Below are 57,671 nucleotides of genomic sequence, written 5' to 3'. Positions count from 1 at the left end.
TGCCAACCAGGAGCCGTCCACACATGGCCCATCGCTTCCGTTGGCGCCTCACACGAGCTGTCCGATGCCGGAGGTAAACCGGAAGCGCCTCGGCGGTCGTCGAAACGGCGCTTTTCACCGTTGCGGAAATTCTGGAGTTGGCAGCCACTTAGTCCAAGGTGCCTGCATTTCTTCCAAGGCCTTGATTCTATTGCGTAGGTCGGGACAAACTTGGCCGCGCTTGGTCTCACGCGGCCGCTAGTGCTACCTTTGCTTCAATGGAGGAAAATTCCCTGAACTTCAGGGGGCTACAAAATGTCACTCGAAAGGCTCATCGGCCGCTTGCAAGCTGTTAATGGCCTGTCCCCAATGGAGCGCGACCAACTGTTGAGACTACCCGTTAAGTTGAAGCAGTTCGCTGACGGCGATTACATATTACGCGAGGGCGATACAGCGACTCACTGTGGCGCGGTCGTTAACGGGTATGTTTTTCGCCAAAAGATTGTTGGCAGCCGATCGCAAATTCTCGCATTGTACGTTCCAGGCGATATTCCCGATTTGCATACCCTGCATCTCCCGCGCATGGATCATGATCTTTGCAGCGTGGGTCCCTCGACAGTGGCGTTTATTCCGCACTCGCATCTGCAAAACTTACTGGCATCATCCGCGCCGCTAACTCATGTTTTTTGGCGCGAAACGTTGACCGATGGCGCTGTATTCCGGGAGTGGGTTGCAGCCCTTGGAGCGCGTTCAGCCTTGTCGAGGATCGCGCACCTTCTCTGTGAGCTTGCAGCCCGCCTCGAAGTCGTCGGGCTCATGCGCAACAACAGTTTCGAGTTCCCATTCACACAGCAGAACATGGCGGACGCCTGCGGCCTATCGGTTGTGCATGTCAACCGGATGATCCAGGAACTTCGATCTCGTGATTTGATCGAGTGGGAAAAGCGCGAGGTAATGCTTCTGAATCGTGGAGAACTCGAAGCCCTTGCCGAGTTCAATGCAGATTATTTGCACATCGATGATGGCAAACGCGGAATTTGATCCGTCTCTGGCAGGTACTAATTAGGCCCAGCCGTGGCGACTTCGCACAAAACATAGCGACCTCTAGCTCACTCGCATTGCCCGCCGAAGCGCGCGACGAGGCTAAGAGGCCGACGCGCCGCAAGGCCGACTTGATCACTGACCTCTTTGACGAGGCAGGAATGTCGCCTTCTGGCCCGCAGTGATCGAAGTCAATGTGCCGGATATAGTGACGGAACCATCATTCCAAGTCGGATGGCCCAGAGCAGCCCTTGATCAGATCCGCAGCGTGGAAAGGGCGGGGGCTCCGGATGGTGGAGAAAAGCCAAGTGCATACGTGCTGGTGACTAACCACTCGTTCCACAACAACCTGGACGCAATCGGCAGCAACACTCAGGTGATCGCAGCAGGTTGCCGCATTCCAGACTTTGGACCTGACGTCGGCTTCAACCGCTTAAAGGACGTTCTCGAGTCCCATGAAAGGCATAAGGAAATGCTCGCTCTTCTTGATTCGATGAAAGAGCATTACGAAATCCCTTCCACATTCAATTGCGAAAATCCGGAGTTCGCCTTCGCACCCGAAGATTCGCCGCCACGGCTGCGTTTCGGCGAAGTCTATTCAGTCCCAGATGCGAGAGGAAAAGAAGTCCCGGCTCGGCTCTATGAGGCGATCGTTTTGGAGCACGAGAAGGCTATCATGGGGTGCTATCAGTCTATCGATGGGGGCCAGAACATTATGGTGCGCACGCCAATTACGGATGTAGAACTGGCTGCGTGGAAACGTCATCCCGACACTTTCTTTCGAGAGCGGCGACAGATTCCGAGGCAAGCGACAAACTGGTTAGAGCTGGCATTGTCCTTTTACGAGACCTACAAGTCCACGTCTCGCGAGAAGTTGCTTGAGTGGATGGTAACGGCCGACGACATCGATTATCTCAAGACTCTCTCACAAGCGGACCTTGCAATCCTCTACTGCGAACGCCTCGGCTGGGGGGCGGCAAATAAGCGGTAGACGTTCGGCGGGCCATCGAGTGATGTCATCGCTGCCGTTTTTTCGATCTGAGCTGAAGCAGGGTAACAGTCATCGTATCGTGTTTTGCCCGGTGTGTGGCGCGAGGTGCTGGCGCTGCACCTTGGCGCGACGCTACCAATGATGCCGGGGCCGATCACCTCGTGCTTGGCCAGCTCGCCGAACACTTCGCGAAGGCATCTCGCGCATCGGGAGCAACGCCAAGGCGTTCATCCCCAACGGGTCTCCAGCGTGAGTTATCACCGCGCGCCAGCTTCGCGACAGCTCGACGCAGCTTGATCTCGATGCACCGAGCGCAGATCAGCTCGCCGTCCCCGGCCGGTGGCGCAAGAACGGTCAGCTCTTCGGGCGCGAACTCTTCGTTGCAGTGATCGCATCGGGTGGCTTGGGGCATGCGTGCATTTGTTCATTCAGTTGTGGCGGAGTTCGGTCGGTTCTTACTCCCTGCGCTAAGGCGCGCGCCTCAGTTTGACGATGGTCTGGGCTTTGCATCAGTTCGTTCCAATACCGGAGCGCGGCGAAGCAAAAGTCTCGGGCGTTGCAGATTTACAACCCGCACAGACATTCCAGATACTAAACTCGTCCATTGATACGGCCGAAACATATTTCATGTTTACTTCATACGAACAGCGGGGGCGCAAAGTGTTTGATGTCTATCGCAATGGCAAGCGGGACTTACTCGTTCTAGGCACAGGAGCCGCGATACCCGGCGCTTACTCAGCAAATAGTTGGCGTAAGAGCAGGAAAAGAATTCGCAAAGTAAGCGACGAAATTAGGTCAGCCGTTCAGCGACAAGGATGTTATGTTCGTAGCTTCCGTGTCGCGAAGGAGGGCACGATTAAGTGAGCGCCGTCGGCGACGCTGATGAGCCCATTGCAATGCCTAGAAGATCAGCAGCCACTACCGTCCGCGTCGCCTTCCGCGCAGAGCCGCGAGCCTGGATTATTTGGCAACCCATTGTTCGCCGAATTTCGATACGTTCCCGACGCAACTTGCGTACTACAATACCGGTTGCTTGCAACCTGCTAACTCTTTTTCAACTGCTTTAACTTAAATTCTGTACACGGACAGTTTACAGCCCGGTCGGCGCTGCCATCTTTGCAATGGCAATGCTTGCCCGAGTGTCCCGTTGTACTCGCTTTTTTCATCATCGCTTTTTTGGTTCTTTCGGCACGACAGCGCCGAACCGCATTACAGAGAGATTTGCGACAGATGTCGTCAGTGCTGGAATTTCGACGGCCATACAAGAAAACTGCAACAAGCCCCTCGTGCTATGGACTGCCCGATGTTTTGAGGAACGTCGTCGCTTGGTTGGCGCAGGTTCAAGCTTTCGAAATTCAGACATTAGATGACGCTCGTCAGGCCATCTTCATTCTTGAACTCGCGAATGGCTGCATCCAGTTGATCGTCGGACAGACCCGACTGAATGAGACAACCAGAACGACTTTACTGGCTCAGTCGGCGCGGATCGATCTGCTGATTGCAGAGACGCGCAGAGAGGCAACCTGTTTATTTGAACCAACTGATTTAAAATCGTGGATTGCAGATGACAGAGAACAATCGAAAGGCGCACCGCGTTCGATTTGAACACAAGCACATCGTGAGCATCATGCGTGTTGATGGCACGTGGCGAAGAAGCTGCATTCTCATCGACGCCTCTGCAAGCGGTGCCAAGCTTGAGGTCGAGGGGTCAACGGACCCCCTGAAGGCACAGGAATTCTTCTTGGTTCTGTCGTCCACTGGACTGGCATTTCGGCGCTGCGAGCTGATTTGGGTGGACGGGTCTCACGTCGGAATTCAATTCGTCACAGCAAAGACAAAGGCCAAGGCAAGCCCACAGAAACGTCTTGTCGGCTCACAATGAGACGGGTTGGGATTTACCAAATGACCGCTGAGCAGGATAACAGGCTTGTTGTCGGCAGTCGTTTCAAGATGAGCGACCTGGGGATCGTTCAGTTCCCAAGCTTGGCCCACAAGACCGGCACCATTGTCGAAATAAGTATTCGCACCCCCGGCGTTACGGTGCTGTTCGACGGCGCGGTCAGACCGACCGTCTTAGACCGAAGCTACATATCTGCTCTCTCGAAGTGACGATCTTTATCGACCTATCATGAGCCTCACTGTCCTAATCGAGGTTGCGCTTTTCGCCTCGATCGGAATGTTCTAATAGACGCGCGCGGCGGTTTGGCCGGGAGGACGCCTCAATCCCGGCCAATATTTTCGCAACGTTCGCAACCACGAACTGCCGGTAAATGAGAAGACCCGCGCAGGTCGAGTACAGGATGCCGATAGTCGAGACCTCCGTTGCCGTCGCAACGCCCTCGACGACGGCAGTCCGGATAACGAACGGCAGCGCGATGGATGGCTGGCATCGGCCGCGGTGATGACCAGCACATCGGCATTCGCTAGACGCGGGATGAAGACCCCGGAATGACGGTCGCGGTGCGATTGAAATTAAGCGGATCGTCAAGCCGCTAAGCGATCAAATCCTGACTTTAGATCCCCGTGATAGTGCTCGGGCGACGTCGTATGCAGGATGGCGTTCGACAACGTGCCGACATCGCGCGTGAACAGTCGCTGCCGCCTGCCGTGACGTTCGTACCACGCCCCATCAGTGTCGGCCCAGAAACGCTCGCCCGTGAAGGGCTGGCTCATCAGCCCTAGCTCGGCCCGCCCGTTGACGGTCAGGCCAATCAGCGTGCCCCAAACAGGAAGGCCACAAATGAAGGGACGCGTCCCATCTACCGGATCCAACACCCAGCGGAAAGGACCCGTCCCGATTAGACCGGTTTCTTCACCTAAAATGGCGTGATCCGGATATTTTGCGCCAGTTGCGGCTCGAACGGCAATTTCAGCTTGCCGATCAGCCTCTGTCACCGGGTCGAACGTGTAACCCTCCTTGAACTTTGTATCGATAGCGAGTTCGGTTCGAAAGCGTGGCAGGGTTTCGCGATCGGCGACGTCTGCCAGATGGTGAAGGAAATCGGCACTCGGCAATTGCGGCACAGGATCTCTCCATATCGTGCATTAGTGCGCCCGGGCCACCCGAACGTCGCGATGACTTCTTTCGCTGAAATGCAGCAGAACGCCGGAGTGGCAACCTGACCGGATCAGTTACGGCGCAATGTCGTATCTCACCGGTTCGCCGAGCCAACCGGCAGCCCGCCTCGACCAGTAGGCCCTGTGGAGCTGAACCGTCTTCGGACCGGGTCGACCATCTCCAACAGTCCGTTCGCCGATGGACGTGATCGGGATAATCCCACCAGCGGTGCTGGTGAGGAAGATTTCATTTGATTGCAGGAGCTGCGTCTCGGAGATCGAACCAGCGGCGGCAGCGATTCCCATCTCCTCGCACAACTCCAACGTGGTCCGACGAGTCATGCCATCCAGCACGCCGGTCGATGGCGTCACGAGCCGGCCATCGATATCGGCGAATAAATTGAACCCCGGGCCCTCCGTGATCTTACCGTTCAGATCGACCAGAACGACAGTGTCAGCTCCGGCATCAAACCCGTCGAACAAGCTCATCTCGAAGTCGAGCCAGTGGTAGTGCTTGATGAATGGATCGACTGAGACGGAGGGAACACGCACACGTCTGCTGATGAACAGTGAAAGACCCTTCTGCTGCACTTCGGGCTTCGCAAGCCACATGTACGGTATGCAGAAGGCCTGAAAGCGGTTCTTGCACAGCCTGATATCGCGGCTACCTATCGGCGGCCGCCCGCGCGTCATGATAATCTGAACGTAGGCATCCGAATAGCCACAAATGGCTACGAGCCTGTGGGCGATTTCACGGATGCGTCCGATCGTCTCCGGCGATTCCATTCGCAGTCGCTTCAGAGAGCGCTCAAAACGATCGAGATGATCCTGCAGCCGGAAGAACTGGCCGTTCCACGTCGAGATGGTCTCCTGGCAAGCATCCGATCGCAGAAAGCCCCAGTCGAGCAGCGGCAACGTTGCTTCCTCGATCGGGCAGAACTCGCCGGCAACATAAGCCGCTCCCTTTTCAAAGCGGCTATCGATCGGCCGGCGGTTGGAATGCGGAAGCTGCGGCCAAACCAGCGTTCTCTGATTCGCTTCTTCGGTGGCCATTCACTGTCTCCCTCGGTTTGAATTCCATCGCTGCGAACTTCTTCGATCAGGCAAAGCGTGCCGGCGCATATGGCGTCGGATCGATCGCGGGCTTTTCGCCTGTCATGAGCTGCGCAAGCAGTCGCCCGCTCATGGGCGCACCGGTCAAACCCGAATGTCCGTGCCCGAAGCAAACGTGCAGTCCCTGCTGACCGGTGATCGGGCCGATCACCGGAAGACCGTCCGGCGTTGAGGGACGGTGCCCCATCCAATAGGCTGTCTCGTCATACGTCAGCTGCGGAAACAGGCGCGTGGCAAGCTTGATGAGATTTTCCGCCCGCGGCAACGATGGCGGCGCGTCCAATCCTCCGATCTCGACTGTTCCTGATACGCGCAGACCTTCCGACATCGAGCTGACGCCGAAATAGCTGGTCTTGTTGAGGATCGGCATCCCGAGGCGGACCGAGGGATTGCGCAGCATAACATGATAGCCACGCTCGCTCTCCAATGGAATTCTCACGCCAAGCGGTTCGAGCAATCGCGCGGACCAGGCGCCGGCCGCCACCACGACCAGATCCGCCTGATAGTTGTTGAGATTGGTCATGATGACCCAGCGGCCGGTCTCGTTGCGCCAAAGCTTGACGACGCGCTCCTGCACGAAGTCGCCGCCCTCACCGAGGAATTGGGTCGCCAGGGCACGGATGAGAGCTCCCGGATCCACCGTGTGACCGTTGCCCCGGATGAGCAATCCGTACGACACATCGGACGAGATTCCCGGAAAGAATTGCCGGATCTGATCGATTCCCAGTGTTTCTGCTTCGATTCCCAAATGGGATCGCACATCATCTTCAAGGCTGCGGGGAGGCGCCTCGGTCAGGCCTTCCCAAAGGTAGACTTGGCCATCGCGGCGCGTCAGGCGATTCATCGCATTCGCCCCGACGTTTTCCCGCCAACCCTCAAAAGTCGATTGATGAAGCGCGCGCAAAGCCATCGAAGCATGAAATACGTGGCTACGCGTGCCTGAGAGGAGGTAGCGCAATAGCCACGGCAGAGCCCTTGGGAAGTAGCGTGCCTTCACCGTCAACGGCCCCAGAGGATCGGCGAGCCACCCAGGCACCTTCCAGATCATCCCGGGCTGAGATGTCGGCATTGCGGTGTCGGCCACAAGCATGCCGGAATTCCCGTAAGATGCGCCGGCCGCGGGCTGCCCCTCCTCAACTACGGTGACGGCCAATCCACGTCGCCTGAGCTGAATGGCAGCACTTAACCCGACTGCTCCAGCTCCAATGACGAAAACCGTTCGTTCCGCATGTCGACTTTCTTGCACAGACATTGCTCTAAGCGCTGCGGGCGCGCGAGAGGCGCTCGGCTATCATGACGAATGCCGTGATCAGGACTAGAAGAACGACCGAAACGGCAGCGAGCGTGGGACTCACCTTCAGAAGGGCGTCGTCCCACATTTGCTTTGGAAGCGTTCCGAACAGACCGCCGGTGACGAAGAGAGCCACCGTCAATTCGTCGAAGGAGGTGACGAATGCAAAGAGATAAGCTGCGACCAGCCCATTCCGGATGAGAGGAAGCGTGACGCGGCGAAGCGTGGCGACCCGCCGAGCTCCCATCGTCGACGCAGCTTGCTCGAGGCGCCAGTCATGATGCCGGAGCACGGCCATCACGGTGATCGTCACATAGGGGACCGAGAGGACCGCGTGCCCAAGGATCAAGCCGAAGGTACTTCCGATGAGACCCAGCTGTGCGAAGAGATAGAAGAGCCCGACCGCGGTGACGATACGGGGCACAATCAACGGCGCCAAAATCATCGCGAGCACAGCTGACTTGCCCGGCAGATTGAAGCGATTGAGCGCGAACGCCGCAGGTGTCCCGATCAGGAGCGCCAGCAATGCAGACAGTCCCGCGACCAAAATGGACCGCGTTGCCGCCTGCAGCCATTGCGAAGACTCGGCGATGCCGGCGTACCATTGGAGCGAGAACAATGCCGGCGGCCATTCGATGAAAGCCCCCTTTGAGAATGACACCGGTATCAGAAAGAGTGCGGGTACTGAAAGAAACAGCAGAACAAGAACTCGCGTTCCCTGCCCCAGTGTGGCTGGTCCGCCCTTAATGCCGAGCGCGCCGAGCCATGAGGCCATACCGTCTGAGCAACGCCCAGCCAGCCCGAGGCAGACCTTGCTGATCTTGCTCGAGCCGGTCGAGGAGCGGGAGCTGTCATTCGATTCGCCCGCCAGCGTCGACATGCCGAGTAGGCGGTCATACAGCAAGAAGATTATCAGGGTGGCGATGATTAGCAGTGCCGAGATGGCGCCAGCAAAAGGCCAATTCATCATTTCCTGGATTTGCTGGATGATGAGTTGCCCGATCATCGTCTGCTTTGGCGACCCGAGCAGGGCAGGCGTGATGAAGAAGCCGAGGGCCGAGATAAAGACGAGCAGTCCCGCCGCGGCGACACCTGGGAAGGACAGCGGAAAGTAGATCCGCCAGAACGTCGCTCCTCCGCGCGCTCCCATGATCGAGGCCGCTCGCTCGAGGTCGCGGTTGATCTTCTCCATCACCGGGACGAGCGTCAGGATCGCAAGTGGCATCAAGGCGTGAACCATGCCGACCAGCACGCCCGCCATATTGTAGATCAGGTCCAACGGCGCTTGCGTCAGTCCGAGCCTCAGGAGCGTATCGTTGACCACGCCGGTTCGCCCCAGCAGTACAATCCATGCGAATGTGCGAACGAGGAAGCTGGTCCAAAACGGCAGCAGGACCCAAAGCATCAGACGCGCGCGACCTTGCCCGTCCGCTCGCGCGATCGCGTAGGCGACTGGATAACCCGCAATCAGCGAGACGACGGTCGTCCAGAACGCGATCTGCAGCGTCGTCCAGAGGACGGACACGTACACCGGGCTTCCGAACAGGCGGCTGTACTGGAGGAGAGTGAAGTGGCCTGAACCATCAAACAGGCTGAGTCCCAGGAGCCTGACGACCGGATAAAGGAAGAAACCGCCCAGCAGAACCGCAATTGGGATCAGAAGCACCCAACCGCCGGCGTTCTCGCGACGCGGCGAAATTGTAAGGGGCTCCGATGGGGTTGTTTCGGATAGAATGGTCACAGGCTTCCTCGACTCACGCAGCTTTTGGAAGCACAATTCCTGCGCCGGTTTCCCAGCCGACGCGCACCACTTCGCCCGGCTTGAGCCGGCTGTTCCCAGCCGTCAGGAGGAGAGCTGTCAATCGACCGCCATCTTCGGCGTCGATCGTGACGCGCGTCAGCGCGCCCAGCATCACGCTCTCGCGAATCTTGCCCGTCAACTCGTTGTCCGCGACTTCGGCGCTGGCGAGCAGCCTCAGCCGCTCCGGTCGAATCCCGAGAAGCGCCTCGCCCTGGACCGGACTTCCGTCGACTGCGCATCCATGGAAGGTCGTTCCGACCTTGCTCTTGAGTTCGCGCTCGTGGCCCGCGGAGCTCGTTATCGAGACCGGCAGCAGGTTGGACTCACCGATGAAGTTTGCCGCAAATGCCGTCTGCGGGCGGAAATACAACTCGTCAGGCGAACCGATTTGCTCGATCTGCGCATTGTTCATGAGGCAAATCCGGTCCGAAAGGCCCATGGCCTCATCCTGGTCGTGCGTCACATAAAGAACGGTGATGCCGAGCTCTCGGTGGAGACGACGAATCTCTTCCTGCATCTGCTCGCGCAGCTTCTTGTCGAGCGCACCCAAAGGCTCATCCATCAATATGATCGAGGGCCGATAGACCATCGCACGGGCGAGCGCCACGCGCTGTTGCTGGCCGCCGGACAGACGCGCTGGCAATCGGTCCGCGAGATGACCGAGGCGGACAAGGTCCAGCGTCGCGCGCACGCGTTCCTCGATCTCGGCCTTTCGCAGCTTTCTCATCTCGAGTGGAAACGCCACGTTCTCCGCAACAGACAGATGCGGAAACAGCGCGTAGCTCTGGAACACCATGCCGATGTCCCGATCGTAACTCGGCGCATTTGTGGCTGGCCGACCGTCGATCATCACCTGCCCCGAGGTTGGCATGACCAGCCCTGCTACGATCATGAGCAGGGTGGTCTTTCCCGAGCCGGACGGTCCCAGCAGCGTCAGGAACTCGCCTTCCGCTAGATCGAAAGACGCACCCTGGAGCGCAACGACTGAACCATACGTTTTGCCGACATTGCGCGTCGCGAGCTTGATAGATTTCGCCAAATTGGCTCCCCTCATCCCAGCAGCCAGGCGTTGAAGCGCTCTTGAACCGCGCTTTGCACTCCAGCCCAATACTTCGTGTTGATCTGGACGGCTGTCTTTAAGTTCTCAGGCGAGGTCGGAAGCACCTTGGCGCGCTCGGCGCCGATATACTTGTAGGCGTCGGGGTGGACTGGCCCATAGGAAAGGTCCTTGGTGAACGCCGCCTGGCGTTGGGGATCTCGCGTGAAAGCAATGAATTCGCGGACGAGATCAGCCTTTGGTCCGCCCTTGATGACACAGAATCCCTCCGTCCCAAGAAGACCCTGGTTGAACACCAGTTTCGCCGGCGCTCCCTCATCGACCGCCGCCTGAGCGCGCGCGTTCCACGTTGGGCAGAGATCCACTTCGCGAGTTTTCAGCATCTGCGAGGTCTGAGCGCCGCCAGTCCACCAGATCTGCACGTCCTTCTTCAGGAGATCGAGGCTTTTGAAGGCGCGATCGAGGTCCAGAGGGTAGAGCTGATCGGCAGGAACGCCGTCCGCAAGAAGCGCTTGCTCGAGAGTATCCTGAGGCGCCTTCCGCAACGCGCGGCGGCCCGGAAAGTCCTTCACGTTCCAGAAATCAGCCCACGAGCCAGGAGCCGTCTTTCCAACGAAGGCATCGCCGCGATAAGCGAACACGGTCTGGAGCGCCAGGACCGGCATAAAGCTCGGGGTAACATAGCGCTCCGGAATGCCGCCGGCCGAGGCCCGATGCTCATCGAGAAACATACCGGACTTCGAGTCCATGAGCACATCGTGAGACATGTTGTTCAGAAGAGCGCCGTCCCAGACGTAACTCTTAGTCTCGACCATGCTTTTTATATAGGCAATCGGATCATGCTGGCCGACCACGCCAGCCACTTCGATGCCGGTGGCCTTCTTGAAGGGTTCGTAGAACGCCACGGTGAAGCCGGGAGTGTAAGGGCCACCGGGATCGCGTAGCACGATGCGTCGGTTTTCTTGTGCCCGCAGCCCCCAGATCGAAGGCGCGAACACCGCTCCACCGGCAACAGCCGCCGTTCCCAGAAATGCGCGACGCGACAGAGCGGTCGTAGGCTTAATCCTGCTCATGGGGCCTCCCTCGTCTCGACTCAAAACACCAGTTGGGACATCATTGACATGTCAGTTCTGACATGTCAATGGGCGCGCGGTTTGATTGGCAATCGAAGGAGAATGCCCCATGACGATCCACCGCAGCGGAACCAACAAGCGGCTGAGCAAACTCGTCGTTCACCGTGGAATTGCATATCTGGCGGGACAGGTCGCCGACGACCTGAACGCTCCGGTCGAGGGACAGACCAGGGAGACGCTTGCGAAAATTGACGCGCTGCTCAAGGAAGCGGGCAGCGACAAAACAAAGATCCTGTCGGCGCAGATCTGGCTCGCATCGATGGAAGACGCGCCGAAGATGAATGCGATATGGGAAGAGTGGATGCCGGAAGGCCAGGCGCCGGCGCGTGCCACAGTCGGCGCGTCGCTCGCCTCTCAGCGTCACTTCGTCGAGATCAAGGTGACCGCCGCCATAGATTGAAAGCCATCAAGATCTCGCCGCCGCCAGACGCGCCGGGATCCTGAGCGTCCGTCGACCTGTAATCAGTTCGGGCGCAGCCGCGAAGACTGCCATGACGCGGTCCTGGCTGCGCCTGATCCCGTCGAGCGTGGTTCTATGCGCCGCAGCCCGATCGCCTGCGACAATAGCCTCGATCATCGGACCATGACCGCGCGACCAGTCGTCCGACAACTCCGATTCGCTGGCGGTTAGATATAGAATGCGCAGGGATTCGTCGTGCAGCTTTGCCACGGATTTCGCCAGCCGGGAGCTTCCGCTGGCGTTGGCGATCGCGACATGAAAGTCGCGGTTGGCGAGCAGAAACCGTCGTTTGGCGGAGATGTCGCCCACGCGATAGGGATTGGCGCATGCCTTGTTCAGACGCCTCAGTTTCGCTTCTGAAATGTTACCCGCCGCACGCGCGGCAGACTCCGGCTCGACGATCTCGCGCATGGCGAAGATATCCACCACATCTTCCATCGTCATCGGCGCCACGACATGCCCACTACGCGGCCTGCTCGTAACCCAGCCGTCCTGGCCGAGACGGGACAGCGCGTGCCGCACTGACGCCTTGCCGACACCATAGTGGGCAGCGAGATAGCCCTCGGACAACTCCTCCCCCGGCGGCAGCTCGCAGGAAATGATTGCAAGTTTCAACGTCTCGTAGAACTGGTCCTTGATCTGACCTTCGATCGCCTCGTCCAAGACACGCCCTCGCACCTATTGACATGTCAGATGTGACATGTCAGACAACTGGCCGGAGGATAACCTATATGCCGAAGATTGTGAAGTCAGGACGGGATGCCGGCGCTCAGGCGATCGAGGATGCGAGCATCCGGGCAACGGTTGAAACGCTGTTGGCGGACATTGCTTCGCGAGGGGATGCCGCCGTGCGCGATGCATCGCGCAAGTTCGACGGTTGGGACCGCGCCGATTTCAGGCTTACCGAGAAAGAAATTGCAGACTGCATCAGCCAGTTGTCGCGTCAGGACCTCGATGACATCCGGTTTGCGCAGGAGCAAGTCCGCAACTTCGCCGAAATTCAACGTTCCGCCCTTAAGGATGTCGAGGCGGAGACACTTCCGGGGGTCATCCTTGGTCACAAGAATATCCCGGTCGACGCTGTCGGTTGCTACGTTCCGGGTGGCAAGTACCCCCTGCTCGCTTCGGCCCACATGTCCGTCATTACCGCCAAAGTTGCAGGGGTGAAGCGTGTCCTGACGTGCGCTCCGCCCTATCAAGGTCGTCCAGCCCCAGCGATCGTGGCAGCTCAGAAGCTTGCAGGCGCCGATGAAGTATATTGTCTTGGTGGCGTTCAGGCAGTCGGCGCAATGGCACTCGGCACTGAATCCATTCCGGCCGCCGACATGCTGGTTGGACCGGGCAACGCATACGTTGCGGAAGCGAAACGGCAGCTGTTTGGTCGCGTCGGCATCGATTTGTTCGCCGGACCGACTGAAACCCTGGTAATTGCCGACGATTCAATCGATGGTGAATTGTGCGCCACCGACCTGCTGGGCCAGGCCGAACATGGACCCGATTCCCCGGCAATTCTTCTGACAACTTCTGAGAAGTTGGCAAAGGACACGATCTCAGAGATCGAGAGACTGCTCGGCATTCTGCCGACGGCGACTATCGCCCGGAAAGCTTGGGAGGCACATGGGGAGGTGATCGTTTGCGCAGATGACGCCGAGATGGTGCGAGAAGCCAATCGTATCGCATCTGAGCACGTCCAGGTCATGACGCGCGATCCCGATTACTTCCTGGAGCACCTCACCAATTACGGCTCACTCTTCCTCGGGCCGCGCACGAACGTCGCGTTTGGCGACAAGGTCATCGGGACAAACCACACGCTGCCGACAAGGACCGCCGCTCGCTACACCGGTGGTCTTTGGGTAGGGAAGTTCCTGAAGACCGTGACGTATCAGCGCGTCATTACTGACAAGGCCGCGGCAGAGGTGGGCGCCTATTGCTCGCGGCTCTGCAATCTCGAAGGGTTTGTCGGTCACGCTGAGCAGGCCAATATCCGAGTGCGCCGTTATGGCGGAAAGAACGTGCCCTATGGCGCGTCCGTGGCTGCGTCATCATCGGTGGCACAATGATCAAGCGCACCCTGCCATACGAAGCACTGCTCCACGAAGTTGTTGAGCATAACGGCGTGCTCTACATCGGCGGAATCGTCGCGGAGGACACGACCCTGGAAATGGCCGGCCAGGCAGAAGACGTGCTGGGCCAACTGTCACGTCTACTCCAGAAAGTCGGATCTAACCTGTCCAACGTCTTGCAGGTGACTATCTATCTGACGGATCCCGGCGAGAAGGCTGCTCTCAACTCCGCCTGGACCGCGCATTTCGCACCCGCTCAGCTGCCTGCGCGCGCCGTGATCGGCGTCGCTGATCTTGGTGCTGGAGTCAAATTAGAACTGACGGCGATTGCGGCTGGTAAATCTTTCTCCTGAGAGCCGCTACGCGCTCGCATTGGCATCGCGACTTGCATTGGTCTCGTCAGACGGCACCGCGAATGTACTGGGCGAGGCTAATTAAGAGGCCTCGCCGTTTTAGCTAAATGCGCATTGCCACCGATAGCGGCGATTTTACTCACACACCGCTCTGCGTGATGAACTTAGTATTGAAATAGCCCTCCATCGCCTCGGTGCCGCCTTCCGAGCCGTAGCCGGAATCCTTAATGCCGCCGAACGGAACTTCCGGCAGCGCGAGACCGAAACTGTTGATCGACATCATGCCGGCTTCGACTGCAGAGCCGATCGCGGTCGCGGTCTTGGCCGATGAAGTAAAGGCGTAGGACGCGAGGCCAAACGGCAGGCGATTGGCTTCCTCAACCACCTCGTCGAAGGTCGAGAAGCGCGAGATCAGCGCCAGCGGGCCGAACGGCTCCTCGTTCATGGCGCGGGCGTCCTTCGGCACATCGCTGACGACGGTCGGCTCGAAGAAATAGCCTTTGTTGCCGACGCGCTTGCCGCCGGTCTCGAGCTTGGCGCCCCTGCCGACGGCGTCCTGCACCATGCCTTCGATCGCGGTGACCCGGCGCGGATTGGCGAGCGAGCCCATCTTGGACTCGGGGTCGAGGCCGTTGCCGACCTTGAATGCCCTGGCACCGTCCACGAACTTGTCGACGAACTCCTTGAAGACGTCGTCGTGCACCAGCATGCGGGTCGGCGAGATGCAGACCTGGCCCGCGTTGCGATATTTCGCGGCCGACAGTATCTTCGCAGCTGACGCGACGTCAGCGTCCTTGAACACGATCGCCGGCGCGTGGCCGCCAAGCTCCATGGTGGCGCGCTTCATGTGCAGGCCGGCGAGCGCGTTGAGCTGCTTGCCGACGCTGGTCGAGCCCGTGAACGAGATCTTGCGGATCACCGGATGCGGGATGAAATATTCGGAGATCTCTGCCGGCACGCCATAGACGAGGTTGATGACGCCGTCGGGCACGCCGGCATCCGCGAAGGCGCGGATCAGCTGCGCGGGCGAGGCCGGGGTCTCCTCCGGCGCCTTGACGATAATCGAGCAGCCGGCGGCAAGCGCGGCCGAGAGCTTGCGCACGACCTGGTTGATCGGGAAGTTCCAGGGCGTGAACGCCGCGACCGGCCCGACCGGCTCCTTGATCGCGAGCTGGTAGATGCCCGGTCCGCGCGCCGGGATCACGCGGCCATAGGCACGCTTGGCCTCTTCGGCAAACCACTCGATCACGTCGGCGGCGGCCATCGCTTCCATCCTGGCTTCGCCGAGCGTCTTGCCCTGCTCCATCGTCAGCAGCGGCGCGATCTCGTCGTTACGCTCGCGCATGATCGCCGCGGCCTTGCGCATGATGCGGCAGCGCTCGAAGGGGGCGACATTGCGCCAGACCTTGAAGCCGGCTGCGGCCGCAGCGAGTGCCTCGTCGAGGTCGGCCGTGTCGGCGTGGGCGACGGTGCCGATCACCTCTTCGGTCGCGGGGTTGACGACCTCGATGACCTTGCCCGACTGGGCCGGACGCCATTTGCCGCCGATGAAAAGCTGGGTGCTCGAGTAAGCCAAGTGTCTCTCCCCTTGATCGCTTCCATATTGCTTCAATGCGTGGACGGCCGGGCCGCCGCGACGATGGCATCGGCGGCACGGGTCATCTCTGGTCCGAGATAAGAGCGGAAGCGCGGCTCAGCGGCAAGGGCGCGGAAATCCGCCATGCGCCTCACCCCACCGTCGGCCACGAACAGGAATTGCTCCGCGATCTCGGCCAGGATGTCCAGGTGCCAGCTCGCCGTCGGGTGCATGCAGAGGATGACGAGCCTGCCCTCGTCACGCAGCTTGCGGAAGAAATCGAGCATGAAACCGATATAGCCGTCCTGCAGGTTGAATTGCGGCTCGTCGAACAGATGCACCAGGGGCGTCCGGGTCGGCGACGGCGCCAGCAAGGCCGACGGCACCCGCTTGCGAAAGCGCCGGACCTGGTAGGATTGGTGATAGTGGATCGCGAGCCGGTCGCGCTCCCGGTATTTGACGCCGTGGATATCGGTACCGGCAACCAGCACGCGGCCTGAGGTGGGCGCATTGGAGCCCGTCATCATCTCGAACAGCGTGGTCTTGCCGGCTCCGTTCGGCCCCACGACGCCGACGATGCCCGGCTCGTCCAGCGACAGATTTGCTTCGAGCGTGAAGGTGAGGCGTCGGATGACGCGGCCTCTGGTGTAGACCTTGCGGATATCATCGAGAACGAGCAGCGGCGCGGACACTCTATTGCACTCCCAGCAAGCGCTGACGAAGCCCGCGATCATCGCGGAGCGTGGCGGCCTCCCCGGTCCAGACGATCCGGCCGCGGTCGATCACCGCGGCATGGTCGGCGACCGACAGCGCGATCTCGGCATTCTGCTCGACGACCAGCGAGGCGATGCCCTCGTCCTTCATCCGCAGAATCGTCGCGAGCACGTCGCCAACGATCTTCGGCGCCAGCCCCTGGCTCGGCTCGTCAAACAGCACCAGCCCGGGCGAGCCGACCAGCGCGCGAGCGATCGCCACCATCTGCATCTCGCCGCCCGACAGATTCTCGCAGTCTCGCTCCATCAGATATTCGAGCGGCGAGAAGATTGCGGCGGCCTCCTTGACGGACCAGTTGCGGAAGCGCGTGCGCTTCTGCGCGATCGACAGATTGCGCGCCACTGACAGGGTTGGGCACAGCCGCCGGTCGTCGGGCACCCAGCCGATGCCGGCGCGCGCGATTTCATGAGTCGGGTTGCGCGTAACGTCGTACCCGTCGAAGCGCACCGCGCCACGGCGCGGCCGCGTCAGCCCGAGGATCGAGCGCAGCATGGTGGTCTTGCCGGCGCCGTTGGGCCCGAGCAGCGCAAAGACCTTTGCCTGCTCGATGGCGAGCGAGGCGCCGAACAGCGCCTGGGTCTCGCCGTAGAACGTATCGAGCCCGTCCACTTCGAGGATCATGCGAATTTCCCGAGATTGGAGCGCCGGACCCATTCGTTCTGCTGCAGTTCATGGGGCGTGCCGCGCGCCACCACCTGGCCCCAGTGGATGACGGAGATGCGGTCAGCGAGCGAGAACAGGAACTCCATGTCGTGCTCGATCGCAACGATAGTGAGCTTGCCCTTCAGACGTGCGACGAGGGCAGCCAGCCGCTGCACGCCGTCTGAGCCGAGGCCGGAGGTCGGCTCGTCCAGGCACAGCACCCGCGGCGCCTGTGCCAGCGCGACCGCTATCTCGAGCGCGCGGCGGTCGCCGTAGGAGAGATCCCTGGCGCGGACATCGCCCTTGTCCGCAAGCCCGACGGCGGCGAGCGCTTCGCTCGCTTGATCGGCGAAACTGCAATCGCCGGCCGCGGCGCGCGCGACGTCGAGCCCCCGCGCGCGAAACGCCGGCAGGCCGACCACGACGTTGTCGCGCGCGGAAAATTCGTCGAACAGCGTCATGATCTGGAACGAGCGGGCAATGCCCTTGGCCGCGATGCGATGCGGGCTCAGGCCCGTGACGTCCTCGCCGCCGAGCCGGATCGAGCCGCGACTCGGTTTCACCCGGCCGGTGAGGACGTTGAAGAATGTGGTCTTGCCAGCGCCATTCGGCCCCATCACGCCGTGGAATTCACCCTCCCCGACGTCGAGATCGATGCTCTCCAGCACCACGCGATCGCCGAAGCGGACATGCACGCCCGCGGCCTCGATCATGCTCATCGCCCGCCTCCGACCAGGAGCCGCATGGCCGACGTCCCCCGCCGCCTGAGAGCGTTGAGGGAATGCTGGCGCACGGCCGCCGAGAGCGCCCCGGCGATGCCCTCGGGGCGGAACAGCACTATCGCCATGAACAGAAGGCCGAAATAGAGCATCCAGGCATTGGTCAGCGCGCCAATGACGTCGCGGGCGGTGAGGAAAAGGAATACTCCGATCACTGGACCCCAGAAGCTGACTAGGCCACCGCCGACCAGCGTCATCATCACGACGTAGCCGGACTGATGCAGGCTCATGACATCAGGGAATGCGGCGAGCTGCGCCATCGCGAACAGGCCGCCGGCAAAGCCTGACAGCGCAGCCGACAGGGTGAAGACCGAAGCCTTGTAGAGCCACACATTGTAGCCGAGATGCGCGGCGCGAACCTCGCTCTGACGGATGGCCGCAACCACGCGGCCATAGGGCGAATGCACCAGGCGCCACATCACCGCGACGGCGACCGCGAACACCGCGAGCACGAAATAGAAGAATGCGACATTATCTGTGAGATCGAACGACAACAGGCCAAAATCCGCCGGCAGACGCTTGATCTTGAGCAGCCCGTCCTCGCCGCCGGTGACTCGGTGCGACTTGATCGCAAGCGTCCAGAAAATCTGGCCGAAGGCGATCGTCATGAAGGCGTAATAGATACCTCGCCGGTGCGAGATGAACAGCGCCACCAGCGCGCCGGCGAGCCCCGCGACAACGGCCGCCGCGGCAAGACAAACCCAGAGATTCGCGACGACATCGAACTGGCAGAGCCCGAAGGCATAGGCACCGATGCCGAAATAGGCGCCGTGGCCGAACGACGGCAGCCCGGCCGTACCCAGCACCAGGTTGAAGGCCAGCGCATAGAGCGACCAGATCAGGATCTCAATGCCGAGATAGGGATAAAGCCCGATACGCGTGATCCAGAGCGGCACCGTCGCCAGCACCAGCCAGAGCACCAGCATCGTCGGCGTGAGCAGACGCGCAGCGTCGGATGAGGTCGTCGAGCCCACAATCATTCCCTAGACCTCGAGCACGCTCTGCTTGCCCCAGAGGCCGCGCGCGCGGAACGTCACGACGGCAACGAGCAGGATGTACATGGATAGCAGCGACCATTCGGACGCATAGGCGCCGGCGAGGCCGACGCAGAGCCCGACCAGGAGACCGGCGACGACAGCGCCCCAAAAGCTTCCAACGCCGCCGAGTACGATGACGAGGAAGGCGGGGATGACGGCGTCGACGCCCATATGCGGGCGGATGCCCCAGATCGGCGCGACGATGATGCCGGCGATCGCCGCCAGCATGGTGCCGAACACGAACACCAGCAGCCGCAGCCGCGACAGATTGATGCCGAGCGCGCGCACGATCTCGCTATCATGGGCGCCCGCTTTCACAGTCGCGCCGAACGAGGTCTTTTCGATCAGGACCCAGACCAGAGCGATGATCCCGACCGCGATGCCGGCTGCGTAGAAGCGATAGCTCGACCAGATCAGGTCGCCGAACAGGAAGCCGCCATTGATGGCCGACGGCACCTGCAGCACATAGTCGCGCGTGCCCCAGACCAGGCGGATCAGTTCCTCGATCACCATCGCCGCGCCGAAGGTCAGCAACAGGCCGTACAGCGGGTCCTTGCCATAGGTCCGCCGCATGCAGACCTCGATCAGCATGCCGACGAGGCTCACAATGACGGGCGCAATGACGAGCGTTGCGGCATAGCGCCAGCCGAGCGGCAGCGCGAGCCACAATTTCGCAAGATCGGGCGGCAAAGGCGGGCGCGGCCCGGTGAGCTGCATCGCGACATAGGCGCCGAGCGCGAACAACGAGCCGTGCGCCAGATTGATCTGCTCCATCAGCCCGACGATGAGCATGAAGCCGAGCGCGATCAGCGCGAACAACAGGCCGAGAGTCAGGCCGTTCACGAGATGCGGAAGGAGGTCGAGCAAGGTATTTGGTCTCGCAATTGTCATTCCAAGGCGGGCGCGGGTGACGCCGTGCTGGTGGCGCCACCGCTTCTATCGATATGACGACCCTTGTTCAGGAATCGACGGTCGGCACCTGTTCATAGGGCGTGAGCTTGCACTTGGTGGGCGCGGCGTCATCGGCGGCCGATTTCGGTTCGGTCCAGCTGATGATCTCGTAGAGATCGGTATTGTCCGACAGCTTGGCGTTGCGCCGCGCCAGATAGATCGTCTGCTGCATCTGATGCGTCACCGGATCCATGTAGGCATCGAAATGCTGCATGCGGTCGGTCGCCGAGACTTTCAGGTTCTCGAGCTCCTTGATGATCTTGACGTTGTTGGTCGACCCTGCCCGCTCGATCGCCCGGAGCAGCTCACGCGTCGACATGTATCCGTTGTAGGAGACATTGCCGGGCACCGGGATCGGTCCGTCCTTGTTGGCGGCCTGCCACTTCTTCACGAAGTCGGCGACGCCGGGCAGCTGCAGCTTGTGGTACCAGGTCGTGCCGAACACGCCGAACAGGCTATCGGGCGCGCCCCAGACGTCGGGCCAGTCCTGCTGGTTGTTGATCCAGGCCGGCTTGCCGTCGAGCTTGAGCTGCGCCACCTGCTCGCGCAGCGCCTTGATGTCGTCACCGCCGATCGCAGTCGCCACAACGTCGGGTTTGGCTTGCTGGATCTTCAGCAGATAGGCGGTGAAGTCGCGCGTGTTCTGCGGCACCAGGAGATTGTCGATGATCTTGCCGCCCGCAGCCTCGACCTGCGCCTTGGTCGCGGCGGAGGTCGTGTGGCCCCAGACATAGTCGTTGGTCAGCAGCATCCAGTTCTTGCCGATGGAATCGACCGCGTTCTTGACCGATGCCTTGGAGAAATTGGTGCCGTTGCCGTCCCAGACGAACTTGACGCGCGAGCAGTTCTCGCCGGCTTCGCTCGGCGCCGAGGAGTTCGTGTTCAGATAGATCACGCCGTATTTGCTGGCGACCTGGGTGATGGCGTTGGCGACGCCAGAATGCAGCGCGCCGATCAGGATGGTGCAGTCCTCGCGGGTGATGAAGCGTTCGGCGACGCGGCTGCCGGTGGCCGGCGTGGTTTCGGTGTCTGCGGTGACGAAACTGACCTGACGGCCGAGCACGCCGCCTTTGGCGTTGAACTCGTCGATCGCCATCTTGATGCCGCGCAAATCATCCTGGCCGCTGTTGCCGTATTGACCGCTGGCATCGCAGGTCAGGCCGAGCTTGATCGGCTTCGCGCCTTCCGCCCAGACGTGGTTCTCCCGCCATGGCCCGAAGAAGCCGCCGGTGCCGGCGAGGACACTGGCCATCAAGCTGCCTTTCAAAACGCTTCGCCGTGAGATCTGACGCACTCTCATCGCTTCCTCCCGTTTCGACGTTCTTGCTCTTTTTTGTGTGCTTAGAATATTCATTCCACTGGTTAAGTAAAGTAGAATATTTGATCCAAGCCGTGAAATGCCGTTAAACAGGTTTGCCGATCCGGAGACCCGACTCGATGAACAAGGCCCAGGGAGTGACGAGTTACGACGAGCTGCGCGGCGAGATTGCGCAGCGGCACCGCGCCTTGTCGGGCCGGCTGCAACAGATCGCGGAGTTCGTGCTCGATCACCCGACCGATGTCGCGCTCGGCACCGTGGCGGAGGTCGCGCAGCGCTCGGGCGTGCCGCCCTCGGCGATCGTGCGCTTTGCCCATGCGCTCGGATTCGGCGGCTTCACCGAGATGCAGCAGGTGTTCCGCTCCCGCCTCGTCGCCGGCGTTGCTCCCAGCTACAAGGCGCGGCTCGCGCGCATGAAGAGCGAGGAGAAATCAGTGCTCGGCCGCCAGCCCGCCGCGGTGCTGTCACGCTTCGTCTCAGAAGCGCAATCGGCGCTGATGACGCTCAGTCAGTCCGTGCACACGCGCGACCTCGAGGCAGCGACGGCGATCCTCGCGAAAGCCCGCGACATCTATCTGCTCGGCCTCGGCGGCTCGTTTCCGGTCGCGATCCACCTCGCCTATGTCTTGCGCAAGCTCGGACGGCGCGTCGTGCTGCTGGACGGCGTCGGCGGCAGCATTCATGAGCAGTCGCACGCGGCGACTGCGGACGATGCGCTGGTCGCCATCAGCTTCCGAAACTACTATCCCGACACGGCACGGCTGTTCCCGGAGCTCGTCGCGCGGGGCGTGCCTACAATCTCCATAACCGACAGCCTGCTGAGCCCGATCGTCGAGAGCGCCAGCGTGGTATTCGAGATCCAGGACATGCCCGAGCCGGCGCTGCGGACGCTGGTGGCGCCGATGTGCCTGGTGCAGGCGCTGGCGATCGGCCTTGATCTCGCGGGAGATTAGGCTTTCAAGACGGGAGAAGATCATGGTTGCACATGACGCGAAAGTATTGGCAGGCCAAGTAGCGCTGGTGACCGGCGCGGGGCGCGGACTCGGCCGCGCCTTTGCAGAGAAGCTCGCAGCCCTCGGCGCCGACGTCGCCATTCACGGCATGCGCGAGAACGGCCCGGCGGAATATGGCGAGGGCACCACCCTCACCGCCGTCGCCGCGGAAGTCAGCCGGCAATTCGGCGTACGCAGCCAGCGTATGCTGGGCGATCTCACCAAGGGCGAGGACATTGCGCGCGTGATCGCCGAGACAGAAAGCGCGCTCGGCCCGATCGATATCCTCGTGCACAATGCCGGCGGCGATATCGCGGCTGCCGGCGGCAAGCCCGATCCGAACGACGCCGTCAACATCAAAGAAGCCGACGTGCGCGCGGTGCTCGAGCGCAATTTGCTCTCGATCATCCTGACCTGCCAGGCGGTCGCAAAGGGCATGATGGAGCGGCGGCGCGGCCGCATTGTCACGCTCGGCTCGGTCGCCGCCTTCAAGGGGCGCACCAACGGCTCGATCTATGCGGTGGCGAAAGCGGGCGTCACCCATTACACGCGCTGCCTCGCCGACCAGCTCCGCGCCTACGACATCGCTGTCAACTGCATCGCGCCCGGCGACACCCGCACCGGCCGCTTCCTCGGCACGCGCGCAGTCGATCCTGACAGGATGGTCGAGACCGGCACGCTCGATCGTATCGCGACCGTCGACGAGGTCGCGCGCGTGGTCGAGTTGTTCGCCGGGCCGATGGGCGCCTTCATCTCTGGTCAGGTGCTGCGCATCGACGGTGGCGGGCAGGCGTGGCCGGCGTGAGCACGTGCAACCTCGATGCTCTCGGCGATTCGCCCACTGCGTGGCAGAGCATCAGCGTGTATGGCGCCAAGGCGCTGCCATCGAGCGTACCAGATCGATCTAAGTCGTAGTACTGGTCGGCTTCCTGCGGCGCGCCGGTTTCCGACGCCACCGCTCTTCGGACATCGCTTCGAATGAGGACTTGCCGGTGCTTGCCCCTGATGGATTTCTGCTTGATTTCCCGGTGAACACGCTGTGCACATGCGCTAACCGACTGAAAAATTTGAACTCTCGATCCAATCCATCATTGGAGAGTTCGAGCTGACTCCAGCAATCGATGTTCGATTGCAGCCAATTACCGGAAAGGTCGTCCACCACCTTCGGTGAAGAAGAAAGCTAGTGGTGCGTGTCCGGCATAGCCAAGGCCGGCGCATATTTTGCTTCGTTCAACGTTTTAAGACGCGCTCGAAGTGTGTGCTGGTGTTCCTTACAGGGGAATCTGACGTGGTGCCGCGAAGTTCGCAATGCACCTCCGCACAATGGGCTGCCACGCTGACGATGATTTAGCTCGACAGATGCGATGATAACACGAATATGATCCGTTCGACGTAGTAGCGGCGAGCCGTATCAGGATGACGTATCCATCGCGATCTAGGCGCACGGTGCAGCAAGTTTGCTTTCCTTGGTGTTGAGCCACCAACAGAAATAATGTTTGCAGTGCTTCATGGCCGTCAACCGCACTGTAGGCGAACCAAGCAGGCACCAGCGTTGGCAACATAGGTCGAAGCGTAAGCCGATTGGATCCGCCACACTGTCGTGACTCCGCAAAAGATCGAGCTTTGAGATGAACGAATTCGGACAGAAGGGTGAGGTACCGCTCTCGGAACGATTCGCGGTGTCACCTGAGGAGGCAAGCGCCCTCACCGGGATCGGATTGACTTCCATTCGCGAAGCGATCAGCGCCGGCAAACTTAGGGCTAAGAAGCACGGGAGGCGCACGATCATCTTGCCCGAAGATTTGAGAGTGTGGCTGGGAACACTGCCCGACGCCCGGAAGCCGATTGTAGAAAGCCCCGCTTAGGCGGGGCTTCTATTTTGAGCCAACGGCAAAAGGATTCGGTAAGAAATTGGCAATCAAGAACCAAGCCCACTGAAGAACTGCAGTAGGTACCGCATCTTATCTTATTCCGTCACGGATCATGTACCCGGCGCCGCGGATCGTGTGCAGCAGCGGCCGCTCGAAGCCCTTGTCGATCTTGGAGCGCAGCCGCGAAATGTGCACGTCGATCACGTTGGTCTGCGGATCGAAATGATAGTCCCAGACGTTCTCGAGCAGCATGGTGCGCGTCACCACCTGGCCGGCATGCTTCATCAGATATTCGAGCAGGCGGAATTCGCGCGGCTGCAGCGTCAGCTCGTCCTTGCCGCGGGCGACGCGATGGGAGAGCCGGTCGAGCTCGAGATCGCCGACGCGGTAGAGCATGTCCTCGGCAGGTCCCCCGCGGCGGCGCGACAGCACCTCGACCCGGGCCAGCAGCTCGGCGAAGGAATAGGGTTTTGGCAGATAGTCGTCGCCGCCGGCGCGCAGGCCCTTGATGCGGTCGTCGACCTGTCCGAGCGCGGAGAGAATCAGCACCGGCGTCGTGTTGTCCTGGTCGCGCAGCGCACCGATCAGCGACAGGCCGTCGCGCTTGGGCAGCATGCGGTCGACCACCAGCACGTCGTAATCGCCGTTCTCAGCCATGGCGAGGCCTTCCTCGCCGTCGGCGGCGTGGTCGGCAATGTGTCCGACTTCGCGAAACGCCTTCACGAGGTAGTCGGCGGATTCGCGGTCGTCTTCAATGATGAGGAGGCGCATCGTGCGTTCGGCGGCGGTCAAGGAGGTCAACCTTCTCTAAACATGGCGCGAGCGGCAATCGCATGCAAGCCGAGGGGGAGACTCTGGCATCGAGAAAAAGGCGGGCGGTGAAGCTGGGGGGACTTCACCGCCCTAGGCCTTCCGACGGAGGGGGGCGTAATTCCACCGGAAGGTAGACAGGGGAAGCGAACGTTGCGCTGCTTCCCAGAAGGGCGCCGTCGGCGGGGGCGACTGATGCCGGCGACACCCTTCATCTCGTAGGCCTCCTGAAGCCTCAGCCCTTGGCGAGGGGCACCGCGACGAAGCGCGACTGGCCGCCGCTCTTCACGCGCATCAGGACGCTGTTCTTGTTGTCGGTCCGCGCCATGTTGATGGCATCGCGAACTTCGCCGGCGGTGGCCACGCTCTTGCCGCCGACTTCGAGAATCACGTCGCCTTCCTTGAAGCCGCGCTCGGCCGCGGCGCTCTTCGGATCGACTTCGGTGACCACGACGCCTTCCTTGCCGGCGCCGGCCACCGAATTGGCGGGCGCAACGGTCATGCCGAGCTTGGGCACGTCGGTGCCCTTGCTCGCACCCTTGCCGCTGTCATTGTCGTTATCGGCCTTGGCCTCGACCGTGTTCGGCAATTGGCCGAGCGTCATGTTCACGACCTTGTCCTGGCCCTTGTGCAGCACGTTGAGCTTCACGGTCGCACCGGGTGCCATGCCGCCGATGGTGCGGGCAAGCTCGCGGGCGTCCTTGACCGACTCGCCATTGACCGCCGTGATCACGTCGCCGGACTCGATGCCGGCCTTCGCGGCCGGACCGTTCGCTTGCGGCTCCGCCACCAGCGCGCCTTCGGCCTTCTTCATGCCGAGGCTCTCGGCGATGTCGGAGGTGACAGGCTGAATCTGCACGCCGATCCAGCCGCGGCTGACCGAGCCCTTGTCCTTGAGCTGGGCGACCACGCTCTTCACGGTGCTCGCGGGAATCGAGAACGCGATGCCGACGCTGCCGCCCGAGGGCGAGTAGATGGCGGTGTTGACGCCCATCACTTCGCCGTTGGTGTCGAAAGCGGGACCGCCGGAATTGCCCTTGTTCACGGGCGCGTCGATCTGGATGAAATCGTCGTACGGACCGTTGCCGATGTCGCGGCCGCTCGCCGAGACGATGCCCGCGGTCACGGTGCCACCGAGGCCGAACGGATTGCCGACCGCGAGCACCCAGTCGCCGATCCGCGGCTTGGCGTCGGCGAGCTTGGCGAACGGGAAGTTCGAGCTGCCCTCGACCTTGATCAAAGCGAGGTCGGTGCGCTGGTCGGTGCCGATCACCTTGGCGGTGTAGGTCTTGCCGTCATCGGTGGTGACCTCGACCTTGTCGGCGCCGTCGACCACGTGGTTGTTGGTCACGGCAAAGCCGTCAGCCGAGATGAAGAAGCCCGAGCCCTGACCCTGCACAACGCGGCCACGGCCGCCCTTCAGGCCCGGGAAACCATCCGGACCGCCGAAGCGGCGGAAGAAGCGCTCCATCGGCGAGCCCGGCTGGAACGGCGAGGAGGAATCATCGCCGTCGTCGTTGCTCGCGGTCTTCTCCTTGATATTGACCTTCACCGAGATCACCGACGGCTTCACACGCTCGACGATGTCGGCGAAACCGACCGGGCGTTCGACCTTGCGGACCTCGTTGTTGACCTGCGCATGCGCCGGGGTCGAGAACAGGTCGGCCGGCGAGGTCGAGGGGCTGAAGCCATAGACGGCCGCGCCGAGACCGGCGACGACCGAGGCCATCAGCGCGAACTTGCGCGCGGAAAACACCGACCGGCGCGGCTGCCGGTAGGACGGAAGGTTCGAGAGGTCGGGACGGTCGGTCATGCGGAGATCTCCAGGGCCTTGAAATCCATTTGGTGCCCGATGGCGGCACCTTACGGTCCTGAAGATGGGGGCTCCCGCCTTACCGTGCGCTGGCGGCGGGGTTAAACTTTTGTAATGAAGGGCCAGGTGCGATGCGGCAGTTCGGCGCAGACCGAAAATTGTGGCCTCACAGGAACTTAACCGAGTTCCCGTGATGGCGTCGCAGGCGCGTTTTGGCGCGCTCAGCTTGCCCTGACGCTGACGATGAACTCGTCGACCTCGCGCTTCAGGGTCGCGGCCTGCTGCGACAGGTCGACCGCGGAATCCCGCGCCTCGGCGGCCATGCGGCCGGTCTGTGCGGAGGTCGAGGTGATCTGGACGATATGGTTGGAGACGTCGAGGGTTCCGTGCGCGGCGTTCTGGGCGCTGCGCGTGATCTCCTGCGTGGCGTTGCGCTGCTGGGCGGTATCGACCTCGATGCCGGACATGATGGACGAGATCTCCGACAGCGTCTTGGAAATGCCGTCGATCGCGCCGCGCGTCTCCGCGGTGATGCCCTGAATGCTGGCGACATGAGAGGTGATCTCCTCCGTCGCCTTGCTGGTCTGATGCGCCAGATTCTTCACCTCCGAGGCGACCACCGCAAACCCCTTGCCGGCCTCCCCTGCCCGCGCCGCCTCGATGGTGGCATTCAGCGCCAGCAGATTAGTCTGCGATGCGATCGCCTGCACGAGCTGCACGACCTCGCCGATCTTGTCGGCGGCATCCGACAGCGTGTGGATGGTGTCGCGGCTCTTCTCCGCCTGGGACGCCGCGCCCTCGGCGCGCTGGGTCGCGTCGGTGACGCGGCGGCTGATCGTGCCGATCGAGTTCGTCATCTCCTCGGCAGAACCTGCGACCGTCTGCACGCTGGCGCTGGCCTGGCTCGCCGCGCTCGCGACTGCATTGGCCTTGGTGCTGGTGTCGTTGGCGGTCCGCGACAGCGTCTCGGCGTTGCTCTTCAAATGCACGGCCGATGAGGCCACGCTGTCGACGACGCTGGCGACGAGATCGTTGAAGCGCTTGATCCGGTCGTCCAGGAATTTCGATCGCTCGGCCTGGTGCTGGGCTTCGCGCAGCTGCTGCTCGGTGAGATGGCGCCGCTCGAGCCCGTTGGTCTTGAAGACCTCCAGCGCACCGGCGAGCAGGCCGATCTCGTTGGTGCGGCCAAGCCCCGGAACCGATGTCTGGAATTTCTGGTCGGCGACCTCGCGCATGGCGTGCACGATCGCGGCCAGTGGACTGAGGATGCCGTTGCGCACGGCGAACCAGGTGGTGAAGCAGATCGCGACGGCGACGACGGCGATCACGCCGCAGGCCATCAGGAAATAGGAGAACGCAGTCTGCGCCTGCTGGTAGATCTGCATGGCGTGGTCGCGCGCGGGGCCGCTCAGCGCGGCGAAGTCCGCCGACAGGCTGGTGATCTCGTTGTTGAGATAGAGCACCGCGATGAAGCCGGTACCGCCGCCGATGCCCAGCAGAAACAATAATGCAGTGACGACGGCGCCGACCAGGAAGCGGATCGTCAGATTGCTGTTCGCGAACATGGGGGGACTCAAAGGCTGGAATCGAATCTTGCGACAAGCTTCCAGACAAAGGTCAACAGAGCATGAAACAAGCTGCGCCAAGCGGCCTAAGTATCATTACGTAGCCTAGGACGACTTCGCATCATCGGACATCAACGCGGCGAGCCGCGCCTGTTCGTCCGCAGTGAGCGGCGGAGCAGGTACGTCTGCACCACTGCGCGCACGACGCCGGATTTGCAGCCAAAGCGCCACGCCGCCGCCGATCAGCAGCAGCGGCCCGAGCAGCCACAGCAGCAGGGTCTGACGTTCGAAGCGTGGTTTCAGCAGCACGAACTCGCCATAGCGCGCGACCAGGAAGTCGAGCACCTGCGAGTTGCTGTCGCCGGCGCCGATGCGCTCGCGCACCAGGAGCCGCAGGTCGCGCGCCAGCGGCGCATCGGAATCATCGATCGACTGGTTCTGGCAGACCATGCAGCGCAGCTCGCGCGACAGCTCCCGCGCGCGGGCTTCCTTGGCGGGATCCGGCATGATCTCGTCGGGCTGCACGGCGTGGGCCGCCGGCAAGGCCAGCAGCATCAGCAGGACGAACGCGGCCATCATCCGGCGCATCGGATCACTCCGCCGGCTGGAGGCGCTGCTTGGCCCGCGCCGGCTTCGGCGCGCCGACCCGCAGGCGCCGGTCGGACAGCGACAGCACGCCACCGAACGCCATCAGCACCGGCCCCCACCAGATCAGCAGCACCAGCGGCTTGTGATAGATCCGCACGGCGATGGCGCCCTCGGCATTGGCCTCGCCGAGCGAAATGTAGAGCTGGCTCGCGCCGCGCGTCAGTAGCGCGGCCTCGGTGGTCGAGGAGCCGCGGGTGGTGAAGCTGCGCTTGGAGGGCGTCATGACGCTGAGCGGCTTGCCATCGAGGCTGACGTTGAACTCGGCGATCATCTCGCGGTAATTCGGGCCCTGACGCTGCAGCAATCCGTCGAGCTTCACGTCGAAGCCGGCGATGTGGGCGACGTCGTTCTGCTTCATGGTCGCGATATATTCGCTATTCCAGGTGGTTTCGCAGACGATCCCGATCAGCGCGACGCCGAGGCCGGCATGCGCGAACGCCGTGCCCCAGGCCGAGCGCGGCATGCCGCGCGCCCGGTGCAGCACCGTTGCGAACGGCAGCCGCACGAAGCCGGTCCGTTCGACGATGTCGGTGACCGCGCCGCCGATGACGAAGATGCCAAGCCCGATCGCGAGCGGCGCCAGCGTGCTGCCCCCGCTGGCCCAGCCCCAGGCGATGGCGACGGCGACGAGCCCGGCAACGCCCGCAGCTAACAGGCGCTGCGTCACGCCGAGCAGATCGCCGCGCTTCCACGCCAGCATCGGCCCGAACGGCACGGCAAGCAGCAACAGGGTAAACAGCGGCGCGAAGGTGAGATTGTAGAAGGGCGCACCGACCGACATCTTGAAGTCGGCGAGCATTTCCATCGCGAGCGGATAGAGCGTGCCGAACAGCACGACCGCGCAGGCGACCGTGAGCAGCAGATTGTTCAGCACCAGCGCACCCTCGCGCGAGATCGGCGCGAACAGGCCGCCCTGCTTCAACGACGTGGCGCGGCCCGCGAACAGGGCCAGGCTGCCGCCAATGAACAGGCAGAGGATCAGCAGGATGAACACGCCACGGGTGGGATCGGTGGCGAAGGCGTGCACCGAGGTGATGACGCCTGAGCGCACCAGGAAGGTGCCGAGCAGTGACAGCGAGAAGGTCAGGATCGAGAGCAGGATGGTCCAGACCTTCAGCGCGTTGCGCTTCTCCATCACCAGGGCCGAATGCAGCAGCGCGGTACCGGAGAGCCACGGCATCAGCGAGGCGTTCTCGACCGGATCCCAGAACCACCAGCCGCCCCAGCCGAGCTCGTAATAGGCCCAGTACGAGCCCATGGCGATGCCGAGCGTCAGGAATATCCAGGCGACCAGCGTCCAGGGACGCACCCAGCGCGCCCAGGCCGCATCGATCCGGCCCTCCATCAGCGCCGCGATTGCGAAGGAGAACGAGATCGAAAAGCCGACATAACCGAGATAGAGCATCGGCGGATGCACGGCGAGCCCGATGTCCTGGAGCACCGGATTGAGATCGCGGCCCTCGACCGGCGGGGTGGCGATGCGCAGGAACGGGTTCGATGTCACGAGGATGAAGAGGTAGAAGGCGCTGGCGACCCACGCCTGCACGGCGAGCACGTGCGCGCGCAGCGACAGCGGCAGATTGTTGCCGAACGCGGCGACCAGTCCGCCGAACAGCGCGAGGATCGACACCCACAACAGCATCGAGCCTTCATGGTTTCCCCACACGCCGGTGATCTTGTAGAGCAGCGGCTTCATCGAGTGGGAATTCTCGTAGACGTTGGCGACGGAGAAGTCCGAGTTCACGTGCAGCATCACGAGAGCGACGAACGAGGCACCGACGAACAGCAGCTGCGCCAGCGCCGTGGAGCGCGCCACATTCATCAGCGCGACATCGTTCAGGCGTGCGCCGATCAGCGGCACAATCGACTGGATCAATGCGAGCCCAAGCGCCAGCACCAGCGCGTAATGTCCGGATTCTGCGATCACCGCATTGCTCCCTGCGGGTTGCCCTGCGCGGTCGTCGCCGCGGGCTTGCCCGCGTCAGACGTCTTGCCGCTGTCAGACGGCTTGCCGCCGTAATCGTCCTTCCAGTGCCCCTGCTTCTTCAGGGCGTCGGCGACGTCCTTGGGCATGTAGGTCTCGTCGTGCTTGGCAAGCACCGTATCGGCCTTGAACACGCCATGGGCGTCGAGCGCGCCTTCAGCGACGACGCCCTGCCCCTCGCGGAACAGGTCGGGCAGGATGCCCTTGTAGGCCACCGGCAGCTTGGCATTGCCGTCGGCAACCTCGAAGGTCACCGCGAGATTGTCGCCGCGCTGGAGCGAGCCGGGCTGCACCAGTCCACCGAGGCGAAACCGCTTGCCTGGCTCGACGTGCTTCTCGGCGACCATGGTCGGCGTCGAGAAGAACACGATGGAGTCGCGAAGTGCATTGAGCACCAGCGCGGCCGCGAGCGCGAGCACGGCGAGCGAGCCGCCGATGATGGTCATACGTCGCTGCTTGCGCGTCATGGCGTATCCGTTCTCCGCTTCGCTCGTTCCGACATCGTCATCCGCCGAGCCCGAGAGTCCTGAGGCCTTCGTTGAGCTGGCGCAGCCGCTCGGCGTCGCTGGCAACCGCCTGCCGGGCATCGGCCGATGCCCCCATGGCCTTGTCCCGCTCGCCCATCACGAGATAGGCGCGCACCAGGCGCAACCATCCATCGACGTCGTCGCCGTTCTGCTTCAACCGGGTGGCCAGACGATCGACCATGCCGCGCACCATCGCGTTGCGATCGCCTTCGGCCATATCCTTGGACGCAGCAATCGTCTCGTCCGACAGAGCCGGCATCGTCCCGCCACCGACCCGCGCCAGCGAGGACTGCACCAGGGCACGCCATGGCGCATCCGCGGGCGCTTTCACAAGCAGCGCGCGCCAGATCGTGGCTGCATCGCCCTTGCGACCATCCTGCTCGGCAGCAAGGCCCAGGAAGTAGTTCGCCTTGGGATCGTCCGCGTTCAGGGCCTGCGCACGCTCGAACTCCGCCTTGGCCTCGACGGTCACCACACCGCCGGCGGCAGCCGAGATCGCTTCGCCGAGATCGGACCGGCGCTCCGCGCTCTCGCCATTATAGGTGAGCGAGTTGCGATAGGCACGCACCGCATCGTCGAAACGGCCGAGCCGCTCCAGCACCGGCGCGAGCACATTCCAGCCGCGCCCGTCGGTCGGATTCTTCTCCAGATGCTGCTGGACCTGCACGACGAGATTCTCGAGCGACTGCGCCACGCCGGACCCGGATCCGCGCTCGCGCTGCGCCAGGGGAAAGTCCTGAAGCCGGGGCGAGCCGAGTGGCATATAAATGCCGATCGCAACGAGCGGCAGGCCCGCGAGCGCCAGCACGGCCGCCGCGCGGCGCCATTTGAGATTCGATTTCGGCGCCATGGCTGGCTCGCTGGCGGCCGCAGCGAGCAGCCTGCGGCTGATCTCGACGCGCGCAGCCTCGGCGTCCGGCGCGGGAATCAAGCCTGCGGCGAGATCACGCTCGATCTCGGCCAATTGGTCCTTGTAAACCGCGACCTCGCTGCCCTGGTCTTGCGCGCGTCCATTGCGGCCAAGCGGCCAGAGCACGGCGAAAATCGCCGCGACCGTCATCAGCGCGAACACGAACCATAGCGTCATCTGGCAAGCTTCCGGCAGCGCACGAACCGCGCCCATAGGTGGCTTTACACCACGGCCGGACGATGCGGCAATTGACAATTGTCAATTTGGCGCGACCGCGCGCGGTCTCGAAACGGTGAAAATCCAACGGCTTAGCCGATCTCGAAGTCCGTACTTTGCGCGGCGTCCTCACCGTGGCCGTTGAAGGCCCTCAGGAAGTATGTTCCCGGCTTGACTGCGTCCGGCAATCTGATGCGCAGCGCTCCGACCGGAACCGGGGATGCAACCCTCGTGATTGTCTCGGAGAGTTGCCGACCGCTTGCCTTCTCGACCAGCACCACTTTGGCACCGACCATCAGTCTCTGATACTTGGCAACAATGATGCGGTTCTCGATTTCGATGGAGCTGATAACGGGTTTCATGCGCCCACAAATAGAAGTTCCCCGGACTTGCACGGGGACCGTACGGCGCACCACTGGCACCGTCAACCACAAATTGTGATCACGAAAATATGCGCTTAGGTTAGCTTGCGCGCGACGATTTGCGCTCGCCGGTCGCTGCGTTCTCCGCGGCCCGGCTCATCAACGAGGCGTAATCATCGCCAAACAGCACCTGGCAGAAGCGAATCGCGGCCTGCACCTGCTGCTGCCGATAGGTGCGCACCTTGTGATCGGCGGCGCGCAGCGACTGCACCAGCTGCTCGGTCGAACGTTCGACATATTGCTGGAGGTCGGAATAGGTGCGCAGCGTCACCTCGTTGATCGCAAGCTCGCTCGCATAATTGCGGCAGGTCGCGACGAAATCGATCAGCGCCGCCGTTTCCTCCACCTCGGTGCTGTCGATCCGCGCACCCGGCGGAATGTCTTTCTCGGGGCGCTGGCGCAGGATGCGGCGAACCCGGCCGGGAACGCTGTCGATCTCGGATTGCAGCGCATTGGAGATGTCGGCCCGGATCGAGGTCAGTTGCTTGCCCCAGGCGGAATCGTTGCGCAGGTCGAGCTCGGTGCGCAGGCCGCGCACGCCGTCGTGCAACGCCTTGAGGTTGCCGGCAACATTGTCGAAATGGCCGCGCTTGATGTCCATGCGCAGGGTGGCGGCAACACAGGACAGGTCGTGCAGCGCGATCGTGACGGCAACGCCGTAAGGCGTCGCCGCGACGCGGATCTCGTCGTCGGACGCGGCAATCTTGATGGCGAGGCGGATGATCTGCCACGGCGCAGTCATCCGCTGCACCACGATCGACAGCGCGAAGGGCAGCATCTGCGGGGTCTGCAGCACCGGAATGTTGAGCGCCGACGTCACCGAGGCGATCTGGGGATCGCCGAAAGCGCGCAAGGTGCGCGGCAGCTTCTCGTTCAAGCCGGCGATGGCCTCCCGGACCTGAAGCACCGCTCCGATCGAATAGAGGTCCTCGATCACGTTGGGCGCGCCGACCCGGGCCAGCGCGCGCGACTTGTCGCCGCCGCCGGGACCGGTCAGCTCGAAAATGGCATCCGCAGCCACCCCCTGGAGCTTCTGCGCGAGGGCCTCGACCTGCCCCGCACTATCGGGGGGCATCCGCGCCAGCGCGGCCTCGAATTCGTTCACCTTGCCCGGTGCGCCGTCGCGGCCGAGCCATTGCCAGATCGGCTGGAGCGAGTTGCGGCGGATCTGGCCGACCCGCAGCGGGACGCCAGCCTCGATCAGGAACGGTTCCAACGCCTGGAACAGCAGCCGCGACAGATCGTCCGTGCGCGGCGGCGGGGCTTCGTCGGCTTCGGACTTGCGGACGATCTTGCGCAACTGCTCGAGCACCAGGGTCGCGACGGCCGTGTCCTGGCCGCGCTCCAGCGCGCGCTCGAACTCCCGCATCAGCAGCGCCTGCGCCTGCGGCGGGAGCTGCGCGAGATATTCCCTCAGCCGCTCGATCGATGTCTGGCTCATGCGCCCGGGTAATGCACGGTAAAATGGCGGACATGGGATGGGTCCGGCGCGATCATAGGAGGCCCCCACTTAAGAAGCCGTTTAGGACGTCGGACCGAATCCCGCCAGTTTGCTGCGGCCGGGCATCGACGAGGACGAAATAACCTCGTCGGAACAATGGATTACATGCCGGGAAGGACCAGTTCAGCGCGCAGGCCGCCGGTCGGCGCACCACCGAGCGAGAGGCTGCCGCCATAGAGCGCGGCGAGGTCGGTCACGATCGACAGCCCCAGACCCGAGCCGGGCTTGGACTCGTCGAGCCGCTGGCCACGCCGGGAGACCTGCGCACGCTCGGCTTCCGACAGGCCACGGCCGTCGTCATCGACGATGATCCGCAGCCGCGGGCCCACCCCCGCCTGGTGCGGCGGCTCCACGAGGACCTCGATGAAGACGCGCAAGGCCGCCCATTTGCAGGCATTGTCGACGAGATTGCCGACCATCTCCTCCAGATCCTGCCGCTCGCCGCGAAATTTTGCCGACGGATCGGCCTTGGCTTCGACCACGATGCCGCGGTCGCGATGGATCTTCTCCATGGTCCGCCGCAATGCCTCGATGGCCGGCGCCACTTCCGTCACGGTCGCGACCACCGAGACTCGCGCCGCGATACGCGCGCGCTCCAGGTGATGAGCGACCTGGTCGCGCATCACATCCGCCTGCTCCATCACCTTGGCCGCGAAGGGATCGGTGATGTGGGCGCCGGCCTCGTTGACGATGACCGAGAGCGGCGTCTTGATCGCGTGGGCGAGATTGCCGACATGGGTGCGCGCGCGCTCGACGATCTCGCGATTGGCATCGATCAGCGCGTTGGTCTCGCGCGCCAGCGGCGCGATCTCGACCGGGAATTCGCCCTCGAGCCGCTCCGCCCGCCCGGAACGGATGTCGGCGATCGATTCCGAGATGCGCTTGAGCGGTGCGAGGCCGAAGCGGACCTGGAACACGGTCGTCAGCAGCAGCACGATGCCGAGCGCGGTGAAGGTGCCGCCGAGATAATAGTCGAAGCTGCGCGTCTCGTCGAAAATCTCGGTGTCGTCGCCGGCGACGCTGACCAGAAACTTGCCATCGGCGCCGAGATCGACGGGACGCTCGACCATGCGCAGATTCTGCCCCTCGGGCCCGTCGACATAGGCCAGCCGGATGCCGGCGGCGGTGAGCTCGGCGCCCTGCTCTTCCAGCTTCGGCAGCTTCTTGTCCCAGAGCGAGCGCGAGGAGCGTACCTCCGGTTTCTCGGTGTCGGTCCGCGTGATCTGCCAGTACCAGCCGGACAGCGGCAGCTCGAACAGCGGCTCGCCCAGCGACTGGAACTGGCGGTCGGGCGGCTCGTCGGGAGTTGCGACCTCGGCGATGAGGGTGCGGAGATAGAGATTGAGCCGCCTGTCGAAGGCGCGCTCGGTGGCGTTCTTGTAGACCGACGACAGCACCACGCCGGTGATGGCCAGGATCACCACGAGCCAGGCGGTCGCCGACAGGAACAGGCGGGTCGCAAGCGAACTAGCGGCCATCGGAATGATCCCGGGAGGCGCAGGATGGCGGGGCGTCAGAGCTCATGACCGGACCAAGGCCCCTGCCGGGCTGCCCGTCAAGCCCCGGAACGCGTCAGGCGGCCGGCGGGGTCAGGAGATAGCCGAGGCCGCGGACGGTCTGGATGATGTCGACGTCGAGCTTCTTGCGGATGCGGCCGACGAACACCTCGATCGTATTGGAGTCACGGTCGAAATCCTGATCGTAGAGGTGCTCGACCAGCTCGGTGCGCGAGACCACGCGCCCGGAATGGTGCATCAGGTAGGCCAGAAGCCGATATTCGTGCGAGGTCATCTTGACCGGATTGCCGGAGACGCTGACGCGGCCGGTCCTGGTGTCTAGCGTGACGGGACCGCAGCTCAGCTCGCTCTGGGCATGGCCGGTCGAGCGGCGCAGCAGCGCGCGGATGCGCGCCAGCACCTCCTCCAGATGGAACGGCTTTGCGACGTAGTCGTCGGCGCCGGCATCGAAGCCCTGCACCTTGTCGCTCCAGCGGTCGCGTGCGGTGAGGATCAGGACCGGCATGGTGCGGCCGTTGCGGCGCCAGGCCTCCAGCACCGAGATGCCGTCCTTCTTCGGCAGGCCGATGTCGAGCACGACGGCATCATACGGTTCGTTATCGCCGAGATAGTGCCCCTCCTCTCCGTCGAAGGCGCGATCGACGACATAGCCGGCGTCGGTCAACGCCTTGGTGAGCTGGCGATTGAGATCGGGGTCGTCCTCAACAACGAGCAGGCGCACGCTTCTCTCCAGACATAGGCCGCATCAACACCACACCAGATGAGCAATTCCGGCGTGAACTGAATATGAACGCGGGGAACCGGGCGCGTTACTTTTTGGTCATATACGATAGGTCAGCAGCCGATGCGACCGCGCCCGCCATGCGACCGGACGAGCCGGCAACATGGCGGGCGCAGTGTGCCGCGTCCCGCGGCAGGTCGGAAGGTCCGCCCTTCCCGTGAATTCGGCCGTCAGGTCCGGAAGAACACGAACCAGATGACGGCGAGGATCAGGATCGCAAGCCCGGTCGAGATGGCGAGCAATGCGGCAACTGACGGCCCAGGTTCGCCCTGACGCGCCTCGGTTGGTGTTTCGACGATCTGACGCTGCTCTCGCGTGGTTGCCATGATGCCCTCAATCTCTGCGTGTCGCCTCCGATGACCGCGACCTCCTCGCAGCCGTGTATGCGGAGCCAACGCCCGATCCGATGTGATGTTCCGGCTTTTGCCACCCGATCGGGACAGCAACCCCACGCCCTACGGCCGGTTAACGCAGTTGCAAGATTCAACGCCCGGCCTTGCTATGATTCGCTGTTTCCCGATGGTATCCTCGTAAGTCTGTCCTTGTTGCGTTTGGAGTAGCCCATGGCCCCCCGCGCCAATTGGAAGGGTTTTCTGCGTTTGTCGCTCGTGACCTGCCCGGTCGCGCTCTATCCGGCCACTTCGGATACCGAGAAGGTCTCCTTCAACCAGATCAACCGCAAGACCGGCCACCGCATCAAGTACCTCAAGGTCGACGCCGAGACCGGCGACGAGGTGACCTCCGAGGACATCGTCAAGGGCTACAAGGTCGACACCGACACCTATATCGAGGTCACCAAGGACGAGCTCGACGACATCGCGCTCGATTCGACCCACACGATCGATATCGACGAGTTCGTGCCGAAGGCCGACATCGACAACCGCTATCTGATCCGCCCCTATTATCTCGTGCCCGACGGCAAGGTCGGCCATGACGCCTATGCGGTGATCCGCGAGACCATCCGCAGCATGGACAAGGTCGCGATCGGCCGCGTGGTGCTGACCAACCGCGAGCACATCATCGCACTCGAGCCGCTCGAGAGCGGGCTGATGGGCACGCTGCTGCGCTATCCCTACGAGGTCCGCAGCGAGACCGAATATTTCGACGACATCCAGGACGTGAAGCTGACCAGGGACATGCTCGACCTCGCCAAGCACATCGTCGAGAAGAAATCCGGCGCGTTCGAGCCTGAGCTGTTCGAGGACCATTACGAGACCGCGCTGATCGATCTCATCAACAAGAAGCGCAGCGGCGCCCCGATCACCGCCAAGGCCGCGCCGAAGAGCGGCGGCAACGTCATCAACCTGATGGACGCGCTGAAGAAGAGCATCGCGAACGAGAAGGACGCCGCGCCTGCGGCGAAGGTCGCCAAGGAAGCAGCCAAATCCAAGAAGCCGAAGAAGCGCGTCGCAGGCCAGCGCGAGATGCTGCTGCCGATCGCCGGCAAGGGCGGCAAGGACGCTGCTGCGAAGACGGCGACCAGGGAAGCGACCAGGGAAACTTCGAAGAAGGCCGACAAGCCGGTGCGCGCGCCTGCTCGGGCGAAGAAGGCCAGCTAGCCGCATCCCCCCGCGATTGCGCCGTGATGCCACCCCTCGCCGATCAGGCGGCCTGACATGCCCTGGTCGACGGCGTTCGACGATCCCGTTCGCGTGAGCAACAAGCGCCAGCTGCTGACGCTTCAGGAGGCGGCCGACTACATCATGCGGCTGCCCGAGGACGTCCAGCACGAGCCGCGCTGGCAGACCGCCATCGAGACCTTGATCAATGCGGCCGAGACGGGCGGCGGCTGGGTGATGTTCGCCCGCATCGCCATGTTGCGGGCGTTGAATGCGGACGACCGGCGCGGATGAGCGCCATGGTGTCCTTGCCGGCCCGTTGACGAACAGGCTCAACAATCGGTTAAGCGGCCGCACGATCGCGCCCTGACGGGCGCTGCGCCCGCGCAGCCCGGCGGAGCCCTGCCGGTATGAATTCATTTGGACGGATCGATAGAACCTTAATTTAATGAATGCCGTCGTATGAGCAGGAACGCGTTCGCCGGGGCTTAATTCTTTTGGCGCGCATGAATACTTATTCGATCCTTTTGCAAGTCCGATAACGACGCGACCATACGTTGGATCGGATGAACGGGAGTTGGCAATGCGTTTGCTTAGGTCCTTCCTTGCCGATGAGAATGGTGCAACCGCGATCGAGTACGGCCTCATTGCCGCAGGCATCGCGCTGGCGATCATAACGGCCGTGAACACCATGGGCGGCGCCCTCCTCAACAACAAGTTTGTCGCGATCAGCACGGGGATAAAGTAGCCCGATCCACGATTTGGCCGGCCAACATCGGCGATATCGCCACGGCATTCGGCTTCCCCTGTCATTTCCAGACCGACGCGCCTGCAGCAGCGCGCCTGCGTGACGGCCCGCAACAGCCCACCCATGTCCCTCGCGCGGGCCATGATCTGGGTCAACAGCATCAGAACGGCGATGTCTAAGCATGGAGGCCGTGTTTCCTCCCTGCCGGCCTGTTCATGCATCCAGACCTTCCGCACTCCCAACTGAAGATCCGCCGCGTCCGGCTCGATACCGGCCGCGAGAACGTGGTCGTCGTCTCCAGGCAGTCGAAGGCGCTGCGCGCCGAGATCTTCCGCGGCTTCAGCCGCGTCGAGCTGCGTCAGGGCAGCAAGGTCTTGCTCGCGACGTTGCTGATCACGGACGACGATACGCTGGTGGCCCCGGACGAGATCGGACTCTCTGAACCCGCGTTGCGGCGCTTCGCGCAAGGCGCCGGCACGCTGGTCACGGTCAGGCCCGCCGCGCCGCCGGAGAGCCTGGAAGCGGTGCGCGCGAAGATCCGCGGGCGAACCCTGAGCCAGGCCGAAATCGGCGCGATCATCAACGACCTCGCGCATTATCGCTACTCGGACATGGAGATCGCCGCCTTCCTGATCGGTTCGGCGAGCTTCATCACCAGCGACGAGCTGCTCGCCCTCACCGGGGCGATGGCCCAGGCCGGCACGCAATTGGTGTGGCCGACGCCTGTCGTCGTCGACAAGCATTGCATCGGCGGCATTCCCGGCAATCGCACCTCGATGGTCGTGGTGCCGATCGTCGCCGCCCATGGCCTGCCGATCCCGAAGACTTCGTCGCGCGCCATCACTTCGCCTGCCGGCACCGCCGACACCATGGAGGTCCTGGCGCGGGTGAATGTCGGCGTCGAGGAGATGAAGGCGATCGTCTCGGCCTGCAACGGCTGCCTGATCTGGGGCGGGCACGTGAACCTGTCGCCGGCCGACGACGTCCTGATCTCGGTCGAGCGTCCGCTGTGCCTCGATACCCGCGAGCAGATGGTCGCCTCCATCATGTCCAAGAAGATCGCGGCAGGCTCGACGCATCTGTTGATCGACATTCCGGTCGGCCCGACCGCGAAGGTCACCAATGGCGTCGAGGCGATGAGGCTGCGCAAGCTGTTCGAATTCGTCGGCGACCGTTTCGGCCGCACGGTCGAGGTGATCACGACCGACGGAAGCCAGCCGATCGGCAACGGCATCGGGCCGGTGCTCGAGGCCAATGACGTCATGGCCGTGCTCGGCAACGACAAGGACGCGCCGCGCGACCTGCGCGAGAAATCGCTCCGGCTCGCCGCCCATCTGCTGGAATACGATCCGAAGCTGCGCGGCGGCGCCGGCTATGCGAGGGCGCGCGAACTGCTCGACAGCGGCGCGGCGCTGAAGCAGATGCAGAAGATCATCGACGCCCAGGGTCCGTCGACATGCAGCAGCGAGCTCGGATCGCTCAGCTTCGACGTCAAGGCGGCGCATGACGGCACCGTGTCCGCGATCGACTGCCTGCGTCTGAACCGCCTCGCCCGCACCGCCGGCGCGCCGCTCGACAAGGGCGCCGGCATCCGCCTGTTCAAGAAGATCGGCGATCGCGTCGAGCAGGGCGAGCCACTCTATCGCGTCTACACGTTCGACCGCCCTGAGCACGATCTGGCCGCCGATGCCGCCACTGAGGAGACCGGGTTCATCGTCAACGGTCATGACGCCCTGCAAGGCAAGTCAGCGTCGTGAGCACGATCGCGCTCCAGACACTGCCCGGCGGCAGCGATGCGGCGAAGCACCTCGCGGCGCGGCTTGGGCTTTCCTGCGGCGAGATCGCCGTGCATCGTTTTCCGGACGGCGAGCTGCGCGTTGCCGTCGCGCCGGCGACCGACACCACAATCCTCCATGCCCCGCTAGACCAACCCAACGACAAGCTGATCGCCCTGCTCTTCGCCGCGGAGGCGCTGCGACGCAACGGTGCGAAGCGGCTGGTCCTGGTCGCGCCCTATCTCTGCTACATGCGGCAGGATGCTGCATTTCATGCGGGCGAGGCCATCAGCCAGCGTGCCATGGGCAGTCTGCTTGCAACGACCGTGGATCGCATCGTCACCGTGGATGCGCACCTGCACCGCACCCCCGACATCAGGTCCGTCTTTCCAGGCATCGAAGCGGAGAACCTATCCGCCATGCCAGCGATCGCGAACGCGCTGGCCACAAGCGGCATCGACCCCGCGACTATCGTGATCGGGCCCGACATGGAGTCCGAGCCCTGGGTGAGCGACATCGCGAGCCGGCTGCGACTGCAGCACACGGTGGCGCAAAAGACGCGGCACGGCGATCGTTCCGTGGCCATCAGCTTTGCCGATCCCGGCCTGCTCTCGGAACGGCCGGCGCTCCTGGTGGACGACATCGTCTCGTCCGGGACCACGCTGATGGCCGCGGCGAAGGCTCTGACGGCGATGGGCGCCACCTCCGTCGATGCGGTCATCACGCACGCGCTGTTTCCGCCTGCGATGATCGGTGCATTCACCGAAGCCGGCATCTGCTCGATCCGCTCGACCGACAGCGTGCCGCATCCGACCAACGCGATTGCGCTCGACGAGAGTCTCGCGGCCGCCTTGCGGTCCGAGCTGACCACGATACATCTTCCGGAGACGACGCCATGAGCATCACCGTTCGATTTTGCGGCGCCGCCCGCACCGTGACCGGTTCGAGCTATCTGTTCCAGACCGCGACCGGCCGCTTCCTGGTCGATTGCGGCCTGTTCCAGGGCCAGAAGACGCTGAAGGAGCTCAACTACGGCGCCTTTCCGTTCCGCCCAGCCGATATCGATGCCGTGCTGCTCACGCACGCCCATATCGACCATAGCGGCCTGCTGCCGAAACTCGTGCGCGCAGGATTCGACGGACCGATCCTGGCAACGCGCGGCACGATCGACCTCTGCTCCTACATGTTGCCAGACGCCGGCAGCATCCAGGAATCGGAAGTCACGCAGCTCAACCGTCGCAATGCCTCGCGCGGACGCAAGGAGGTTCAGCCGATCTACACGCAGGCCGATGCCATTGCATCGCTGCAATCGTTTCGCGCCGTCGACTATGAACGCTGGACCGACGTGATCCCTGGCGTCCGTGCGCGCTACTGGAACGCCGGCCATCTGCTCGGCTCGGCCTCGATCGAGCTCGAAATCGCCGAACGGGGCGCGCCACGTCCGCTGCGCGTGCTGCTGTCCGGCGATGTCGGGCCGGAGGCCAAGCTGCTGCAGCCCGATCCCGAAGCGCCGGCCGATTTCGACTACGTCATCTCGGAAGCAACCTACGGCGACCGGCTGCGCGAGGCCACCACACCTGATCTCCGCCGCAAGCACCTCGCGGCCGAGGTGCGCGATGCCGCGACGGCCGGCGGCGCGCTGTTGATGCCTGCCTTCGCGGTCGAGCGCACCCAGGAGCTGATCGTCGACCTCGTCGACCTGATGGAGCACGGCGAGATTCCGACCGCACCGATCTTCCTCGACTCTCCGCTTGCGATCCGCGCCACCGAAGTGTTCCGCCGCCATGCCGAGAGCCTCGACCCATCCGTCGACGCTGCGCGCCTGCTCAACTCGCCGCATCTCAAATTCACCGAGACCGCGGACGAGAGCAAGGCGATCATGCGCCTGTCCGGATTCCATATCATCATCGCCGCGAGCGGCATGTGCGACGCCGGCCGCATTCGCCATCATCTGAAGCGCTGGCTGTGGAACGAGCGCGCGACCGTGCTGCTCGCCGGCTTCCAGGCCAACGGCACGCTCGGCCGCTTTCTCCAGAACGGAGCCAAGGCCGTGCGGATCCAGGGCGAGGAGATCAAGGTCGCGGCCCGCATCCGCATGATCGACGAATATTCGGGCCATGCCGACGGCGCCGGCATCGCCAGCTGGATCGCGGCGCGCCGGCCCATCGCCCGCGGGCTGTTCCTGGTCCATGGCGAGGAAGACGCGATCGCGGGCCTCGCCGAACGCGTCGCCGAGCGCATCGTTCCGGCGGCCAGGGTCTACCAGCCGATGCTCGACGATATCTACGAGCTCGCCGCTGCCGAACCGCGCGTGCTCGACGTCGATCACCGCCGGCGGCTCGCACCGGAGGCCGTGACCCGTCTCGACTGGCACAACGAGATGTCGGAGCTCATGCTCGACATCAACGACAGGGTTGGGGCAGCCGCCGACGACCGCGCCCGCGGCGTCATCATCCGAAGGCTGCGCCGCGCGCTGGAGGAGAAGGCGTAGCGGGAGGCTGAATGACGTTTGACCGCAAAGCGTCGCAGACTCGTCGTTGCGGAGTGCGGAAGCGAGCGTGCGGCCATAGTGCGTCTGACTCGTGTCCCGGACGCGCTGCAGCGTTCTTTGATGCATGGGCCCCGGCTCTGCAGCGCACCACGCCGCGAAGACGCGGCGCGTTGCGCTGCGTCCGGGGCACGAGACCGATTTTTTTGCGATAGACGATAGACATGGCTGCTCATCCTCGCGGCTGGTTTCGCCCGAGCTTTGCTGTCTTCTTCCGCCCCCGTCAAAAGCAAGGGCGCAGGGAAGGCCGGGCGCCGGCTGGCACCCGAAGTCCCGCGTGTGCTCAAGAAGCGCGCACGGGGTGGACGACAGGTGTGCCGGTCGCCCGGCCTTCCCTGCGCGATGGTTTTCACGGTGTCCTTCGTGCTCTCCTCGGGGAGCGATGCACTATTGCCCCCGTCGCCTTGCGGGAATGATCGATGCGCGCCGGTTGGCGCGACATCACCGCAGGACTTGACGCACAGACCCCGGGCGTCAGGACCACACGACTTCTCCGTCCGCGCACATCCCCATCCGCATTCCCGATTGCTGGCGTGCGCTCGCCATCGAGACTGGACAGAGACGCTGTCAGCGCCGTGTCGTATCGCGCCTGTCGCCGCTCACGGGTTTCCCCGCCCTGCAACCAACATGACGCGCTGACGCCGTCGCGGCCACCGCATCCCGGCCCGCGTCCCGTGACGATCGCGAAACGCCCCTTGTGGCGGGCGGGATGTTTCGGCTTGTACGGGAAAACGGAATTTCTGTAAATACGAATATTTTGACGCGAGGGGGTGGACCCACCGCTGGTGTGTTTTGCCCGTCGGGCAACACAACGAATGGTGGTTGGGGTGGTCGAGCGCCCCGAAACCCGCGCTCCTTCCGAAAATCAAGCTGTTCTCAAGAAAAACAGGAGGCCCTCGGAAGAGCTTCGTCAAGCCGGAACCGGCATCCCGGCCTACAGATGAGATCGTCTGCCGTTCGCCCCGGCAATACCGCCGCACGGCCCATTTCGATCACGCAAAGCGAGTGCACATGGCTGTCACAGCAAATTTTTCTGCCGGAATCCTCAGCATCGTTGGCAACGGCCACAACAACACGGTCTTGTTGGGCCGCAACGCAGCCGGGACGATCGTTGTCAACCATGGCACGGTCGCAATCAAGGGTGGCCCCGCGACGGTCGCCAACACCAAATTGATCCAGGCCTTCGGCCTCGACGGCAACGACATCATCACGATAGACGAGAGCAACGGCGCGATGCCTGCGGCGAACCTGTTCGGCGGCGCGGGCAACGATACGCTGACCGGCGGATCCGCTGGCGACATGCTGTTCGGCCAGTCCGGTCACGACACGCTGTTCGGCAAGGGCGGCAACGATTTGCTGTTCGGCGGCTCCGGCAATGACGTGCTGATCGGCGGCGACGGTAACGACCAGATGTTCGGCGAAGCGGGCAACGACCGCATGATCTGGAACCCCGGCGACGACAGCGACCTGATGGAAGGCGGCGAAGGCACCGACACCGCCGAGGTGAACGGCGGCAACGGCGGCGAGACCTTCGCCATCACGGCCAACGGCACACGCGTGCGCTTCGACCGGGTCGATGTGGCCCCGTTCTCGCTGGACATCGGCACCACCGAGAACCTCGTGCTCAAGGCCGGCGGCGGCGACGACGTCGTCACCGCAACTGGCAATCTCGCCGCACTGATCAATCTGACGATCGACGGCGGGGCCGGCAACGACACGATCCTCGGCGGCAACGGCGCGGACCGCCTGCTGGGCGGCGATGGCAACGACTTCATCGACGGCAATCAAGGCAACGACACCGCCCTGCTCGGCGCCGGCAACGATACCTTCCAGTGGGATCCCGGCGACGGCAGCGACAAGGTCGAAGGACAGGCCGGCACCGACACCCTGTTGTTCAACGGCTCGAACATCGGTGAGGAGATCACCCTGTCCGCTGCCCATGACGGACGCACGCTGCTGACCCGCAATGTCGGCAACATCACGATGGACCTCGACGGCATCGAAACCGTCACCATCAACGCGCAGGGCGGCAGCGACAACATCGTCGTCAGCGACCTGACGAGAACCGACGTCAGGCAGGTCAATATCGATCTCGGATCAGGCGGCACCGGAGACGGGGCGGCCGATACCGTGACGCTCGAAGGCGCCCGCAGCGCCGATACCATCGAGGTGTCCGGCTCCGGCAATTCGGTTGCGATCACGGGATTGCCGGCCGATGTCGCCATCAGCAGTGCGGAAGGCGCGAACGATGCGCTTCTCATCCAAGGCCTCGGCGGCAACGACACGATCTCGGCGGCGGCATTGGTCGCAGGGATCGTGCACCTGACGATCGATGGCGGCGCCGGCAACGATACGATCCTCGGCAGCGCCGGCAACGACACGCTGATCGGCGGCGACGGCAATGATTTCATCGACGGCAACCAGGGTAACGACGTCGCCCTGCTGGGCGCCGGCAACGATATCGTCCAGTGGAATCCGGGCGACGGCAGCGACACCGTCGAGGGCGGCACCGGCGTCGACGCGCTGCGGTTCTTCGGCGCCAACATTGCCGAGAACATCGCCATTGCCGCCAACGGCGATCGCGCGCTGCTGACGCGCGATGTCGCAAACATCACGATGGACCTGCACGGGGTCGAGCAGGTCGATATCCACGCGCTGGGCGGGAGCGATCATGTCACGGTCGGTGATCTGACCGGCACCGACGTGACGCGGGTGAACATCGACCTCGGCGGTTCGGCCGGAACGCCCGACGGCGCCGTCGATACCGTCGCGGTCGATGCGACCCAGGGGGCCGATACGTTCGGCGTCAGCGGCAATGCCGCCGGCGTCACGGTGTTCGGCCTGCACGCGGCCAGCCACCTGACCGCAATGGACGCAACCGATCAGCTGACGCTCAATGGCCTTGCCGGCGACGACACCATCGACGCCGGCGGGCTCGCCGCCGGCGTGCTGCAGCTGACGATCAACGGCGGCATCGGTAACGACACCATCATTGGCAGCCAGGGCGACGACCTGATCAACGGCGGCGACGGCAACGATGTCGCGCTGATGGGCGCGGGCAATGACACCTTCGTCTGGAATCCGGGCGACGACAACGACACGATCGAGGGTCAGGCCGGCAGCGACACCCTGCTGTTCAACGGCGCCAACATCGCGGAAACCATCAACATCTTCGCCAACGGCGCCCGCGCCGAGCTGACGCGCGACGTCGCCTCAATCACGATGGACACGGGCGGCGTCGAGACGATCGCGTTCAATGCCCGCGGCGGCGCCGACAAGATCATTGTCGGCGACATGAGCGGCACCGACGTGACGCAGGTGAAGATCGACCTTGGCGGCGTCCCCGGCACTCCCGGCGGCGACGGCGCGGCCGACAACATCGTGATCAACGGCACCACCGGCGACGACGTCATCACGCTGTCGCTCAACAGCAACGGCGCGCTGGTGATCGACGGCCTGGCAAGCCAAATGGTGATCGAGAATTTCGACTTCAACGACACCATCACCATCAACGGCCTCAGCGGGGACGACGTGATCGAGGCGTCGGGCGTCGGCCCCGGCGGGCCGCATCTGGTCTTCGACGGCGGTGGCGGCGACGACGTGCTCATCGGCAGCGCCGGCAACGACACGCTGCTCGGCGGGGTCGGCGACGATGTGCTGATCGGCGGCGGCGGCCTCGACGTGCTGGATGGCGGTCCCGGCGACAATGTCGTGATTCAATCGCTGCTCGCCCAAGCAAGCTTCCATGCGGGCACGCTGGTCTGAGCCGACGAGGCGCGCTTCGCCCGGCGCCGGCAGGACTTGCCTGTCGGGCCATGCAGCCGAATACCGCCCGGATGGCGCAGCGCGCTGTCCGGGCCATGACGCTTTGACGGCAAGGCTGGTCCTGATACTCTGTCCGCGTCGTGGTTCGGCGGGCCATGCCATCGATCGTTGAACCTGAGCTGCCGAAAGGATGCGGATGAGACGCGTGACGCTCCTGGCTCTCGGCCTCATGTTTGTCGTCGCATGGCCGCACCAGAACGCGAGAAGCCAGACTTCGGTCGCCCCGCCGGTTTCGCTTGCTGCGCCCGATGCGTCGCCGCGTCCGGGTGCCACCAAGCCGGCACGTGTGACGACAAACAGGGCTCCGCCGGCGGCCGGCGGAGAGACTTCGAGACCCACGATAGGCGGGCCTCAAGCGATACCGAATCCGGCCGCCGACTACGACGGCTTCAGCATCGGCACCGTCGATGACAATGACGCCCCGCACCAGGCGACGCCGCCAATGAGGTCACGCGCCGCAAAGAACACCGGGTCCCATGCGGATGCGGATGGCCCCGATCAGGAAGATGGGGCGTTAAAGCGAAAGCTGATGATCTGCCAGGGCTGCAGATAGGACGTCACCGATCCTTAAGGGCGGACAGCAACTCTTTTCCCAACGGTCCGGCCGAAGCGGGGTTCTGCCCCGTGATGAGCCGGCCATCGACGACGACGTGAGGTTGCCAATTGGCGGCCGACGAGTAGTCGGCGCCCTCGGCCCTCAACGCGTCCTCGAGCTCGTAAGGCACATCATCGCGGGCGTAGTCGTATTCTTCCTTCCTCGAGAAGGACGTGAGCTTCTTGCCGCGCACGAACGGGGTGCCATCACCGAGGTTGACGCCGAGCAGCGCGCACGGCCCGTGACAAACAGCGGCGACGAGCTTGCCGGTGGTCCAGGCGCGCACGACGGCACTCTGGACCGTTGCATTGCGCTGGATGTCCACCATGGGCCCAAGACCGCCGGGCACCAGGATGGCGTCGTAGTCGGCAGCGTCCACCTCGGACAGTCTGCGACTGTGATTCAGGCGACGAAAGGCCTTGCTCGCGAGAAAATCTCTCTGGGCGGGATCTTTCTCGTCATACGCATCGTAGGGCGTCCATCCCCCGGCCGGGGATGCGAACTCGACCGCGACCCCGGCCTTGTCAAGCACTTCGAAAGGATGGGCGATTTCGGCGAAAAAGAATCCGGTCTTGCGGCTATGCGGACCGATCACGGCTGCGTTGGTGACGATGAAGAGGACATGCTGGGTCACGTTTTCTTCCTTTCGATGACGCCGTGTGGGGTCGCGCTGGTGCGACGCGGGGAACGCATCAGTTCGGACAGGGCTGCCCGGCTATCTCGGGAACAACGTCGACGCTGCGGTTGATCCCGTTCACCCTGAGCTCGATCATGTCGATATGCCCCTTCGCAATGTCGACGCCAGCGTGCTTCGAGCATCCGTGACTGTCAAACCGAATCCCCTTTGCATCGGTGCGCGGTTTCAAATTCGCACGGCAACGATTACAGATGCCAATTCGGAAGCAAGCCGGATGCGGTGAGTTCCCTATTGCGACAGCAGCGCAGCGCATGAGTACGTCTCGTCGCGACATTCTGATCAATGGTGAGACGGCGCGGCGAATCTCAACGTCACGATGGCGCCCCGTCCTGCGCGCGCGTTCTGCATGGCTGACCTCCCCGCCGGTGTGATCCACCGCGCTTTACGCCTCCTGAATTTCCTGATCCTCTCCCCGTAATCGCCGGATCAACCGGTCAAGCCTCAAGGGAGAGAGACGCCATGAAGCTCGGCACCGCCATTGCGGAAATCATGAGGCGCGAGGGAATCGAGATCCTCTGCGGCTATCCGGTCAACCATCTGATCGAGCATGCGGCCAAGGCCGAGATCCGTCCGGTGATGGTGCGGCAGGAGCGCGTCGGCATCCACATGGCGGATGCGATCTCGCGCGTGACCTCGGGGCACAGCATCGGCGCGTTCTGCATGCAGCATGGGCCCGGTGCGGAGAATGCGATGGGCGGCGTCGCACAGTGCTTTGGCGAATCCGTGCCCGTGCTGGTGCTGCCGATGGGTTATCAGCGCAGGCTTGCGCATGTCGAGCCGAACTTCAATTCCAGCGAGGCGATGAAGCCGTTCGCGAAATCGTCGGAGCCGATCATTCTGGCCGCCGAGGTCGCCAACATCTTCCGCCGCGCCTTCACCAAGCTGAAGAACGGCCGCGGCGGTCCCGTGATCGTCGAAATCCCCTCGGACATGTGGAACGAGGAGGTGCCGGAGCCGCTCGACTACAGGCCGGTACTGCGCACCCGCTACGGCGCCGACCCCGTGCATGTGAAGGAGGCGGCAGCCCTGCTCGTCAACGCCAAGCGTGCGGTGATCTATGCCGGCCAGGGCGTGCATTACGCGCGGGCCTGGCCGCAGTTGCAGCGGCTCGCGGAGCGGCTGGCGATCCCCGTCACCACCAGCTTAGGCGGCAAATCCTCGTTTCCGGAAACGCATCCGCTCTCGCTCGGCTCCGGCGGACTTGCGGTGCCGCGCGCGGTGCCAAAATTCCTCGCCGAGGCCGACATCATCTTCGGCATCGGCTGCTCCTTCACGGAAACGAACTTCGGCATCGCGATGCCGAAGGGCAAGACCATCATCCATTCCACGCTCGATCCCAACCATCTCAACAAGGATGTAGAGGCGAAGATCGGCCTGGTCGGCGACGCCGGCCTCGTGCTCGACGCGCTGCTGGAGGAGATCGGTAAGACCGTCACTGCTGATCGCGATGCGTCAGCGGTCGCGGCCGAGATCGCGGCCTCGCACAAGGAATGGCTGGCGAAATGGATGCCGAAGCTCACCAGCAATGACGCGCCGCTCAGCCCGTATCGCGTGCTGTGGGATCTCCAGCACACCGTCGACATCGAGAACACCATCATCACGCATGATGCCGGCAGTCCGCGCGACCAGCTCTCGCCGTTCTGGAAATCGGTAAAACCCCTCACCTATCTCGGCTGGGGAAAGACGACGCAGCTCGGCTACGGCCTCGGCCTGGCGATGGGGGCGAAACTGGCAAAGCCCGACAAGCTCTGCATCAACGTCTGGGGCGATGCGGCGATCGGCTTCACCGGCATGGATTTCGAGACCGCGGTGCGCGAGCGCATCCCGATCATGTCGATCCTGCTCAACAATTTCTCCATGGCAATCGAATTGAAGGTGATGCCGGTCTCGACCGAAAAATATCGCTCGACCGACATTTCCGGCGACTACGCCGCAATGGCGCGCGCCTTCGGCGGCTATGGCGAGCGGGTGACGAGGCCGGAGGACATCATCCCCGCGATCAAACGCGGCATCGAGAAGACGAAGGAAGGCATCCCGGTGCTGCTGGAGTTCATCACCAGCAAGGAGACGGAGGTGTCGCGGCCGGGCACGTGAGGCAAGCCAGACGCTGGCTCCGGCCGCAGGGAATGTGATAATCCGCCTCGGTGCCGCGCCTGTCGCGGCATCAAGCCGGATTGCAAATGACCAACCTTTCCCATGACATCGCCGATGAGCTCGCAGCCGAGAATGCGCAGCTGCGCAACGCGCTGGCAACTGCGCGGGATCGCCAAAGCGCCAGTGCGGAGATCCTGCGCACCATCGCGGCCTCGCCCTCCGATGCCCGGCCGGTGTTCGAGGCGATCGCGTCGAGTTCCAAGCGCCTGCTCGACGGCTTCTCCGCCACCGTGCTTCAATTCATCGGCGACGAGCTGCATCTCGTGGCGTTCACGCCGACCAGTCCGGAAGCGGACGAAGGGCTCAAGGCGTCGTTCCCGCGCAAGATCACGGAGTTTCCGACCTTTGCGCTGGTACGCGGCGGCGAGACGATCCAGTTTCCCGACAGCGAAGCCGCCGACGTGCCGCAGCTGAACCGCGATCTGGCGCGGCTGCGCGGCTTCCGCAGCGTGCTGTTCATGCCACTGATGAACCGGGGCACGCCGGTCGGCATGATCAGCGTCACCCGCGCCGAGCCGGGCGCATTCGCACCCGACCTCGTGCAGCTGCTCCAGACCCTTGCCGACCAGGCCGTGATCGCGATCGAGAATGCACGGCTGTTCAACACGACGCGCGAGGCACTGGAGCGCCAGACCGCCACCGCCGATATTTTGAAGGTGATGGCGGCCTCGCCCTCGGACGTGCAGCCGGTGTTCGAGGCCATTGCGGCCAATGCCAACCGGCTGATCGGCGGCTTCTCCACGGCCGTGCTGCGCTATGTCGATGGCGCCGCCCACCTTGCCGCGTTCACGCCGACCGATCCGGCCGGCGATCGCGTGCTGCAGGCCTCGTTCCCGGTGCCGTTCGCGCAGTTCCCGCCCTACCAGCTCGTGGCCAAGGGTACGGCGGCGCAACTGCCCGACACCGAGCTCGAGCCGGCCGCCCGCGACATCGCGCGCGCCCGCGGATATCGCAGCATGCTGTTCGCGCCGCTGATGAGCGAGGGCGAAGCGATCGGCATCATCATCGCGACGCGCCGTGCGACCGGCGCCTTCACCGAGCATCATGTGCGGCTGCTGCAGACCTTCGCCGACCAGGCTGTGATCGCCATCAAGAATGTCAGCCTGTTCAATGCGACGCGGGAGGCGCTGGAGCGTCAGACCGCGACCGCCGACATCCTCAAGGTGATCGCGGCTTCGCCTGCCGACGTCACGCCGGTGTTCCAGGCCATCTCCGACAGCGCCAAGACGCTGATCGGCGGACATTCGTCCACCGTCACCCGCGTGGTCGACGACAAGCTGCATCTGGCCGCCTTCACCACGGATAATGCAGCCGGCAATGCCGATCTGCTCAGCTCGTTCCCCGCACCGCTGTCGTCGCCGGGCATTCACAGCCGGGTGGCTCGAAGCGGAGAATATGCCTTCCGCAGCGACATGCAGAACGAGCCTGATCTCACCGAGGCCATGAAGGAGCTGGCGCGGACGCGGGGCTATCGCAGCATCCTCGCGGTGCCGATGCTGCGCGACGGCGTCGCAATCGGCACCATCGCCGTGACGCGGCCGCAAGCCGGCAAATTCCCGGACAAGGCCATCAACCTGCTCAAGACCTTTGCCGACCAGGCCGTGATCGCGATCGAGAACACGCGCCTGTTCAACGAGGTGCAGGCGCGGACGCACGAACTCGCAGAGTCACTGGAGCAGCAGACTGCAACATCGGAGGTGCTCAGCGTCATCAGCCGATCGGCCGGGGATCTCGCGCCGGTATTCGAGGCGATGCTCAGCAAGGCAATGCAGCTCTGCGGCGCCAGCTTCGGCGTGCTCAATACCTACCACGGCACGCAGTTCCGCACAGCCGCCACTTACGGACTGCCCCCCGCTTACGATGAATACCGCCGCAAGGCGCCCCTCAACTATGGTTCGGCCACCGCGCCCGCGCGTCTTTTGAAGGGCGAACCGTTCGTCGAAATTGTCGACCTGCTGGAGTCAGACGTCTATCGCAGCGGCGAGCCGAATGGTCGGGCGCTGGTCGATCTCGGCGGCGCCCGCTGCCTGCTCGCGGTGCCGTTGCTTCAGGATGAGCGCGTGGTCGGCAACGTCATGATCTTCAGGCAGGAGAGCCGACCGTTCTCGGAGAAGCAGATCACCCTGCTGAACCAGTTCGCGGCGCAAGCCGTGATCGCCATCGAGAACGCGCGGCTGCTCAGTGAATTGCGTCAGCGCACCGAGAATTTGACCGAGTCGCTGCAACAACAGACGGCGACTGCCGACGTGCTCAAGGTTATCAGCCGCTCGGCGTTCGACTTGCAGGCCGTGCTCGATACGCTGGTCGAATCGGCGGCGCGACTATGCGAAGCCGATATGGCGGCGATTACCCGCAAATCCGGCAGCTCCTATTTCCGGGCGGGCTCCTACGGCTTTCCAGCCAAATTCGTCGAATATGTAAGAGACCTTCCGGTCCGGCCGGATAGGCGCACCATCACGGGCAGGACTCTGCTCGGCGACAAGGTTGTTCATGTCACCGATGTGCTCGAGGACCCCGATTACTCCTTTGAAGGCCAGGAATTGAGCGGCAATCCGCGTAGCTTCCTGGGTGTGCCCCTACTGCGCGAAGGCAGCACCGTTGGCGCTATTGTTCTCGCACGTCGCGCGATCCGGCCGTTTAGCGAAAAGCAAATCGAACTCGTTACCAGTTTCGCCGACCAAGCCGTCATCGCGATCGAGAATGTGCGCCTCTTCGACGAAGTGCAGGACCGCACCCGGGAGCTTGCGAAGTCGCTCGACGATTTGCGCGCGGCGCAGGATCGCCTGATCCAGACCGAGAAGCTCGCTTCCCTCGGCCAGCTCACCGCCGGCATCGCGCACGAGATCAAGAACCCGCTCAACTTCGTCAACAATTTTGCCTCGCTGTCCACCGAATTGACCGACGAGCTGAACGAGGTGCTCGCGCCCGTGACGCTCGCGGACGATATCCGCGGCGAAGTCGACGAGCTCACCGGGCTTCTCAAGGACAATCTCGGGAAAATCGTCCAGCACGGACGGCGCGCCGACTCCATCGTCAAGAACATGCTGCTGCATTCGCGCGAGGGCGGCGGCGAGCATCGGTTGAGCGACGTCAACGCCGTGGTCGAGGAGAGCCTCAACCTCGCCTATCACGGCGCACGGGCCGAGAAGCCGCAGTTCGACGTGACGCTCAAACGCGAGCTCGATCCGGCCGCTGGCTCGGCCGACGTGTTCCCGCAGGAGATCACGAGGGTGCTGCTGAACCTGATCGGAAACGGATTCCATGCGGTCGCCAAGCGCAAGGCGGAGACCGAGGCGGCCGGTTACGAGCCGGTCGTGACCGCCGCGACCCGCGACCGCGGCGATCACGTCGAGATCCGCATCCGCGACAACGGCACCGGCATCCCGGACGAGGTGAAGGAAAAGATGTTCAATCCGTTCTTCACCACCAAGCCGGCCGGCGAAGGCACGGGCCTCGGATTGTCGATGAGCCACGACATCGTGGTGAAGCAGCATGGCGGCACGATCGACGTCGCGACCGCGCCCGGCGAGTTCACCGAATTCACGATCGTGCTGCCGCGCAAGAGCAGCTTTTCAGGCAAGCCCTGAGGATAATTTCGCCCGGGAGGCGTTTTGATGAATCTGGCGCGGTTCATTCGGCGGCAACTCCTCTCGCTATCCGGCGTCGGCCTCATGCTTGGCGCGCTGTTCTTCGCGGCTGCACTGACGCCGACCCTGATCCCCAGGAGCTATCTCACGCAAGGCGTCCTCGCCGGCGGCTGCTTTGCGATCGGCTATTTCGCCGGCGTGCTGTGGCGGCGGCTGTGGCACTATCTCGAACTGCCCGAGCCCTCGGCGCGCGCCAGATCGATTGCGAATGCGCTGGCGGCAGCCGCCTGCCTGCTCGTCGTCATCGTCTTTCTGTGGCGAGCAGCCGAATGGCAGAACTCGATCCGCGCCGTGATGAAGATGGCGCCGGTCGAGACCGCGCATCCGCTCAAGGTCTGCATCATCGCCCTGATAACCTTCGTCGTGCTGCTGGTGCTGGGGCGGCTGTTCACGCTCCTCGCCCGCTTCCTCGCCGAGCATACGAGGCACGTCATTCCGCGGAAGCTCGCCAACGTCATCGGCGTAGTCGCCGCAGGCCTGCTGTTCTGGTCGATCGCCAGCAATGTCCTGATCAACGCGGCGTTTCGCGCACTCGACTCCTCCTTCCGCGAACTCGACGTCCTGGTCGAGCCCGAGCGGCCGCAGCCGACTGATCCCGGTCGGACCGGAAGCCTGGCATCACTGGTGAAGTGGCAAGAGCTCGGGCGCATGGGGCGCCGCTTCATTGCCTCGGGTCCGAACGCAACCGAGATCAGCGCCGTCAGCGGAAGGCCGGCGCAGGACCCGATCCGGGTCTATGTGGGCCTCGCCGGCGGCGCCACCGCGCAGGCGCGCGCCAGGCTTGCGCTCGAGGAGCTCAAGCGCCAGCACGGGTTTGATCGCAAGATCCTGATCGTCGTCACCCCGACCGGCACCGGCTGGATCGACCCTGCAGCGATGGACTCCGTCGAATATCTCCACCATGGCGATGTCGCCAGCGTCGCGATGCAATACTCCTATCTCAACAGCCCGATGTCGCTGTTGTTTCAGCCCGAATACGGCGCGGAGGCGGCGCGCGCGCTGTTCGCGGAGATTTACGGCTACTGGACGACGCTGCCGAAGGACAGGCGGCCGAAACTTTATCTGCACGGGCTCAGCCTCGGTGCCATGAACTCGGAGAAATCCGCGGAGCTGTTCGAGATGATCGGCGATCCCATCGCCGGCGCGCTATGGAGCGGGGCGCCGTTCGAGAGCCGCTTCTGGCGCTCGATCACGGCGAACCGCAATCCGGGATCGCCGGCGTGGCTGCCGGAATTCCGCGACAACCGCTTCGTGCGCTTCATGAACCAGAACGGACCGACGGTCCCGGCAGACGCGCCGTGGGGTCCGATGCGCGTCGTCTACCTGCAATATGCCAGCGACGCGATCACCTTCTTCGCCTATCGCGATGCCTACCAGGCCCCGGCCTGGATGAGCGCGCCGCGCGGGCCGGACGTGTCACCGGAGCTGCGATGGTATCCGATTGTGACGATGCTCCAGCTCGCCCTCGACATGGCGGTTGCGACCAACACGCCGATGGGCTTTGGCCATGTCTATGCGCCCGAGCATTATGTCGATGCCTGGATCGCAGTGACCGATGTCCATGACTGGTCCGCCGGCGCGCTGGCGCAGCTCAAAGAGCAGCTTGCGGCGAAAGCGCGGAAGACAGGCGCAGGCAATGCCGACGACGATCCCGATCGCGGCGGCTAGAGCATGATCCGGAAAAGTGCGCAGCGGTTTTCCGAAGAGATCATGCTAAACAACAACCTAAAGCGCGATGACGATTCATCCTCATCGCATCGCGCTTAGGCGCCTACTCCGCCATCTCCACCGGCTGCGCCGTGGCGGGACCGGCCAGCGGCCGCTCCTCCATCGCGATCAGGCACAGCGCGGCGATGGTCATCAGCGCGGTGGCGGCGCCGAACACGTAGCGGAAGGCGTGGCGCATGTCGTCAGCGAGGATAGCGACGGCGCCTGCGGCGTGGTGCTCGCCGGCGAGCGGCACGTCGATGCCGAGCGCGATCAGCAGGATCGCGGCGAACGCGGCGACCGTGAACGAGGACATCAGCGAGCGGAAGAAGTTCATCGCGCCGGTGATGGTGCCGACCTGCGGGCGCGCGACCGAGTTCTGCAGCGAGACGACGCACACCGGGAAGGTGGTGCCGAGCCCGAGCGCGAACGCCGCCATCAGCGTCAGCAAGCCCCACAGCGGCAGAGTGGTGAGCGTGAGGCCGAGGCCGCACAGCGCGGCCCAGGAGGTGCCGATGATCGCGACGCGCTTGTAGTGCTTGGCACGGGCCATGGTGCGGCCGGCGACGGCCGCGCCGACGGTCGAGACCGCCGCGAGCGGGATCAGCGCAAGACCCGCCTCGCTTGCGCTCAAATGGTAGACCGACTCGTAATAAAGCGGCAGCTGCACGGTGAGGCCGGTGATCGCCCCGAGCCCGCAGCCGCCGGCGGTCAGCGCGAACGGCGCGACCGATCCGGTCAGCAGCTTCAGCGGCAGGAACGGCTCGTCGGCCCGCCGGGCGTGCCACACGAAGCTGACCGCGAGCGCGACGGCGCCTCCCACCATCGCCAGCACGGTCGGCGACAGCCAGGGGTAGCGCGAACCGCCCCAGGTCAGCACCAGCATGAAGACGACGGCGGAGGCCATCAGCAGCACGCCGCCGAGCCAGTCGACCTTGCGCTTGCGGTGGAACACCGGGATCTTCTTCATCTTCGGCAGCAGCATCACGATCGCCGCAGCCGCGAGCGGCAGGTTGATCCAGAAGATCATCGACCAGTGCAGATGCTCGGCGAACACGCCGCCGATGACCGGGCCCAAAATGCCGCCGACCATCCAGACGCTGGAGAAATAGGCCTGGTACTGGCCGCGCTCGCGCGGGGAGACGACGTCCGAGATCACGGTCTGCACGACCGGCATGATGCCGCCGCCGCCGAGCCCCTGAAGGCCGCGCGCCAGAATCAGCATCGGCATGTTCGGCGCGACCGCGCACAGTACCGAGCCCGCCACGAACAGGCTGAGCGAGATGATGATCATGACGCGGCGGCCGTAGATGTCGCTGAGCGTGCCGAACACCGGCGCGACTGCGGTCGAGGCGAGCAGATAGGCGGTGATGACCCAGGAGAGATTGGAGACGTCCTGGAACTGGCGCCCGATGGTCGGCAGCGCGGTCGCCACGATGGTCT

50 protein-coding genes and 1 pseudogene (1 of these 51 running past the window's edge) are annotated in these 57,671 nt (G+C 63.5%); 22 read left to right on the top strand and 29 right to left on the bottom strand.

What is annotated here, in order from left to right; all coding sequences use genetic code 11:
* Nucleotides 1-294: 294 nt before the first annotated feature.
* From GGD65_RS29325 to GGD65_RS29305, 6 genes are all read left to right on the top strand, one after another.
* Nucleotides 295-1,020, top strand: coding sequence for a Crp/Fnr family transcriptional regulator (locus tag GGD65_RS29325; protein WP_183237441.1), 726 nt, complete (start codon nucleotides 295-297; stop codon nucleotides 1,018-1,020).
* 181 nt (nucleotides 1,021-1,201) lie between these two features.
* Complete coding sequence (locus tag GGD65_RS29320; RefSeq protein ID WP_183237440.1) at nucleotides 1,202-2,011, top strand: hypothetical protein; 810 nt, start codon at nucleotides 1,202-1,204, stop codon at nucleotides 2,009-2,011.
* Between the two features lie 660 nt (nucleotides 2,012-2,671).
* Nucleotides 2,672-2,875: a hypothetical protein gene (locus GGD65_RS40360; RefSeq protein WP_312014147.1), complete on the top strand. Its 204-nt coding sequence runs from the start codon at nucleotides 2,672-2,674 to the stop codon at nucleotides 2,873-2,875.
* Between the two features lie 366 nt (nucleotides 2,876-3,241).
* Complete coding sequence (locus tag GGD65_RS29315; RefSeq protein WP_183237439.1) at nucleotides 3,242-3,616, top strand: hypothetical protein; 375 nt, start codon at nucleotides 3,242-3,244, stop codon at nucleotides 3,614-3,616.
* Complete coding sequence (locus GGD65_RS29310) at nucleotides 3,576-3,893, top strand: PilZ domain-containing protein (protein WP_183237438.1); 318 nt, start codon at nucleotides 3,576-3,578, stop codon at nucleotides 3,891-3,893. The genes GGD65_RS29315 and GGD65_RS29310 overlap by 41 nt, the downstream gene beginning before the upstream one ends.
* 20 nt (nucleotides 3,894-3,913) lie before the next feature.
* Nucleotides 3,914-4,120, top strand: coding sequence for a hypothetical protein (locus tag GGD65_RS29305; RefSeq protein WP_183237437.1), 207 nt, complete (start codon nucleotides 3,914-3,916; stop codon nucleotides 4,118-4,120).
* A 148-nt stretch (nucleotides 4,121-4,268) separates the two neighbouring features.
* Here GGD65_RS29305 and GGD65_RS29300 read toward each other — a convergent pair.
* The 7 genes and pseudogenes from GGD65_RS29300 to GGD65_RS29270 all read right to left on the bottom strand — a co-directional run.
* A pseudogene (locus GGD65_RS29300) lies at nucleotides 4,269-4,394 on the bottom strand (hypothetical protein); the annotation flags it as partial.
* Between the two features lie 101 nt (nucleotides 4,395-4,495).
* Complete coding sequence (locus GGD65_RS29295; RefSeq protein WP_312014142.1) at nucleotides 4,496-5,035, bottom strand: inositol monophosphatase family protein; 540 nt, start codon at nucleotides 5,033-5,035, stop codon at nucleotides 4,496-4,498.
* Between the two features lie 108 nt (nucleotides 5,036-5,143).
* On the bottom strand, nucleotides 5,144-6,121 hold the full coding sequence (locus GGD65_RS29290; protein ID WP_183237436.1) for an aminotransferase class IV: 978 nt from the start codon (nucleotides 6,119-6,121) through the stop codon (nucleotides 5,144-5,146).
* Nucleotides 6,122-6,167: 46 nt separating this feature from the next.
* The gene (locus tag GGD65_RS29285; protein ID WP_183237435.1) at nucleotides 6,168-7,433 is read right to left on the bottom strand and encodes an FAD-binding oxidoreductase; all 1,266 of its coding nucleotides are present in this window, start codon (nucleotides 7,431-7,433) and stop codon (nucleotides 6,168-6,170) included.
* A 4-nt stretch (nucleotides 7,434-7,437) separates the two neighbouring features.
* Nucleotides 7,438-9,213, bottom strand: a complete 1,776-nt coding sequence (locus GGD65_RS29280; protein ID WP_312014268.1) for an ABC transporter permease subunit — start codon at nucleotides 9,211-9,213, stop codon at nucleotides 7,438-7,440.
* 13 nt (nucleotides 9,214-9,226) lie between these two features.
* On the bottom strand, nucleotides 9,227-10,381 hold the full coding sequence (locus tag GGD65_RS29275; RefSeq protein WP_246783427.1) for an ABC transporter ATP-binding protein: 1,155 nt from the start codon (nucleotides 10,379-10,381) through the stop codon (nucleotides 9,227-9,229).
* Nucleotides 10,324-11,403, bottom strand: a complete 1,080-nt coding sequence (locus GGD65_RS29270; RefSeq protein WP_183237434.1) for an ABC transporter substrate-binding protein — start codon at nucleotides 11,401-11,403, stop codon at nucleotides 10,324-10,326. Before GGD65_RS29270 ends, GGD65_RS29275 begins: the two co-directional genes overlap by 58 nt.
* A 109-nt stretch (nucleotides 11,404-11,512) precedes the next feature.
* Here GGD65_RS29270 and GGD65_RS29265 point away from each other — a divergent pair, with 109 nt between their 5' ends.
* Entirely contained in the window at nucleotides 11,513-11,863 is a 351-nt protein-coding gene (locus GGD65_RS29265) for a RidA family protein (RefSeq protein WP_183237433.1), read from the top strand.
* A gap of 6 nt (nucleotides 11,864-11,869) precedes the next feature.
* On the opposite strand, the gene GGD65_RS29260 is transcribed toward GGD65_RS29265, so the two are convergent.
* A complete protein-coding gene (locus tag GGD65_RS29260) occupies nucleotides 11,870-12,586 on the bottom strand; it encodes a GntR family transcriptional regulator (RefSeq protein WP_183237432.1) in 717 nt (238 codons plus the stop codon).
* 68 nt (nucleotides 12,587-12,654) lie between these two features.
* Between GGD65_RS29260 and hisD the strand changes: the two genes are divergently transcribed.
* Both hisD and GGD65_RS29250 read left to right on the top strand, forming a co-directional pair.
* Complete coding sequence (hisD, locus tag GGD65_RS29255) at nucleotides 12,655-13,983, top strand: histidinol dehydrogenase (RefSeq protein ID WP_183237431.1); 1,329 nt, start codon at nucleotides 12,655-12,657, stop codon at nucleotides 13,981-13,983.
* Nucleotides 13,980-14,339: a RidA family protein gene (locus GGD65_RS29250; protein WP_183237430.1), complete on the top strand. Its 360-nt coding sequence runs from the start codon at nucleotides 13,980-13,982 to the stop codon at nucleotides 14,337-14,339. The genes hisD and GGD65_RS29250 overlap by 4 nt, the downstream gene beginning before the upstream one ends.
* A 139-nt stretch (nucleotides 14,340-14,478) precedes the next feature.
* On the opposite strand, the gene GGD65_RS29245 is transcribed toward GGD65_RS29250, so the two are convergent.
* The 7 genes from GGD65_RS29245 to GGD65_RS29215 all read right to left on the bottom strand — a co-directional run bounded on the left by GGD65_RS29245 (nucleotide 14,479) and on the right by GGD65_RS29215 (nucleotide 21,350).
* On the bottom strand, nucleotides 14,479-15,915 hold the full coding sequence (locus GGD65_RS29245) for an NAD-dependent succinate-semialdehyde dehydrogenase (RefSeq protein WP_183237429.1): 1,437 nt from the start codon (nucleotides 15,913-15,915) through the stop codon (nucleotides 14,479-14,481).
* Between the two features lie 32 nt (nucleotides 15,916-15,947).
* Nucleotides 15,948-16,607 (bottom strand): ATP-binding cassette domain-containing protein, encoded by a 660-nt coding sequence (locus GGD65_RS29240; RefSeq protein WP_183237428.1) that lies wholly within the window; start codon nucleotides 16,605-16,607, stop codon nucleotides 15,948-15,950.
* A 1-nt stretch (nucleotide 16,608) separates the two neighbouring features.
* On the bottom strand, nucleotides 16,609-17,310 hold the full coding sequence (locus GGD65_RS29235; protein WP_183237427.1) for an ABC transporter ATP-binding protein: 702 nt from the start codon (nucleotides 17,308-17,310) through the stop codon (nucleotides 16,609-16,611).
* Nucleotides 17,307-18,050, bottom strand: coding sequence for an ABC transporter ATP-binding protein (locus GGD65_RS29230; protein ID WP_183237426.1), 744 nt, complete (start codon nucleotides 18,048-18,050; stop codon nucleotides 17,307-17,309). Before GGD65_RS29230 ends, GGD65_RS29235 begins: the two co-directional genes overlap by 4 nt.
* Nucleotides 18,047-19,090 carry a branched-chain amino acid ABC transporter permease gene (locus GGD65_RS29225; protein ID WP_183237425.1) on the bottom strand — a complete coding sequence of 348 codons (1,044 nt, stop codon included), beginning with the start codon at nucleotides 19,088-19,090 and terminating at the stop codon, nucleotides 18,047-18,049. The genes GGD65_RS29230 and GGD65_RS29225 overlap by 4 nt, the downstream gene beginning before the upstream one ends.
* 3 nt (nucleotides 19,091-19,093) lie before the next feature.
* The gene (locus GGD65_RS29220) at nucleotides 19,094-20,014 is read right to left on the bottom strand and encodes a branched-chain amino acid ABC transporter permease (protein WP_183237424.1); all 921 of its coding nucleotides are present in this window, start codon (nucleotides 20,012-20,014) and stop codon (nucleotides 19,094-19,096) included.
* Between the two features lie 91 nt (nucleotides 20,015-20,105).
* Nucleotides 20,106-21,350 (bottom strand): ABC transporter substrate-binding protein, encoded by a 1,245-nt coding sequence (locus GGD65_RS29215; protein WP_183237446.1) that lies wholly within the window; start codon nucleotides 21,348-21,350, stop codon nucleotides 20,106-20,108.
* 185 nt (nucleotides 21,351-21,535) lie between these two features.
* Here GGD65_RS29215 and GGD65_RS29210 point away from each other — a divergent pair, with 185 nt between their 5' ends.
* From GGD65_RS29210 to GGD65_RS29200, 3 genes are all read left to right on the top strand, one after another.
* Nucleotides 21,536-22,369: a MurR/RpiR family transcriptional regulator gene (locus GGD65_RS29210; protein ID WP_183237423.1), complete on the top strand. Its 834-nt coding sequence runs from the start codon at nucleotides 21,536-21,538 to the stop codon at nucleotides 22,367-22,369.
* Between the two features lie 22 nt (nucleotides 22,370-22,391).
* Nucleotides 22,392-23,213 (top strand): SDR family NAD(P)-dependent oxidoreductase, encoded by an 822-nt coding sequence (locus GGD65_RS29205; RefSeq protein WP_183237422.1) that lies wholly within the window; start codon nucleotides 22,392-22,394, stop codon nucleotides 23,211-23,213.
* A gap of 823 nt (nucleotides 23,214-24,036) precedes the next feature.
* Nucleotides 24,037-24,273: a helix-turn-helix domain-containing protein gene (locus tag GGD65_RS29200; protein WP_179734115.1), complete on the top strand. Its 237-nt coding sequence runs from the start codon at nucleotides 24,037-24,039 to the stop codon at nucleotides 24,271-24,273.
* 96 nt (nucleotides 24,274-24,369) lie between these two features.
* Here GGD65_RS29200 and GGD65_RS29195 read toward each other — a convergent pair whose 3' ends face one another.
* The 12 genes from GGD65_RS29195 to GGD65_RS29140 form a co-directional block, all read right to left on the bottom strand.
* Entirely contained in the window at nucleotides 24,370-25,050 is a 681-nt protein-coding gene (locus tag GGD65_RS29195; protein ID WP_183237421.1) for a response regulator transcription factor, read from the bottom strand.
* A 274-nt stretch (nucleotides 25,051-25,324) separates the two neighbouring features.
* Nucleotides 25,325-26,902, bottom strand: coding sequence for a Do family serine endopeptidase (locus GGD65_RS29190; protein WP_092256476.1), 1,578 nt, complete (start codon nucleotides 26,900-26,902; stop codon nucleotides 25,325-25,327).
* A 221-nt stretch (nucleotides 26,903-27,123) separates the two neighbouring features.
* The gene (locus tag GGD65_RS29185) at nucleotides 27,124-28,467 is read right to left on the bottom strand and encodes a methyl-accepting chemotaxis protein (RefSeq protein WP_183237420.1); all 1,344 of its coding nucleotides are present in this window, start codon (nucleotides 28,465-28,467) and stop codon (nucleotides 27,124-27,126) included.
* A 105-nt stretch (nucleotides 28,468-28,572) separates the two neighbouring features.
* Complete coding sequence (locus GGD65_RS29180) at nucleotides 28,573-29,055, bottom strand: cytochrome c-type biogenesis protein (RefSeq protein WP_018315828.1); 483 nt, start codon at nucleotides 29,053-29,055, stop codon at nucleotides 28,573-28,575.
* Between the two features lie 4 nt (nucleotides 29,056-29,059).
* A complete protein-coding gene (locus GGD65_RS29175) occupies nucleotides 29,060-31,042 on the bottom strand; it encodes a heme lyase CcmF/NrfE family subunit (protein ID WP_183237419.1) in 1,983 nt (660 codons plus the stop codon).
* Nucleotides 31,039-31,566 carry a cytochrome c maturation protein CcmE gene (gene ccmE / locus GGD65_RS29170; protein ID WP_028143008.1) on the bottom strand — a complete coding sequence of 176 codons (528 nt, stop codon included), beginning with the start codon at nucleotides 31,564-31,566 and terminating at the stop codon, nucleotides 31,039-31,041. The genes GGD65_RS29175 and ccmE overlap by 4 nt, the downstream gene beginning before the upstream one ends.
* A gap of 37 nt (nucleotides 31,567-31,603) precedes the next feature.
* Nucleotides 31,604-32,713, bottom strand: a complete 1,110-nt coding sequence (gene ccmI / locus GGD65_RS29165) for a c-type cytochrome biogenesis protein CcmI (RefSeq protein WP_092256895.1) — start codon at nucleotides 32,711-32,713, stop codon at nucleotides 31,604-31,606.
* A gap of 131 nt (nucleotides 32,714-32,844) precedes the next feature.
* The gene (locus GGD65_RS29160) at nucleotides 32,845-33,114 is read right to left on the bottom strand and encodes a hypothetical protein (RefSeq protein WP_028143006.1); all 270 of its coding nucleotides are present in this window, start codon (nucleotides 33,112-33,114) and stop codon (nucleotides 32,845-32,847) included.
* A gap of 100 nt (nucleotides 33,115-33,214) precedes the next feature.
* Complete coding sequence (locus GGD65_RS29155) at nucleotides 33,215-34,615, bottom strand: hypothetical protein (protein ID WP_183237418.1); 1,401 nt, start codon at nucleotides 34,613-34,615, stop codon at nucleotides 33,215-33,217.
* 161 nt (nucleotides 34,616-34,776) lie between these two features.
* A complete protein-coding gene (locus GGD65_RS29150) occupies nucleotides 34,777-36,153 on the bottom strand; it encodes a sensor histidine kinase (RefSeq protein ID WP_018315822.1) in 1,377 nt (458 codons plus the stop codon).
* A 94-nt stretch (nucleotides 36,154-36,247) separates the two neighbouring features.
* Nucleotides 36,248-36,913: a response regulator transcription factor gene (locus GGD65_RS29145; RefSeq protein ID WP_018315821.1), complete on the bottom strand. Its 666-nt coding sequence runs from the start codon at nucleotides 36,911-36,913 to the stop codon at nucleotides 36,248-36,250.
* A 230-nt stretch (nucleotides 36,914-37,143) separates the two neighbouring features.
* Nucleotides 37,144-37,299 carry a hypothetical protein gene (locus tag GGD65_RS29140; protein ID WP_018315820.1) on the bottom strand — a complete coding sequence of 52 codons (156 nt, stop codon included), beginning with the start codon at nucleotides 37,297-37,299 and terminating at the stop codon, nucleotides 37,144-37,146.
* 237 nt (nucleotides 37,300-37,536) lie between these two features.
* Here GGD65_RS29140 and GGD65_RS29135 point away from each other — a divergent pair, with 237 nt between their 5' ends.
* From GGD65_RS29135 to GGD65_RS29105, 7 genes are all read left to right on the top strand, one after another.
* The gene (locus tag GGD65_RS29135; RefSeq protein ID WP_183237417.1) at nucleotides 37,537-38,532 is read left to right on the top strand and encodes a Ku protein; all 996 of its coding nucleotides are present in this window, start codon (nucleotides 37,537-37,539) and stop codon (nucleotides 38,530-38,532) included.
* 57 nt (nucleotides 38,533-38,589) lie between these two features.
* Nucleotides 38,590-38,826 carry a hypothetical protein gene (locus GGD65_RS29130; protein ID WP_018315818.1) on the top strand — a complete coding sequence of 79 codons (237 nt, stop codon included), beginning with the start codon at nucleotides 38,590-38,592 and terminating at the stop codon, nucleotides 38,824-38,826.
* A 289-nt stretch (nucleotides 38,827-39,115) separates the two neighbouring features.
* Complete coding sequence (locus tag GGD65_RS29125) at nucleotides 39,116-39,280, top strand: Flp family type IVb pilin (protein WP_018315817.1); 165 nt, start codon at nucleotides 39,116-39,118, stop codon at nucleotides 39,278-39,280.
* A gap of 215 nt (nucleotides 39,281-39,495) precedes the next feature.
* Nucleotides 39,496-41,037 (top strand): thymidine phosphorylase family protein, encoded by a 1,542-nt coding sequence (locus GGD65_RS29120; RefSeq protein ID WP_183237416.1) that lies wholly within the window; start codon nucleotides 39,496-39,498, stop codon nucleotides 41,035-41,037.
* On the top strand, nucleotides 41,034-41,954 hold the full coding sequence (locus GGD65_RS29115; protein ID WP_183237415.1) for a ribose-phosphate pyrophosphokinase: 921 nt from the start codon (nucleotides 41,034-41,036) through the stop codon (nucleotides 41,952-41,954). The genes GGD65_RS29120 and GGD65_RS29115 overlap by 4 nt, the downstream gene beginning before the upstream one ends.
* Nucleotides 41,951-43,546 carry an MBL fold metallo-hydrolase gene (locus GGD65_RS29110; protein ID WP_183237414.1) on the top strand — a complete coding sequence of 532 codons (1,596 nt, stop codon included), beginning with the start codon at nucleotides 41,951-41,953 and terminating at the stop codon, nucleotides 43,544-43,546. Before GGD65_RS29115 ends, GGD65_RS29110 begins: the two co-directional genes overlap by 4 nt.
* A gap of 1,068 nt (nucleotides 43,547-44,614) precedes the next feature.
* On the top strand, nucleotides 44,615-47,368 hold the full coding sequence (locus tag GGD65_RS29105; protein ID WP_183237413.1) for a calcium-binding protein: 2,754 nt from the start codon (nucleotides 44,615-44,617) through the stop codon (nucleotides 47,366-47,368).
* Between the two features lie 617 nt (nucleotides 47,369-47,985).
* Here the strand turns inward: GGD65_RS29105 and GGD65_RS29100 are convergent.
* The gene (locus tag GGD65_RS29100) at nucleotides 47,986-48,657 is read right to left on the bottom strand and encodes a type 1 glutamine amidotransferase domain-containing protein (protein ID WP_092256502.1); all 672 of its coding nucleotides are present in this window, start codon (nucleotides 48,655-48,657) and stop codon (nucleotides 47,986-47,988) included.
* A gap of 480 nt (nucleotides 48,658-49,137) precedes the next feature.
* Between GGD65_RS29100 and GGD65_RS29095 the strand changes: the two genes are divergently transcribed.
* The 3 genes from GGD65_RS29095 to GGD65_RS29085 all read left to right on the top strand — a co-directional run bounded on the left by GGD65_RS29095 (nucleotide 49,138) and on the right by GGD65_RS29085 (nucleotide 56,189).
* Nucleotides 49,138-50,814: a thiamine pyrophosphate-requiring protein gene (locus GGD65_RS29095; protein ID WP_312017736.1), complete on the top strand. Its 1,677-nt coding sequence runs from the start codon at nucleotides 49,138-49,140 to the stop codon at nucleotides 50,812-50,814.
* Between the two features lie 86 nt (nucleotides 50,815-50,900).
* Nucleotides 50,901-54,461, top strand: a complete 3,561-nt coding sequence (locus tag GGD65_RS29090; RefSeq protein ID WP_183237411.1) for a GAF domain-containing protein — start codon at nucleotides 50,901-50,903, stop codon at nucleotides 54,459-54,461.
* A gap of 27 nt (nucleotides 54,462-54,488) precedes the next feature.
* Nucleotides 54,489-56,189: an alpha/beta-hydrolase family protein gene (locus tag GGD65_RS29085; protein ID WP_183237410.1), complete on the top strand. Its 1,701-nt coding sequence runs from the start codon at nucleotides 54,489-54,491 to the stop codon at nucleotides 56,187-56,189.
* 103 nt (nucleotides 56,190-56,292) lie between these two features.
* Here GGD65_RS29085 and GGD65_RS29080 read toward each other — a convergent pair whose 3' ends face one another.
* Nucleotides 56,293-57,671, bottom strand: the 3' portion of a protein-coding gene (locus GGD65_RS29080; RefSeq protein ID WP_183237409.1) for an MDR family MFS transporter. The gene runs 205 nt beyond the window's last position; the window shows 1,379 of its 1,584 coding nt (coding positions 206-1,584); its start codon lies off the right edge, out of view; its stop codon occupies nucleotides 56,293-56,295.

Source organism: Bradyrhizobium sp. CIR18, assembly GCF_014198295.1.
In the GTDB taxonomy this organism is placed as follows: Bacteria; Pseudomonadota; Alphaproteobacteria; order Rhizobiales; family Xanthobacteraceae; genus Bradyrhizobium.
This window is presented reverse-complemented; position numbering and strand designations above follow the sequence as displayed.

Coding starts and splice junctions, on each gene's coding strand:
- GGD65_RS29285 (WP_183237435.1), bottom strand. CDS start 7,433: ATGTCTGTGCAAGAAAGTCGACATGCGGAACGAACGGTTTTCGTCATT.
- ccmI (WP_092256895.1), bottom strand. CDS start 32,713: ATGACGCTATGGTTCGTGTTCGCGCTGATGACGGTCGCGGCGATTTTC.
- GGD65_RS29325 (WP_183237441.1), top strand. CDS start 295: ATGTCACTCGAAAGGCTCATCGGCCGCTTGCAAGCTGTTAATGGCCTG.
- GGD65_RS29225 (WP_183237425.1), bottom strand. CDS start 19,090: ATGATTGTGGGCTCGACGACCTCATCCGACGCTGCGCGTCTGCTCACG.
- GGD65_RS29130 (WP_018315818.1), top strand. CDS start 38,590: ATGCCCTGGTCGACGGCGTTCGACGATCCCGTTCGCGTGAGCAACAAG.
- GGD65_RS29110 (WP_183237414.1), top strand. CDS start 41,951: ATGAGCATCACCGTTCGATTTTGCGGCGCCGCCCGCACCGTGACCGGT.
- GGD65_RS29125 (WP_018315817.1), top strand. CDS start 39,116: ATGCGTTTGCTTAGGTCCTTCCTTGCCGATGAGAATGGTGCAACCGCG.
- GGD65_RS29085 (WP_183237410.1), top strand. CDS start 54,489: ATGAATCTGGCGCGGTTCATTCGGCGGCAACTCCTCTCGCTATCCGGC.
- GGD65_RS29235 (WP_183237427.1), bottom strand. CDS start 17,310: ATGATCCTCGAAGTGGACGGGCTCGATACGTTCTACGGCGAGACCCAG.
- GGD65_RS29185 (WP_183237420.1), bottom strand. CDS start 28,467: ATGTTCGCGAACAGCAATCTGACGATCCGCTTCCTGGTCGGCGCCGTC.
- GGD65_RS29215 (WP_183237446.1), bottom strand. CDS start 21,350: ATGGCCAGTGTCCTCGCCGGCACCGGCGGCTTCTTCGGGCCATGGCGG.
- GGD65_RS29210 (WP_183237423.1), top strand. CDS start 21,536: ATGAACAAGGCCCAGGGAGTGACGAGTTACGACGAGCTGCGCGGCGAG.
- GGD65_RS29200 (WP_179734115.1), top strand. CDS start 24,037: ATGAACGAATTCGGACAGAAGGGTGAGGTACCGCTCTCGGAACGATTC.
- GGD65_RS29160 (WP_028143006.1), bottom strand. CDS start 33,114: ATGAAACCCGTTATCAGCTCCATCGAAATCGAGAACCGCATCATTGTT.
- GGD65_RS29230 (WP_183237426.1), bottom strand. CDS start 18,050: ATGAGCATGATCGAGGCCGCGGGCGTGCATGTCCGCTTCGGCGATCGC.
- GGD65_RS29310 (WP_183237438.1), top strand. CDS start 3,576: ATGACAGAGAACAATCGAAAGGCGCACCGCGTTCGATTTGAACACAAG.
- GGD65_RS29135 (WP_183237417.1), top strand. CDS start 37,537: ATGGCCCCCCGCGCCAATTGGAAGGGTTTTCTGCGTTTGTCGCTCGTG.
- GGD65_RS29290 (WP_183237436.1), bottom strand. CDS start 6,121: ATGGCCACCGAAGAAGCGAATCAGAGAACGCTGGTTTGGCCGCAGCTT.
- GGD65_RS29195 (WP_183237421.1), bottom strand. CDS start 25,050: ATGCGCCTCCTCATCATTGAAGACGACCGCGAATCCGCCGACTACCTC.
- GGD65_RS29205 (WP_183237422.1), top strand. CDS start 22,392: ATGGTTGCACATGACGCGAAAGTATTGGCAGGCCAAGTAGCGCTGGTG.
- ccmE (WP_028143008.1), bottom strand. CDS start 31,566: ATGACGCGCAAGCAGCGACGTATGACCATCATCGGCGGCTCGCTCGCC.
- GGD65_RS29190 (WP_092256476.1), bottom strand. CDS start 26,902: ATGACCGACCGTCCCGACCTCTCGAACCTTCCGTCCTACCGGCAGCCG.
- GGD65_RS29315 (WP_183237439.1), top strand. CDS start 3,242: ATGTCGTCAGTGCTGGAATTTCGACGGCCATACAAGAAAACTGCAACA.
- GGD65_RS29140 (WP_018315820.1), bottom strand. CDS start 37,299: ATGGCAACCACGCGAGAGCAGCGTCAGATCGTCGAAACACCAACCGAG.
- GGD65_RS29120 (WP_183237416.1), top strand. CDS start 39,496: ATGCATCCAGACCTTCCGCACTCCCAACTGAAGATCCGCCGCGTCCGG.
- hisD (WP_183237431.1), top strand. CDS start 12,655: ATGCCGAAGATTGTGAAGTCAGGACGGGATGCCGGCGCTCAGGCGATC.
- GGD65_RS29180 (WP_018315828.1), bottom strand. CDS start 29,055: ATGCGCCGGATGATGGCCGCGTTCGTCCTGCTGATGCTGCTGGCCTTG.
- GGD65_RS29265 (WP_183237433.1), top strand. CDS start 11,513: ATGACGATCCACCGCAGCGGAACCAACAAGCGGCTGAGCAAACTCGTC.
- GGD65_RS29150 (WP_018315822.1), bottom strand. CDS start 36,153: ATGGCCGCTAGTTCGCTTGCGACCCGCCTGTTCCTGTCGGCGACCGCC.
- GGD65_RS29305 (WP_183237437.1), top strand. CDS start 3,914: ATGACCGCTGAGCAGGATAACAGGCTTGTTGTCGGCAGTCGTTTCAAG.
- GGD65_RS29155 (WP_183237418.1), bottom strand. CDS start 34,615: ATGAGCCAGACATCGATCGAGCGGCTGAGGGAATATCTCGCGCAGCTC.
- GGD65_RS29270 (WP_183237434.1), bottom strand. CDS start 11,403: ATGAGCAGGATTAAGCCTACGACCGCTCTGTCGCGTCGCGCATTTCTG.
- GGD65_RS29090 (WP_183237411.1), top strand. CDS start 50,901: ATGACCAACCTTTCCCATGACATCGCCGATGAGCTCGCAGCCGAGAAT.
- GGD65_RS29105 (WP_183237413.1), top strand. CDS start 44,615: ATGGCTGTCACAGCAAATTTTTCTGCCGGAATCCTCAGCATCGTTGGC.
- GGD65_RS29250 (WP_183237430.1), top strand. CDS start 13,980: ATGATCAAGCGCACCCTGCCATACGAAGCACTGCTCCACGAAGTTGTT.